The 57,671-nt window shown below is 56.3% G+C and carries 47 protein-coding genes (1 of these 47 running past the window's edge); 21 read left to right on the top strand and 26 right to left on the bottom strand.

The window, feature by feature from the left end; genetic code table 11:
• From ACZYTD_RS00005 to ACZYTD_RS00015, 3 genes are all read left to right on the top strand, one after another.
• A partial coding sequence (locus ACZYTD_RS00005; RefSeq protein ID WP_463887553.1) for a caspase family protein occupies positions 1-1,236 on the top strand: 1,236 nt, incomplete at its 5' end.
• A 279-nt stretch (positions 1,237-1,515) separates the two neighbouring features.
• Positions 1,516-1,848: a hypothetical protein gene (locus ACZYTD_RS00010; RefSeq protein WP_463887555.1), complete on the top strand. Its 333-nt coding sequence runs from the start codon at positions 1,516-1,518 to the stop codon at positions 1,846-1,848.
• Between the two features lie 475 nt (positions 1,849-2,323).
• Entirely contained in the window at positions 2,324-3,067 is a 744-nt protein-coding gene (locus tag ACZYTD_RS00015; RefSeq protein ID WP_463887558.1) for a DUF2971 domain-containing protein, read from the top strand.
• Between the two features lie 228 nt (positions 3,068-3,295).
• On the opposite strand, the gene ACZYTD_RS00020 is transcribed toward ACZYTD_RS00015, so the two are convergent.
• The 5 genes from ACZYTD_RS00020 to cysG form a co-directional block, all read right to left on the bottom strand.
• On the bottom strand, positions 3,296-3,844 hold the full coding sequence (locus ACZYTD_RS00020; RefSeq protein ID WP_463887561.1) for a group II intron maturase-specific domain-containing protein: 549 nt from the start codon (positions 3,842-3,844) through the stop codon (positions 3,296-3,298).
• 398 nt (positions 3,845-4,242) lie between these two features.
• Positions 4,243-4,875, bottom strand: coding sequence for an adenylyl-sulfate kinase (gene cysC / locus ACZYTD_RS00025; protein WP_463887564.1), 633 nt, complete (start codon positions 4,873-4,875; stop codon positions 4,243-4,245).
• A 25-nt stretch (positions 4,876-4,900) separates the two neighbouring features.
• Positions 4,901-6,322, bottom strand: a complete 1,422-nt coding sequence (gene cysN, locus ACZYTD_RS00030; protein ID WP_463888442.1) for a sulfate adenylyltransferase subunit CysN — start codon at positions 6,320-6,322, stop codon at positions 4,901-4,903.
• A gap of 50 nt (positions 6,323-6,372) precedes the next feature.
• Positions 6,373-7,281: a sulfate adenylyltransferase subunit CysD gene (gene cysD / locus ACZYTD_RS00035; protein ID WP_463888444.1), complete on the bottom strand. Its 909-nt coding sequence runs from the start codon at positions 7,279-7,281 to the stop codon at positions 6,373-6,375.
• Positions 7,282-7,334: 53 nt separating this feature from the next.
• On the bottom strand, positions 7,335-8,762 hold the full coding sequence (gene cysG / locus ACZYTD_RS00040) for a siroheme synthase CysG (protein ID WP_463887566.1): 1,428 nt from the start codon (positions 8,760-8,762) through the stop codon (positions 7,335-7,337).
• 282 nt (positions 8,763-9,044) lie between these two features.
• Here cysG and ACZYTD_RS00045 point away from each other — a divergent pair, with 282 nt between their 5' ends.
• From ACZYTD_RS00045 to ACZYTD_RS00055, 3 genes are all read left to right on the top strand, one after another.
• Positions 9,045-9,989, top strand: coding sequence for an SPFH domain-containing protein (locus tag ACZYTD_RS00045; RefSeq protein WP_463888447.1), 945 nt, complete (start codon positions 9,045-9,047; stop codon positions 9,987-9,989).
• Positions 9,977-10,435, top strand: a complete 459-nt coding sequence (locus ACZYTD_RS00050) for an NfeD family protein (RefSeq protein WP_463887568.1) — start codon at positions 9,977-9,979, stop codon at positions 10,433-10,435. The genes ACZYTD_RS00045 and ACZYTD_RS00050 overlap by 13 nt, the downstream gene beginning before the upstream one ends.
• A gap of 421 nt (positions 10,436-10,856) precedes the next feature.
• Complete coding sequence (locus ACZYTD_RS00055) at positions 10,857-12,512, top strand: trypsin-like serine protease (RefSeq protein ID WP_463887570.1); 1,656 nt, start codon at positions 10,857-10,859, stop codon at positions 12,510-12,512.
• A 69-nt stretch (positions 12,513-12,581) separates the two neighbouring features.
• On the opposite strand, the gene ACZYTD_RS00060 is transcribed toward ACZYTD_RS00055, so the two are convergent.
• The 3 genes from ACZYTD_RS00060 to ACZYTD_RS00070 form a co-directional block, all read right to left on the bottom strand.
• A complete protein-coding gene (locus ACZYTD_RS00060; RefSeq protein WP_463887573.1) occupies positions 12,582-14,216 on the bottom strand; it encodes a methyl-accepting chemotaxis protein in 1,635 nt (544 codons plus the stop codon).
• A gap of 119 nt (positions 14,217-14,335) precedes the next feature.
• Entirely contained in the window at positions 14,336-15,595 is a 1,260-nt protein-coding gene (locus ACZYTD_RS00065; RefSeq protein WP_463887576.1) for a substrate-binding periplasmic protein, read from the bottom strand.
• Between the two features lie 196 nt (positions 15,596-15,791).
• Entirely contained in the window at positions 15,792-16,889 is a 1,098-nt protein-coding gene (locus tag ACZYTD_RS00070; protein WP_463887578.1) for a protein kinase family protein, read from the bottom strand.
• A 281-nt stretch (positions 16,890-17,170) separates the two neighbouring features.
• Between ACZYTD_RS00070 and ACZYTD_RS00075 the strand changes: the two genes are divergently transcribed.
• The 3 genes from ACZYTD_RS00075 to ACZYTD_RS00085 all read left to right on the top strand — a co-directional run bounded on the left by ACZYTD_RS00075 (position 17,171) and on the right by ACZYTD_RS00085 (position 21,465).
• Positions 17,171-19,546, top strand: a complete 2,376-nt coding sequence (locus ACZYTD_RS00075) for a LuxR C-terminal-related transcriptional regulator (protein ID WP_463887581.1) — start codon at positions 17,171-17,173, stop codon at positions 19,544-19,546.
• Positions 19,547-19,756: 210 nt separating this feature from the next.
• Complete coding sequence (locus tag ACZYTD_RS00080; RefSeq protein WP_463887583.1) at positions 19,757-21,199, top strand: VF530 family protein; 1,443 nt, start codon at positions 19,757-19,759, stop codon at positions 21,197-21,199.
• A 26-nt stretch (positions 21,200-21,225) separates the two neighbouring features.
• A complete protein-coding gene (locus tag ACZYTD_RS00085; protein WP_463887586.1) occupies positions 21,226-21,465 on the top strand; it encodes a DUF2960 domain-containing protein in 240 nt (79 codons plus the stop codon).
• A 70-nt stretch (positions 21,466-21,535) separates the two neighbouring features.
• Here ACZYTD_RS00085 and ACZYTD_RS00090 read toward each other — a convergent pair whose 3' ends face one another.
• The 3 genes from ACZYTD_RS00090 to gltS form a co-directional block, all read right to left on the bottom strand.
• Positions 21,536-22,669, bottom strand: a complete 1,134-nt coding sequence (locus tag ACZYTD_RS00090) for a YcbX family protein (protein WP_463887589.1) — start codon at positions 22,667-22,669, stop codon at positions 21,536-21,538.
• A 91-nt stretch (positions 22,670-22,760) separates the two neighbouring features.
• Positions 22,761-23,564: a sugar-phosphatase gene (gene yidA / locus ACZYTD_RS00095; RefSeq protein ID WP_463887591.1), complete on the bottom strand. Its 804-nt coding sequence runs from the start codon at positions 23,562-23,564 to the stop codon at positions 22,761-22,763.
• A 29-nt stretch (positions 23,565-23,593) separates the two neighbouring features.
• Positions 23,594-24,796 carry a sodium/glutamate symporter gene (gene gltS, locus ACZYTD_RS00100; RefSeq protein WP_463887594.1) on the bottom strand — a complete coding sequence of 401 codons (1,203 nt, stop codon included), beginning with the start codon at positions 24,794-24,796 and terminating at the stop codon, positions 23,594-23,596.
• Positions 24,797-25,305: 509 nt separating this feature from the next.
• Here gltS and ACZYTD_RS00105 point away from each other — a divergent pair.
• The gene (locus ACZYTD_RS00105) at positions 25,306-25,497 is read left to right on the top strand and encodes a CCE_0567 family metalloprotein (protein WP_463887596.1); all 192 of its coding nucleotides are present in this window, start codon (positions 25,306-25,308) and stop codon (positions 25,495-25,497) included.
• A 16-nt stretch (positions 25,498-25,513) separates the two neighbouring features.
• Here the strand turns inward: ACZYTD_RS00105 and ACZYTD_RS00110 are convergent, their stop codons facing one another.
• Positions 25,514-25,783: a metal/formaldehyde-sensitive transcriptional repressor gene (locus ACZYTD_RS00110; protein ID WP_463887599.1), complete on the bottom strand. Its 270-nt coding sequence runs from the start codon at positions 25,781-25,783 to the stop codon at positions 25,514-25,516.
• A gap of 102 nt (positions 25,784-25,885) precedes the next feature.
• Between ACZYTD_RS00110 and ACZYTD_RS00115 the strand changes: the two genes are divergently transcribed.
• Positions 25,886-26,977 carry a cation diffusion facilitator family transporter gene (locus ACZYTD_RS00115; protein ID WP_463887602.1) on the top strand — a complete coding sequence of 364 codons (1,092 nt, stop codon included), beginning with the start codon at positions 25,886-25,888 and terminating at the stop codon, positions 26,975-26,977.
• Positions 26,978-27,089: 112 nt separating this feature from the next.
• On the opposite strand, the gene ACZYTD_RS00120 is transcribed toward ACZYTD_RS00115, so the two are convergent.
• Entirely contained in the window at positions 27,090-27,533 is a 444-nt protein-coding gene (locus tag ACZYTD_RS00120; protein WP_463887604.1) for a hypothetical protein, read from the bottom strand.
• 160 nt (positions 27,534-27,693) lie between these two features.
• Here ACZYTD_RS00120 and ACZYTD_RS00125 point away from each other — a divergent pair, with 160 nt between their 5' ends.
• Positions 27,694-29,268 (top strand): sensor domain-containing diguanylate cyclase, encoded by a 1,575-nt coding sequence (locus ACZYTD_RS00125; RefSeq protein WP_463887607.1) that lies wholly within the window; start codon positions 27,694-27,696, stop codon positions 29,266-29,268.
• 53 nt (positions 29,269-29,321) lie between these two features.
• Here ACZYTD_RS00125 and ACZYTD_RS00130 read toward each other — a convergent pair whose 3' ends face one another.
• Positions 29,322-29,594 carry an HU family DNA-binding protein gene (locus tag ACZYTD_RS00130; protein WP_463887609.1) on the bottom strand — a complete coding sequence of 91 codons (273 nt, stop codon included), beginning with the start codon at positions 29,592-29,594 and terminating at the stop codon, positions 29,322-29,324.
• 273 nt (positions 29,595-29,867) lie between these two features.
• On the opposite strand from ACZYTD_RS00130, the gene ACZYTD_RS00135 reads away from it, so the two are divergent.
• Entirely contained in the window at positions 29,868-30,917 is a 1,050-nt protein-coding gene (locus ACZYTD_RS00135; RefSeq protein WP_463887612.1) for a hemolysin family protein, read from the top strand.
• Between the two features lie 71 nt (positions 30,918-30,988).
• On the opposite strand, the gene ACZYTD_RS00140 is transcribed toward ACZYTD_RS00135, so the two are convergent.
• Positions 30,989-31,567 carry a YjaG family protein gene (locus tag ACZYTD_RS00140; RefSeq protein WP_463887615.1) on the bottom strand — a complete coding sequence of 193 codons (579 nt, stop codon included), beginning with the start codon at positions 31,565-31,567 and terminating at the stop codon, positions 30,989-30,991.
• A 158-nt stretch (positions 31,568-31,725) separates the two neighbouring features.
• On the opposite strand from ACZYTD_RS00140, the gene ACZYTD_RS00145 reads away from it, so the two are divergent.
• The 3 genes from ACZYTD_RS00145 to ACZYTD_RS00155 all read left to right on the top strand — a co-directional run bounded on the left by ACZYTD_RS00145 (position 31,726) and on the right by ACZYTD_RS00155 (position 35,055).
• Positions 31,726-32,670, top strand: a complete 945-nt coding sequence (locus ACZYTD_RS00145) for a D-2-hydroxyacid dehydrogenase (RefSeq protein ID WP_463887617.1) — start codon at positions 31,726-31,728, stop codon at positions 32,668-32,670.
• A gap of 3 nt (positions 32,671-32,673) precedes the next feature.
• Positions 32,674-33,270 (top strand): uracil-DNA glycosylase family protein, encoded by a 597-nt coding sequence (locus tag ACZYTD_RS00150; RefSeq protein ID WP_463887620.1) that lies wholly within the window; start codon positions 32,674-32,676, stop codon positions 33,268-33,270.
• 384 nt (positions 33,271-33,654) lie between these two features.
• Positions 33,655-35,055, top strand: coding sequence for a peptidoglycan DD-metalloendopeptidase family protein (locus ACZYTD_RS00155; protein WP_463887622.1), 1,401 nt, complete (start codon positions 33,655-33,657; stop codon positions 35,053-35,055).
• 85 nt (positions 35,056-35,140) lie between these two features.
• On the opposite strand, the gene hemE is transcribed toward ACZYTD_RS00155, so the two are convergent.
• Positions 35,141-36,211: a uroporphyrinogen decarboxylase gene (gene hemE / locus ACZYTD_RS00160; RefSeq protein WP_463887624.1), complete on the bottom strand. Its 1,071-nt coding sequence runs from the start codon at positions 36,209-36,211 to the stop codon at positions 35,141-35,143.
• Positions 36,212-36,422: 211 nt separating this feature from the next.
• On the opposite strand from hemE, the gene rsd reads away from it, so the two are divergent.
• The gene (gene rsd / locus ACZYTD_RS00165; protein WP_463887626.1) at positions 36,423-36,899 is read left to right on the top strand and encodes a sigma D regulator; all 477 of its coding nucleotides are present in this window, start codon (positions 36,423-36,425) and stop codon (positions 36,897-36,899) included.
• 129 nt (positions 36,900-37,028) lie between these two features.
• The gene (locus ACZYTD_RS00170) at positions 37,029-37,409 is read left to right on the top strand and encodes a PilZ domain-containing protein (RefSeq protein WP_463887629.1); all 381 of its coding nucleotides are present in this window, start codon (positions 37,029-37,031) and stop codon (positions 37,407-37,409) included.
• 75 nt (positions 37,410-37,484) lie between these two features.
• Here the strand turns inward: ACZYTD_RS00170 and radA are convergent, their stop codons facing one another.
• The gene (radA, locus tag ACZYTD_RS00175) at positions 37,485-38,849 is read right to left on the bottom strand and encodes a DNA repair protein RadA (protein WP_463887631.1); all 1,365 of its coding nucleotides are present in this window, start codon (positions 38,847-38,849) and stop codon (positions 37,485-37,487) included.
• A gap of 95 nt (positions 38,850-38,944) precedes the next feature.
• Between radA and ACZYTD_RS00180 the strand changes: the two genes are divergently transcribed.
• Positions 38,945-41,311 (top strand): PilZ domain-containing protein, encoded by a 2,367-nt coding sequence (locus tag ACZYTD_RS00180; protein ID WP_463888449.1) that lies wholly within the window; start codon positions 38,945-38,947, stop codon positions 41,309-41,311.
• 173 nt (positions 41,312-41,484) lie between these two features.
• Here ACZYTD_RS00180 and serB read toward each other — a convergent pair whose 3' ends face one another.
• From serB to prfC, 7 genes are all read right to left on the bottom strand, one after another.
• Positions 41,485-42,489, bottom strand: a complete 1,005-nt coding sequence (gene serB / locus ACZYTD_RS00185) for a phosphoserine phosphatase SerB (RefSeq protein ID WP_463887634.1) — start codon at positions 42,487-42,489, stop codon at positions 41,485-41,487.
• A gap of 205 nt (positions 42,490-42,694) precedes the next feature.
• The gene (deoD, locus tag ACZYTD_RS00190) at positions 42,695-43,414 is read right to left on the bottom strand and encodes a purine-nucleoside phosphorylase (RefSeq protein WP_463887636.1); all 720 of its coding nucleotides are present in this window, start codon (positions 43,412-43,414) and stop codon (positions 42,695-42,697) included.
• An 88-nt stretch (positions 43,415-43,502) separates the two neighbouring features.
• Positions 43,503-44,723 (bottom strand): phosphopentomutase, encoded by a 1,221-nt coding sequence (locus ACZYTD_RS00195; RefSeq protein ID WP_463887637.1) that lies wholly within the window; start codon positions 44,721-44,723, stop codon positions 43,503-43,505.
• A gap of 67 nt (positions 44,724-44,790) precedes the next feature.
• Entirely contained in the window at positions 44,791-45,564 is a 774-nt protein-coding gene (deoC, locus tag ACZYTD_RS00200) for a deoxyribose-phosphate aldolase (protein WP_463887638.1), read from the bottom strand.
• An 87-nt stretch (positions 45,565-45,651) separates the two neighbouring features.
• Positions 45,652-46,425 carry a TatD family hydrolase gene (locus ACZYTD_RS00205; RefSeq protein WP_463887640.1) on the bottom strand — a complete coding sequence of 258 codons (774 nt, stop codon included), beginning with the start codon at positions 46,423-46,425 and terminating at the stop codon, positions 45,652-45,654.
• A 102-nt stretch (positions 46,426-46,527) separates the two neighbouring features.
• Positions 46,528-48,594 (bottom strand): alkaline phosphatase, encoded by a 2,067-nt coding sequence (locus ACZYTD_RS00210; protein WP_463887642.1) that lies wholly within the window; start codon positions 48,592-48,594, stop codon positions 46,528-46,530.
• A gap of 295 nt (positions 48,595-48,889) precedes the next feature.
• Positions 48,890-50,473 carry a peptide chain release factor 3 gene (gene prfC, locus ACZYTD_RS00215; RefSeq protein ID WP_463887645.1) on the bottom strand — a complete coding sequence of 528 codons (1,584 nt, stop codon included), beginning with the start codon at positions 50,471-50,473 and terminating at the stop codon, positions 48,890-48,892.
• Between the two features lie 220 nt (positions 50,474-50,693).
• Between prfC and ACZYTD_RS00220 the strand changes: the two genes are divergently transcribed.
• On the top strand, positions 50,694-51,926 hold the full coding sequence (locus tag ACZYTD_RS00220; RefSeq protein WP_463887647.1) for a glycoside hydrolase family 26 protein: 1,233 nt from the start codon (positions 50,694-50,696) through the stop codon (positions 51,924-51,926).
• A 62-nt stretch (positions 51,927-51,988) separates the two neighbouring features.
• Here ACZYTD_RS00220 and ACZYTD_RS00225 read toward each other — a convergent pair whose 3' ends face one another.
• Positions 51,989-53,299 carry an MFS transporter gene (locus ACZYTD_RS00225; protein WP_463887650.1) on the bottom strand — a complete coding sequence of 437 codons (1,311 nt, stop codon included), beginning with the start codon at positions 53,297-53,299 and terminating at the stop codon, positions 51,989-51,991.
• Positions 53,300-54,572: 1,273 nt separating this feature from the next.
• Positions 54,573-54,716, bottom strand: coding sequence for a hypothetical protein (locus ACZYTD_RS00230; RefSeq protein WP_463887653.1), 144 nt, complete (start codon positions 54,714-54,716; stop codon positions 54,573-54,575).
• Between the two features lie 342 nt (positions 54,717-55,058).
• Between ACZYTD_RS00230 and ACZYTD_RS00235 the strand changes: the two genes are divergently transcribed.
• Positions 55,059-57,671 carry the 5' portion of an HD domain-containing protein gene (locus ACZYTD_RS00235; protein WP_463887655.1) on the top strand. It continues 801 nt past the right edge of the window, so only the first 2,613 of its 3,414 coding nucleotides appear in the window; it begins with the start codon at positions 55,059-55,061; the stop codon falls past the right edge of the window.

The following is a 57,671-nucleotide window of genomic DNA, read 5'->3' on the forward strand; positions in this document are numbered from 1 at the left end:
GCTGGTCATGGGATGCAGATCGCGGGCGAAAATTACATTACAGCCGTGGATACAAAATTTTCCGATGAACCGGCAGCAAAATATTCGTCATACCCGCTAAATCGGTTGATTGACGTAATGGCTGGTTGCTCCAACTCTACGAACCTAATTATTCTTGATGCTTGCCGCAACAACCCTTACGTCAGAGCTTGGAATCGCGACGCGAGTGTTAATGGACTAGCACCGGTCTTCACTCCGAAAGGCACGTTAATAGCGTTTGCCACATCACCAGGTGAGACTGCCGCAGACGGTGCGGGCCGGAACGGCTCATACACAGAATCATTGCTTCGCCATATCAATACGCCCGACATTCCGATAGAAGACGTATTTAAGAGAACTAGAAATACCCTTTCGGTGATTACGTCAGGAAAGCAAACATCTTGGGAGCACACGTCCTTAACAGGCGATTTTGTCTTTAATGTAAGTATTGGCCGCCAAATAACGATCTATTCGAGCGATGCCATTGCTGACGGCAAATATCTGCTTGCCAACACAAATCCTTTACGAGGCGTGATAACTGGCTTGAAGTCTCATGACTGGTATACGCAGAATCCTAACGTTGATGCATTAAATGTGGGGCTTCTCAGCTCGGCTGACAACGATGCTCTCTTTGTGCTTGGCAGAAACATTTATCAAGCAGCCGTTGGCAGCTCTCGCACCGCGATTGCATATCTAGACGATTTCCGGAACAAGATTAATGGATTCGAACCTGACAAGGTAAAAGCATTTTTGGATGGAATAGTATTCGAAATATTTTTCAACTCCAAGGGCGAGCTTCGAAGGGATTTCAAGATCTCCCTTTTCAATACAGTATTTAAATTGAGCGCATTCCCTGAGTTTTCACAAAGCTTTGAGTTTATTTCTGAGGCGCTCAACAATTACCAAAATCGGTTCTATGTAGTACCAGGAAAACAACGGGCTGTTACGGTTGATATTTCTACCATCCAAAATGATAGTAACGAAAGCATTATCACTGGTGTCTTCTTCGAGGGCTTCAACATCCTTCGCCGGTCAGATGATCCGATAGCAGTATTCCTCAAAGACAAGCCATCTTTTTATCCAACTAGCCTCGACCGTCTAAAAGACCAGATTTCGATGGAGATGGTTATACCTATCTCCCAGCTAACTCTGAACCCGACAACGCCTATCTCATCCAATGGAATGCTGTTTCCCTCATACCATACCGTTTCAAAGTAGTTAATAGCATGCGGTGGGTATTTATGCATTCCACCGGACCTGCGCGAAAAACCGAGCAGGCCGGTGAATTCAAACGTTATAACTCTATAAGTTCAACTACGGAGAAAATGATGTATCAATGTCCAAAATGCCACTCAACAGACACATATAAAGAGAAAATACTTGGCGCTGACACAGGGGATCGCATATGTAACTCTTGTGGTCATATAGGTTCCGCGAATTCATTCAAGAAGAATGATGAGACATTGAAACAACAAAATAAATCCGTATAGGTGGCGCATGGCCTGGGTTATATCAAATACAAGCGATAAAAAACCACAACTATATTGTTTCAATGTGTCGCCATTGGATAACAAGTGGCAGCTTACATCAATCAATTCAGTAAAATATGATTTTGATGGTTCAATACTTTTATCACCGGAAACCTTAACTGAATTGTCAACTCTTGGTGTGGCTGTATTTGAGACAAAAACATCAGCAAAAGAGGCGTTCAAGTTATTAGGGGTTGCAACATGCCGATATGTAGAGCTCCGACTAACCATCACAAAAGAATTTATCGCTAGACCTTTCACTGCCGAGTCTAACTGGACTGATTTAAATAAGCTTATCTAGTTATAATCGGGTAGCCGGGGGTTTCTAGCCCCCAGCCCCCACAACACCCTGCATGCGGGTCCGCACAGGGCGTTTCACTTAGAGTGGTGAAGCCGTATCCAACCATCGCGCAGCGCAAATAATCCTTGGGATTTCAGATAGGCGTTCGATAACGCCTGCTGGATCCCCGGGGTTTTCGAGCTACGCCATGGGCCTTTACTGGTGATGCCACATGCTAGGCTAACATATTGATCTTGTTTATCCGCTCGCAGATTTGCGTTCCGGCTTCCTTCAGACCGCTCCTCGCGGATAAGCCCTTGCCATTCGCTAGTAGTTAGCCTCAGCCAAAGTGCCGAGGGTGATCTTCCTACAGGGGACTTTCACCCCATCAGTTCATGCCCATGCTGGGCGTACACAACTAGTTTAAGTCGTTCGCTTCGCTCACTGGGATGCGCATAAAGCCGCGTGCCCCATAACTAAAATGTTAGGCATCTATATGAGTTTGGTTTTCTATAAGTTCAAATCGGTTAATACATGGCTAATAGAGTCAATTGTTTCAAATACAATTTATGCTGCAAGCCCAGAAGAGCTAAACGATCCATTTGATTGTCAAATGGATTTAAAACATGAGATCAATAAGGTTGTCGCAGCAGACTTACCCATCGCAAATGAGTTTTTACTGTCCACATACATAAATGATGATTTCTTCCTTAAATGGGATGAGATGTTAAAAAAATGTGGTGTTTTATCCTTCGGGCTTTCAAATAAAGACCCTAGAGATAATGTATTAATGTGGACTCATTATGCAAAGGAACACACCGGGATTTGCTTGGAGTATTGTATAGATGATGACTTCATTAAAAGCAACTGGATGCACCAAAAGGATTTAGGCAAAAATTCATTAATCATTTGCCGCGACGTTAAGTACAAGCCTGAATTATTGCTTGAATCTCTTATAGAAAAAGAGTCAAGCATCGAAAATTTCATGAAAAATTTGGTTGTTGATTATTTAACAACTAAATCTATGCCATGGAACTATGAAAACGAAGGTAGAGCTATTTTTTATGACTCAGGACTTATCACATTACCAACAAACTCTCTAGCTTCAATCACATTTGGCCTTCGAACCACTGAAAGTCATCAGAATTTATTAATGAATATTCTATCCAATTATTCCCCACACACTAAAATAATGAAATCAGTAATAGTTAAAAATAAGATAGCAACAATCATTGCCTAATCGGGTAGCCGGGGGTTTCTAGCCCCCAGCCCCCACAACACCCTGCGTGCGGGTCCGCACCAGGGCGGGAGCACACTTTGATTTTGAATGTTTTTTACTCAAAAATGGCGCGCTATATTTCATAACTCAGCAGAAAAAATCATTTTTCTCCGAGATTTTTAACGTCATACGCCTGATGGACGAAAAACAAACGAAGTATGCTCCCGCCCTGGGTCCGCACAGGGCGTTTCACTTAGAATGGTGAAGCCGTATCCAACCATCGCGCAGCGCAAAAAATCCTTGGGATTTCAGATAGGCGTTCGATAACGCCTGCTGGATCCCCGGGGTTTTCGAGCTACGCCATGGGCCTTTACTGGTGATGCCACACGCCACCGCCGTCCGAACGTGGACGCCCCGGCTCATCAGGTTCCGTACCTTGGTGCGCGGCTTTCGCCACTGCCGCCAATAGGCCATCCGTATCCGGCGGCGGATCCATTGATCCAGCTCCACGCAGAGTTGATAGCAGTTGGCGATACCAAAGTAGTGGATCCAGCCGCGCAGGTATTGGCTCGTTTTGAAGAGTCGATACTCCATCGCGACGCCCCAGTTGCGGTTGGTCCTGACTCTTATACACAACTCCCATCCCGTTAATGAGAAATCCAGGGAAGCTGAGGCGCCCTCCCCTTTTTTCAAGGGGAGGGGTGGGGTTTGCTTTTTAGCTGGTGAAACATCAAAAGCCACCCCCTCCCAACCTCCCCCTTGGCAGGGGGAGGAGCTGTTCGAAGCTTTTTCCGGCATTTATCTCACCAATTGGCCAAAAATGTGTATGAGAGACAGGCGTAGACACCATCAAGGCTTGCGATGCCATGCGTACGAATACGCTACGCTATTCGCACCTACGAATTCCAAATGGGTTTTGTAACTCAAAAATGCGGTGACGGGATGACCTTTAAGCCGACCGTAGGTCTTATGGGACTAGGCCTTCGAGCACCAACACATAATGGGAACCGCGCCGACTTTCACCCCATCAGTTCATGCCCATGCTGGGCGTACACGCCAGTAACGCTCAACCCCGCGACTTCGGACTGAGCCTATTGCCACCCCTGGCGCTACAGGAACGGCCAACGGAGCCATCGGCACCGAAACCAAGAAGCCCGCAGTTAAGCGGGCTTCTTGCATCTAGAACAACGCCAAGGTCAGGCGGAGATAAGCCCCCGAGCGATCAACTGGGCCAGCAGCTGCTCCACCCCTTGCTGTACACTCACCCCATGATTATGCAGGTGTACCTCGGCCTGCTCGGGCGCTTCATAGGGATCATCGATGCCGGTGAAGTGTTTAATCTCCCCCGCTCGGGCCTTCTTGTAGAGCCCCTTGGGATCCCGCTCTTCGCACTCGCTCAAGGGGGTATCCACAAACACCTCAATAAACTCCCCTTCCGGCAGGCGAGCCCGGATGGCTGCCCGCTCGGCGCGATAGGGGGAGACAAAGGCGGCCAACACCACCAGGCCCGCATCCACCATCAGCTTGGCCACCTCCCCCACCCGGCGCAGGTTCTCCTGGCGATCGGCGGTGGCAAAGCCCAGATCCGAACAGAGGCCATGGCGGACATTGTCGCCATCCAGCAGATAGGTGTGAATGCCCCGCCGGATCAACTCGGCCTCCAGCGCGCCAGCCAGCGTCGATTTACCCGAGCCGGAGAGGCCGGTAAACCAGAGCAGGGCCGGCTTATGCCCCTTCTGGGCGGAGCGGGCCGCCTTGTCGATATGGTGCTGATGCCAGACAATGTTCTCCGTTGTCACTGGGTTGTCTGTCGTTACTTGTTTATCCATAAAACCTCTTACCAATCTGGGCTCATCAGAGTTGGCTGATATCCAGCGCCTGCCAATGGGGGAAGTGCTTGCGCACCAGGGCATTGAATTCCAGCTCGAACTCGCTGAACTCACGCTTAGCCTCCACCTGGTCAGCCAGAGCTTCCACCACCATGCCGGCCCCTATGGTCACATTGCTCAGGCGATCGATGACGATGAAGCTGCCGGTATCCCGCACCTGGGTGTAAGGGTCCGCGCCCACGGCGTTGGTCAGATCCAGCTCCACCAGACCTATCTCGTTGAGCTTGAGCTCGGAGGCCGCATGCTGCTCCAGAGTATTCACATCGATGCGATGACGTATGGTTGAGAATTGCCCCTGGGTCTTCTTGGTCGCCAGCTTGATGTCATACAGACGCCCCGTGGTCAGGGGGGACTCCGTCATCCAGACCAGATGAGCCAGCAGACGCTTGCTCACCTGGGTCGGCGCGTCCGGGGCCACCAGCAGATCGCCACGGCTGATATCGATCTCGTCCTTCAAGGTCACGGTAATGGCCTGACCGGCCTGGGCCTGGGCCAATTCACCATCAAAGGTGACAATGCGCTCGACCACACTCTGTTTGCCCGATGGCAGCACCTTCAGGGTATCACCCGGCTTCAAAGTACCAGCGGCCAGTGTGCCCATATAGCCACGGAAGTTGAGATCCGGACGGCTGACCAGCTGCACCGGCAGACGGGCTGGCAGCTCGTTGTTATGGGCGCCCACTTCTGCATTTTCCAGCAGGCTCAGCAGAGGCTCGCCCTGATACCAGGGGGAGCGATCGCTTAAGGTCACCAGGTTGTCGCCGTCTACTGCCGAGAGCGGCACCACCTTGATATCGATAGCCGGCAGCGCAGCGGCAAAAGCCAGGTACTCGGCTTTGATGCGCTGGAACGTCGCTTCATCGAAATCCACCAGGTCCATCTTGTTGATGGCCACAATAAACTGGCGGATCCCCAGCAGGCTGGCGATAAAGCTGTGACGACGGGTCTGCTCCAGCACCCCCTTGCGGGCATCGATGAGGATGATGGCCAAGTCACAGGTGGAGGCACCGGTGGCCATGTTGCGAGTGTACTGCTCATGGCCCGGGGTATCGGCAATGATGAACTTGCGCTTGGTGGTGGAGAAGTAGCGATAGGCCACATCTATGGTGATGCCCTGTTCACGCTCGGCCTGCAGGCCATCCACCAGCAGGGCGAAGTCCAGCTTCTCGCCACGGGTACCCACCTTCTGACTGTCGGAGTGCAGGCTCTTTAGCTGATCTTCATACACCTGACGGGAGTCGTGCAACAGACGGCCAATCAGGGTGCTCTTGCCATCATCCACGCTGCCGCAGGTCAGAAACCGCAGCAGGCTCTTGTGCTGTTGTTGGTGCAGATACTCTTCGATGCTTCCGCTTTGTTTGATCTCTTCGGCAATGGCGCTGTTCATCATCTTCTTCCTTTCAAATTCTGCTCTGGTGACTATCTATGCCTTGGGGATTAGAAGTAGCCCTGACGCTTCTTCAGCTCCATGGAGCCTGCCCCATCATTGTCGATCACTCGCCCCTGACGCTCGGAGCTGGTAGAGACCAGCATCTCCTCGATGATCTCCGGCAGTGTGGTGGCATGGGACTCGATAGCCCCGGTCAGCGGATAACAGCCCAGAGTCCGGAAACGCACCCACTCCTGCTTCGGCGCTTCACCCTCGGCCAGCGGCATACGCTCATCGTCCACCATGATGGTGACGCCATCGCGTTCCACCACAGGGCGGGGCTTGGCGAAATAGAGCGGCACTATCTCGATGTTTTCCAGGTAGATGTATTGCCAGATATCCAGCTCGGTCCAGTTGGAGAGCGGGAAGACACGGATGCTCTCGCCCTTGTTCACCTGACCGTTATACAGGCGCCACAGCTCGGGGCGCTGGTTCTTGGGATCCCAGGCGTGATTCTTGTCGCGGAAGGAGTAGACCCGCTCCTTGGCCCGGGACTTCTCCTCATCGCGACGCGCACCACCGAAGGCAGCATCGAAACCGTACTGGTTCAGCGCCTGCTTCAACCCTTCGGTCTTCATGATGTCGGTGTGCTTGGCACTGCCGTGGACGAAGGGATTGATCTCCATGGCCAACCCATCAGGGTTCTTGTGGACGATCAAATCCATGTCGAACTTCTTCACGGTGGCATCGCGAAACTCGATCATCTCGCGGAACTTCCAGTTGGTATCCACATGCAGCAAGGGGAAGGGGAGCTTGCCCGGATAGAACGCCTTGCGTGCCAGATGCAGCATCACCGAGGAGTCCTTACCGATGGAGTAGAGCATCACCGGGTTTTCAAACTCGGCGGCCACTTCACGGATGATATGGATGCTTTCCGCTTCCAGTTGTTTCAGATGGGTCAGTCTTGCTGCATCCAATGGTTGAGTCATGGCTTGCTACTCCTGTTGCGCTAAATTCTGCGGTGTCGGCCTCAGGCCAGTGACACCAAATGTTCGGAACCCGTGGCACCTAAACCGCCACCCTGCTGGCCGTGAAACCAGCTCAAACTATCGGCCAGCGCGGCAACCTCGCCCACCACTATCAGGGATGGGCTCTGAGCGCCTTGGGCTAACTGGGCCAAATTTTCTAACTCGCCACGGAGCACCCGCTGGGCGGCTGTGGTACCGCGCTCTATGAGGGCCACGGGCGTCTTGGGCGAGCGGCCATGGGCCAATAATCTTTCCTGTATCACAGGTGACGAGATGAGCCCCATGTAGATAACAAGGGTCTGGTTGCTGGCCGCCAGTGCCGGCCAATCCGCCTCCTGGCCATCCTTCTGGCAATGGCCGGTAATAAAGACCGCGCTCTGGGCGTGATCCCTGTGGGTCAGCGGAATACCTGCATAAGCAGTTGCTCCGGCGGCAGCGGTTATACCCGGCACGACGGAGAAGGGGATCCCTGCCGCCTTGGCGGCCTCGAGCTCTTCGGCACCGCGACCGAACATGAAGGGGTCGCCGCCTTTGAGACGCACCACCCGCTTACCGGCCTTGGCGTGGGCCAGCAGCAGGGCATTGATTTCGTTCTGCGGTACACTGTGTGCGCCCGCCTTCTTGCCGACGCTGATGCGCTCGGCATCACGGCGGATAAGATTCAGCACTTCCGGCGACACCAGTTGATCATAGAGCACCACTTCGGCCTGCTGGATCTGCTGCAACCCCTTGAGCGTCAGTAACCCCGCGTCGCCTGGGCCCGCGCCTACCAGCACGATTTCACCGCCCTGCTGCTCTGTGCTCGCCAGCTCGTCGGCCAGCCAGGCACGACCACCCGCTTCGTCACCACTTTGCAGCAGCGCCGCCAGACGGGAGGAGGCAAACGCCCGCTCCCAGTAACGACGCCGCTCGGTCAGGGAGGCGAAGGTCGATTTTACCCTGCCTCGCAACTCCCCAGAGAGGCGCGCCAGGGCTCCCAGGTGGCTAGGCAGCAAGGCTTCCAAGCGCTCACGCAGCAACCGAGCCAGTACCGGCGCGGCCCCCCCACTGGAGACCGCCACCATGATGGGTGAACGATCTATGATGGAGGGGAAGATAAAGCTGGAGTTGGCTGGATCGTCCACCACATTGACCCAAAGCCCGGCCACTTCGGCAGCCACCGCCACAGCGGCATTCACCGCTTCATCATCGGTGGCAGCAATCACCAGGCGCTGACCATGGAGTTGCTCGGGGGCAAACTCGGTGGCCAGATGCACGAGGGCGGCGGCCTCCCGCAATTCAAGTAATTCATCATGCAAGTGCGGAGCAACCACAGTGACCCTGGCACCGGCATCCAGCAGCAGACGAGCCTTACGCAAGGCCACATCTCCCCCCCCCACCAGCAGGATGGGGCGATCAGCGACCTTGGCAAACAGGGGTAAGTACTCCATCTTCGTCTCTCCTTTGCATTCTCAGTATGAATATAAGGGTCGCCACTAAGCGCATAAAATAATAAAAACGCACTTTTTATACCAATTGGTTATTAAAAAGGAGTATAGGCTGAACGCGTGGCAGGCTGAAAAAGCGCTACCGAGTGGAAAATGAGCTATTTCGCTATAGATAACACAACGGTAGCAAGCAAGAGCAGGCTATGATGTGAGAGTCAATCATCCCACAACTGTTCATGCAATGAGGAGCAAGCAATGCTGCCAGACGGCAATCTAATAGGCATCATGGTGGTGGTCGCCGTAGTGGTGATCTTCATCCAGGCCGGCGTCAAGATAGTGCCCCAAGGTTTTAACTGGACGGTGGAGCGCTTCGGCCGCTACACCGGCACGCTGCAGCCAGGCTTCAATATCCTGATCCCCTTCGTCGACAAGATAGGCCGCCGCATCAACATGATGGAGCAGGTGATGGACATCCCGCCCCAGGAGGTGATTAGCCGCGACAACGCCAACGTCACCATAGATGCGGTGAGCTTCATCCAGGTGATCGAGGCCCACAAGGCCGCCTATGAGGTGAGCGATCTGATGCAGGCCATCCGCAATCTGACCATGACCAACATCCGGACCGTGCTGGGTGCCATGGAGCTGGATCAGATGCTCTCACAACGTGACACCATCAACGAAAAGCTGTTGATGACCATGGATGCCGCAACCAGCCCTTGGGGGGTCAAGTTCACCCGTATCGAGATCCGCGATGTCAAGCCACCGTTGGATCTCATCGCGGCCATGAATGCCCAGATGAAAGCCGAGCGGCAGAAGCGGGCCGAGATCCTCGAAGCCGAAGGGGTTCGTCAATCACGGATCCTCAAGGCCGAAGGGGAGAAGCAATCCCAGATCCTCAAGGCCGAAGGGGAACGGCAAGCCGCCTTCCTCGCCTCAGAAGCCCGGGAACGGCAAGCCGAGGCTGAGGCCCGCGCCACCGAGATGGTCTCTGACGCCATCGCCAAGGGCAGCAGCCAGGCCATCAACTACTTCGTGGCACAGAAATATACCGAGGCCCTAGGCCGCATTGGCGACAGCCCCAATAGCAAGATCATCATGATGCCGCTCGAAGCCAGCTCCCTTATAGGCGCCATCGGAGGGATCAGTGAACTGTTCAAATCCGGGGCGACCGCCACCACCCCAACCAAGATGGACAGCAATAAACCGGAGGAGAGTGGATGGAGTTCCTGACCCAACTGACCTGGGTCCACTGGCTGATACTCGGCGGTGTACTGTTGATCCTGGAGTTACTCGGTGGTGCAGGCTACTTGCTTTGGCTCGGCATGGCGGCCCTCAGCGTCGCCGCTTTGGTGGCACTGCTGCCGCTGGAGTGGGTCGGGCAATGGTTGCTGTTTGCCATCTTCGCCTTGCTGTTGACCGGTGGCTGGTGGTACTGGCAGCGCCAGCGACTGCAAAGCAATCGGGACGATCCGGCCAATCAGCTCAACCAGCGGCCACAACAGTGGTTGGGTCAGGAGGCCACCCTGCAACAGGATGTGGTCAATGGCTTGAGTCGGGTCAAGCTGGGTGACAGCGTCTGGCCGGTACGGTGCCCCCACCCCCTGCCCGCAGGCAGCCGGGTGCGAGTCAGCGCCACCGATGGCATCATGTTGATCGTGGAACCACTGCAACCCTAAACCACTCGCTGTGGTCTCGGCTACACCTCTGTATTGCCCCCCGACACCGCCCCCAAGCCAAGGGGCTGTGTCGGGGGGCCTGCATACCCGCCAACCGTCATAACCAAGTTCGCGATTACTATCAGGGCCACCTAACCGAAAACCAGGCCATGGAGATTCCCCATTCGGGCCGGCTCCCGTGCACAACCTCTCTGGCTACCCAGCTCACCCCATGATCATCGAACGACACCCTACAAGCCTCCCGCATTGTTGTATTGGCCCCATGCACCTCACCCTCCACCGGCAAGTCGGCTTGGTCTCCCTCTTTTAGCTGAGAAAATATAACAGGGTGAACGCCCTCCCTTATGCCCGTAGAGTGGCACCCATATATTTTTCGCAAATACAACCGACGGTTCTAACAGGCCACATATCAGGAAGGCTTATGTCACTTCGTACCCCAGTTTCCCTGCTCGCGCTACTCCTCATCAGCAACCAGACTTATGCCGCCAGCCCACGTATTGTAGGTGGCCAACCCAGCAGCGTCGGTCACTGGCCCTATCTGATGCATATAGTGGATGACAGTGTCAGCAGCGCCGGCTACCAGCATATTTGTGGAGGTGGCTATCTGGGCGATGGCCTGGCCGTCACCGCCCGGCACTGCATCTTTGCCGATAAGGTACTGACGCAGAAGGTGTGCATTGGCAATCTGGACACCCTCAACCGTAACAACTGCTATCCCATCATTGCCTATAAGCGCTTTGATAACGCCCAGGCACAAGCGTTACTTGGTACCGAAAATATCAGCGGCGACATAGCCCTGCTCAAACTCGATGGCGTGCCAGAAGAGCTCCCCGCCATGACCTGGCCCAGCCAGGAGCTGGACAGCAGCCTGGCCCCACAAGAGACGCTGACACTGCTCGGCTATGGCTCTACCAGTTACGATAGTTATCAACCCGCCAGCCAGTTGCGCCAATTGGATGCCCAGCGGCTACCCAGCGCCGACTGCGAATCAACCCTGAAACTGAGTGCAGGCAAACTCCCGGCAGATCATATTTGTATTCAGCAGGCCAAGGTAGGATCGGCGCCAGGAGACAGTGGTACACCTAACTTCTTCTGGCGCAATGGTGCCCCCATACCTGTGGGGCTGGTCAGTACGGGTGAAAACTTCATCGTCAGCTATGTGCGCTACGCCATTTATCATAGCTGGTTGAGCCAAGTGGCTGCCGAGTGGCTACCCGCCAGCACTCCGATGAAGGAACACTATCGCCTGCTGTTGCCCAGCGATAACAGTAACTCGGCTCCACCCGTGCTCACCCTGCCCCTGAGGAACTGGAGCGATACCCCTGTCGCGTTCAACCTCCAACGGGAGACCGCATCCCAATTTGCTACATCGGGAACCCCCTGCCAGCAGATCGATGCCCAGGGTCTCTGCCAACTGCCCCTCTACCTGGCTAAGGCCAACAAGGGTCATACCCGCGAAACCATCCAGTATCAACTGGGACAAACGAGCCAGAGCCAGATAGTGACTACGGATCTGGCCGTTCCGTTGACACCTCCCGGCAATTGGGTCGCCCCCAATGTCCAGTGGTGGAGCGGTGGCCCCACCCCCTGGGCAGCCATGGCGCTAGCCCCGGATACCACGCTCTCCAACGTCCCCCTGGATACCCAAGAGAATTCAGATCTGGTGGCACAACTGCAAGGCCCGGGGACGCTCTCGTTCAAGCTCGACTCACTCGGCAGAACTAGCCTCTCTGGCTTAGTGATCCGTCTGGATGAGAACACGACCCATCTGCTCAATAACTACTGCATCGGCCAGACTTACAGTATCGAGATCCCGGTCGGCGAGCACAGGGTCACCTGGCATGCCTACAACCATGAGGTGGACCAGGTGGGGACGATAAGTAACCTGAGCGAAGTGCGCTGGCCCGATGGCGTCACCAGCACAGCCGAGCCCTACTGCCGCAATGCCCCCAAATATACCGTCCCTGACAATCCAGCCAATGATGTAATCCAACCTGACAGTGGTGGTGGCACGTTTGGCTGGCTCGGGCTGGGGGTGCTTGGCGCATTGGCCTGGTTTAGACGCAAACCCCTTTAGGGGTCACAACAGAGAAGGCGCCCGTAGGCGCCTTCTCTGTTTAGCATTACCGAATGGCGTGACCACCCATTACACCTTGAATTGACGCACCCGACCGCTCAGCTGTTGGGCCAACGCGTCCAGATCGTTGCCGGTCTGCAACACACTGCCGGAGAGGGCCGCCGCCTCTTCCGTCAGGCCATTGAGTTCGGAGACACTGCGATTGACCTCATCCATTACCGAGCTCTGCTCTTCAGTGGCCGAAGCAATCTGGAAGTTCATATCCAGCACCTGGGTCACCATCTGCTGGATCTCGGCCAAGGAGTTCCGGGTCTTGTCGGCCATGCCTAAGGTTTCAGCCATCTGGCTGCTACCGCGCTCCATGGCCTGCACCGCACTCTGCACCCCCTGTTTCAAGGAGGCGATCATCTGCTGAATATCCTCGGTAGAACGCTGGGTACGACTAGCCAGAGTGCGCACCTCATCGGCCACCACCGCAAAACCACGGCCCTGCTCGCCGGCCCGCGCCGCCTCGATGGCGGCATTGAGCGCCAACAGATTAGTCTGTTCGGCAATGCCACGGATCACATCCAGTACCGAGGTGATCTTCTCCGACTCATCCGCCAACTGAGACACCATCTTGGCCGCATCCTGGATGCTGCCTGACAGCTGGTGATTCATCTCCACGTTACGATTAAGCAGTTGCATCCCTTGGTTAGCACTGGTTTGCGCTAAATGGGTCTGATCAGACGTCAGCTGGGCATGACGGGATATGTCATGAACCGCTTGGCTGATCTCATTGAAGGCCGTCACCAGCGAGGCCAGTTGGGTACGTTGACTTTCGCTGATGTTATCTACCCGCAAGGAGATTTGGCGCAAACTACCGGTAGATTGTCCCAGCGAACCCACATCACCGAGCAGTTGCCGCACCAGGCCCTGTAGTTGATCCAAGAAACGGTTGAAACTGCGAGCCAACTTGCCCAATTCATCCTCAGAGGTCACCGGCAAGCGGCTGACCAAGTCGCCCTCACCCCGGCTGATATCTTCCACTTTGAGATAAACAGCCTGAATGCTGTCGATGATGAGCTTGGGTCCAAAATAGATGAGTGCCAATCCAACCAGCACGGAAAAGATCAGCAGCCCCAGGGTCCAGAACTGCCGACTATCGGCCATGGTCTCAGAGGCTTGGCGCAGGGTTACCGCTAGCTTTTCATCCAACTCCCCCGCCAGATTGTACTGCTCACGCAGTACCGAGAACTTGCCATCCAGGCCGTCATGCAGGGCTTGCGCCTCGGCAAACTTCCCCTGCTCTACCAAGGTAAAAACCTGGAGCGCATCGCCCTTCCAGGCATTGAACAGCCCAGAGAAGTTTTGCAGCTGACCCGTCACCTCGGGGTAGGGCGCCATGGCAGTCATAAACTTCTGCATGCGGTCCCAGGCCTGTTGGGTATTCTCGGTAAAGTCCTGTTTATAACTCGCCGCCTTGTCACCCTGACCCTGAGCCAGCAAGAATTGCTGCTGGGCTGTCAACGCCTGGTAGAGATCCCGGTCAGCATTGAGCACGTCACCCTGAGCCGGCATCAGAGTCCCGGCAAAGGTATCGGTATTGCCCTGCAGGCGATCCAGGGCTATGTAATTCAAGCCGCCGATGATCAGGATAAACAGGGTCAACAGCACCAGTCCGAAAGCGGCCTTGATGCGAATACTCATGGAATTTAACAACATCTTCTTCTCCCTTTACCTGCCTAGCGCTTAGTCCATGCCAAGTGCGTTATCGACCGAAGCCGGATCATAATAAAAACAAATAACCACGCAGCTATCCAGCAACCGGCCGCCACAACCGCTCAGTTGCGTAATGCTGCTTCCACATTTACCCCGAACGTCAACACACCAATCGGCTGGCCACCCTCATTCTCTCTAATTAAGAAACTGATATGGCTTAAAAAATGCTGCGTAGACGCGTCATAATTCACGTGAGTCACTCTCCCATCACGGCCTCGATCCAGCCACCCTTGCGGATGCGGCATGCCAGGCAGGTTACGCTTCATAGGCTCAATAAATTTCTCTTCATCACCCTGCCAGTAGTCTGTAGTCCGACGGCTAGCAGCGACCAAGACCCCCTTACTATCCGTCACCAGCAGCTCGGTGTAGCGGCCATGAGCGGTTTGCTGCCAGCGATTGAGCTGCACAGATAACGGCGAACTCAAAATGGCCGTCATCCACTCAAGCGTGTTTCCCCGCTCGACTGCCGCCTGCCATTGACTATCCAAATTCAGTATAGCCTTAGGTGTCAGGGTCACATGCTGCTGGTTGATCGACAGCAACTGCTTGAGCAATTCAGGATCCTGCAACCAGGTCATCGCATCCGTTGTCGCCAACTGCTGCAACTTCTGCTGCTCGCCCTTATCCAGGCTCAAACCCGGGACATCACAATGGGGAACCGCATCATTAAACTGCGACAGAAAACCGGGTTGCTGAGTGAGAAGATGGTTGGAGAAATAGACGCCCAGTGGCGCATAGCGCTCGAAACGGCTGGCCAGGGTGAGCGGAGTCGAGGTCTGCTGCGCCCGTAACCGCGCCATAGCCTGTTGATCGACCAGGACGGTATCCACGCGACCAATGGCCAGCAGGCGCAGCAGACTAGGAAGTTGATTGACCACCTGGGCCACTGGAATATGTCGCTCCTGCAACCACCCCTCCTGATTACTGCCCCGCAATACCCCAATCCGGAGGTCGGCAGGAAAATTTTCCGTCTGGAGTCGCTCAGGCTGAAAACTAAACCAAAACCATTTTTCTAATACCAGGGGGGCGGACAGCCGGGCATAGGGCTCGATCTCCGGCAGAGGCATGCTGCTAAAGAAGCCATCCGATTGACCATTGCGCAAATTACTTTGGGCGCGACGCCAGGGGACTATCTCGGTCACATAACGAATTTGCAGCTTATCCAAGGCACAATCGAGTACATCAACTGCACTCCCCTTCAACAGACCATCGATCTGCACCTGATAGGGCGGCACCAAGCTGGTATCCAAACGCAAAGGCGGGCGCGCCCAACCAGACTGAATCCACAGAGTGCATAGCAACAGTAAAGAGAGAGTGCGCACAACAGCCTCCACGGCAAGCTCATGCACTAATTGTGGAGCATATGACGTAATGGCGAGATGGATTTTTCAGTATAGAAGGTGTGCCAGTGCAAAAAATGAGAAACAAATGAGGAGTAAACCCACATCATTCTCTTCATAGCGAACAACCGGGTCCTGGCACGACCCGGCTGTGATGAGGAGGAGCAAGAGCATCCCCTCAAAGTAATTGATATTGCTCTACTAACTGACGTTTGTGCCCATAGCGTGCCAGCAGTTCCTCCTGACTCTTACCGGCGTTGTCATAGAAGAGGGCTCCGCCCTCCTGCAGGGCGCTGAACCGCTCACGAATGCACTGTTCAACAAAATCCAGGCGGCGCAGGGTGAAGGGGGTACAGCTCTTGCCATGCAGATCATCTTCGATATCCAGCACCTGAGAGCGAAAGTTCTCCACTTCGAACAAACGCTCCAGGCTCGCATCATTGACCAACGCCTGCTGCCAGCGCGAGATAAACGACCGCACCCAACTTAGCACCTGCTGGCTAGCCCCTTGCCCGGTTAACCACTCGAGTTTTTGCTGGTAGAGATCCAGGGCCACCACTTTAAGTTCGCGGTAGAGGGCCAGTGCCTGTTGTGGGCCCAATGCCTCTTGCCGCAAGAGCCAACCGAAGAAGTTACGGGTCTCAAAGCGTTCGCAGGCATGAAACAGCGGGTCGCTTATCCCGTTACTGTTGAACTGAGTAAGCGGATCGAACGGGTACATATAACCAAAGTCGAACAACCAGATATGGCCACTGTCATCTATGATGTTGCCGGGGCAGAGATCCCACTCCATCAGGCCCGCCTCTTCACAGGCCACCGCCGTCGCCAATATCTGACGGAAGATGGGCGCATCGAAGCGATTGAGAGGCTTACCCGGCAACCAGGGCGAGAGGATGATCCCCAGCTGAAAGTCGGCATAGAGGGTAGGAACTATGTGGTCAAAACGTCCGGCCCAGGCCGCATCCCCCTTGAGACGGCTAAAGTCGGCACGCCGCTGCACCTCATTTAAAAACGAGGTCTGACCATCCACATTACGAACCAAGGACTCGGCTCGCTTCTGTTTGAGGGTGTAGTGAGCCCCATTGATGCACAGATGCAACACCTGTGCGGTCAAGCCCCCACCAAAGTGCTCCACCACATAGGGAGAGTCCAACCTCAGAGCGGCCAGCTCAACCGGTGGCAGCGGGCACGCCTGAACATCACCGACCACCAGATTGGCACCACTGTTTACAAAGGCCAGCTGGGCCTGCTGCCGCGCGTCTACCTGGGCATTCATATTTCACTCCTTTGATGTTTCAAACCGCCCTCGCTTGTATCCGCAGGGGGCGCTGTGTCATGACAGGCTCGGAACCATGAGAGCTCTGGAACCATGAGAACACTTTGCCAGCGCCAAAGAGAGAGCACCTGCCCCCAGCCGGTGGAACCGGGGGGTGGAACGCGCTTAATCTTGCGGCTTCTTGACTCCACCCACAGACAGCTTAGCTTAGCTCAACTGAAAATAGCCTCTGGTGCGAGACGCCAAGCGTTAACGCTTACAGAAGAGACAAAGGAGTCCCAATGCCCCCGCTCACCTCCCCCCTTGAACTGGCTACACGGCTGCGGGCTGCACTGCTGGCCCATGCCACGGCGCAGGGAACCGCCTGGCAACAGGCAGTACAAAATGGAGAGGTGCTCTGGGTCGCCGCCCCTCAAGGCTATGGCCATCACCTGGCCGCGCTCGCCCCCCATGCGCGGCTTTCGGCCGATATCCCCTGCACTTACCTGGATGAATCAAGGTCAAGTGGGCCCACCTCACAGGAGTGGTGCCGCGCCCTCGATGGCGCCCCAAGGCTGGTGTTGGCCCGACCTAGCAGCCGGGGAGAGGGAGAGCTGCGCCTACAGGGCGTAAAGGTGGTGCGCTTGAGTGCCCGGGAGCTGAGTTGGCCCGCCGAGGGGGCGGATCCGGATCCCGAGCTCCACCCATTGATCTGCCATTGGCAACCCAAGCTGGGAAGCTGGCCCCTGGCCTGGCAACTGCTGGCGCAAGCCCTGGAGGTCAGTGGGCGGCAGGGCGAAGATCCTCAGCAACTGCTGACCCTGTGGGGAGCGGATCTCCTGGCGCGCACTGGCCTCCCACCCCAGCTCTATCAGGCACTGATCCTGATGGCGCCTGACCCAGTACCCGAAACCCCACTGGATCTGCCTACTTTGAGTCAGCTCTGTGGCTTCGGTGCCGGGGAACTGACCCCCTGGCTGCACACACTGCAAGACGCGGGTTGGCTACTCCCCCAGGCCGAGGGCTGGCAGTGGCAACCGCTGATCGCCTGGTTGCTGGCCAGGGTGCGCCTGCAACCCGGCACCGACTGGCAGGCACTGTTACCCAATCTGACAACCCTCCCCTTAAACCGCCTGCTGATGCTCCTTCCCTACCAGGAGCCCCAGGCTCCGGCCCTGCTGCTCCGGTTGCTGCCCGCTATCGGCTGGCACTGCATAGAGCTGGCTCAGGGGGAGTGGCTAAGTCACACCCTGTTTACCCTGCCCCTGGCAACTCGGCGCGCGCATCCGCCACTCACGCTGCTGGAAGCCTGGGTTGAGCTGGAGATCACCAAGCACAGCGAGCGGGCCCGCGCCGCCTTGGAGCAGCTGGATCTCTGCTCACTGGATACTCAGGGGCAACAGGTGGCTCAACTGCTGTTTGCCATCACCGACTTTCACTTTGATGATGCGGCCAGTGCCCTGCAGAAGTTGAAGTCCATCCCCCCCCTGCCCGCCCCCTGGCACACGGCCCAGCGTCTGACCTATGCCATGGCCTGCCTCATCACGGGTGAGCTGACCACAGCCCAACCCATCCTCGACGCCCAGTTTGCCTGTGCCGAATCGTCTGGCCAGTACCACCTCAAGCTGGTGGCCGCCAATCGCCTGGCACAACTGCACTTCTATCGCGGGGACTGGTATGCCACCGAGCGCGTACTGCAGCAAGCCCGTGAGTTTGCCCACAGCCAGGGGCTGGCCTCGGATCCGGCGCTGGACTCCAACTACCGCATGCTGGCGGATCTGGCCCTGCTACGCGGTGAACCTGAGCGCGCGGAACAGTGGATGAGCCGTGGTCAACCCCTGGCCGCCGCCTGGGGCGCGTACTGGGAGTTGCCCTACCGCACCCAGCAGCTATTGGCCTTGCTATGGCGCAATGAGCGCCACGGCCTGCGCCAGCAGGTCGCCGCACTGGATGAGCGTCGCTTCAGCCAGCACTACTGCCGCCAGTGGCAATTTCGCACGGGCCAGGCGCTGGCCTGGGGCTATATCCGGCTGGAGGAGCGCAATGGTCTGTTGCGCCTGCTGGAACGCACCCCCTGGCATCAGAGCTGTGGCGATCTCTACGATCTGCAAGACAACCTGTTACACGGCTGGCTATCCCTGCTCTGCGAACAGCCCCTGCAGCAAGTGGCACAACTACACCCCCTGCAACAGCTAGCCAGCCACTGGCAGTGTGCCTGGCTGGAGTGGCAGGCCAGGCTGTTACTCCTCTGCCAGCAGGCCGAGCAGGATGAGATAGCGTGCGACGCCTGGCATGAGCTGCTCACCGAGATGCTAGATAAACAGGCCAAGCCCAAACTCCCTTTTTTACTGGCGGGTGCCCGCGTGGTGACCCCACTGCAGAGCCTGTGCCGCTGGAGCCAGTGCCGGGAGCCGGTACTCGACTTTGCCCGCCAGTTGCTGGCTCAGCTCACCGCTCCCTTGCTAGAGGCGACGCCCTTGCCAGAGCAGGACGATCTCAGCCCCAGGCAGCGGCAGATCTTGCGGCTCATTGCTCAGGGGCTCAGCAACGAGCAGATCGCCGAGCGGCTGTTTGTCGCCCCCTCCACCATCAAGACCCATATCAACCACCTCTATGCCAAGCTGGGCGTCAACAATAGAGCCGAGGCCCAGGCACTAGCACGCCAGCGCCTGGGATAAGGAATCGGGGATGAGAGAGACCGGCGGTTGAGCGATTATTCGCAAGAGTTTTTGACCCCACGCTAAATTTGCGGTTCAATGCGCGCCATACTAGTAAGCAGCTCACCGGGCCAACTCATCATGAGCGGCTCGGCGGGCTGTTTTGCTGCGCCGCCGCCGTTTATCCAAACGCCAGCCTGCGCCCCCTCCAGCCACACCATCAGGCATTCTATGAGCGATAGACAAGATAATAACCCACTGCACGGCATCACGCTGGAGAGTCTGCTCTCTCAACTGGTCACTCTCTATGGCTGGCAGGGTCTGGCGGAGCGGTTGCCCATTAATTGCTTTACCCATGAACCCAGCGTTAAATCCAGTCTGAGTTTCCTGCGCCGCACCTCCTGGGCTCGGCAGAAGGTGGAAGCACTCTATCTGGCCAGTCAAGACAGCAGCCTGGCCAATGCTACTGCCGAGGCCTCTGATGAACCGCGCAAGGTTCTCAGTCGTCCACAAGCCAGCGGCAAGCCGCGCGGTGAACGCCAGGCTCGTCAAGGTTACGGCACAGATAGGGATCCACGCCCGGATGGCGAGCGCCCGACCAGCTACGTCGATCGTCCTCAAGGCGAGCGCAACTTCAGCCGGGGTGACCGTCCTCAAGGCGAGCGCAACTTCAGCCGGGGTGACCGTCCCCAAGGCGAGCGCAACTTCAGCCGAGGTGACCGTCCTCAAGGTGAGCGCAACTTCAGCCGAGGTGACCGTCCTCAAGGTGAGCGCAACTTCAACCGCGCCGACCGCCCCCAAGGCGAACGTAACTTCAATCGCGCCGACCGCCCTCAGGGTGATCGCAGCTACAACCGCCCGCAAGGCGACCGTCCTCAGGGCGAACGCAGCTACAGTCGCCCGCAAGGCGATCGTCCTCAGGGCGAGCGCGGCTACAGTCGCCCGCAAGGCGACCGTCCTCAGGGCGAGCGCAGCTACAGCCGCCCGCAAGGCGACCGTCCTCAGGGTGAGCGCGGCTACAGTCGCCCGCAAGGCGACCGTCCTCAGGGTGAGCGCAGCTACAGCCGCCCCCAAGGCGACCGTCCTCAGGGTGAGCGCGGCTACAGCCGCCCGCAAGGCGATCGTCCTCAGGGCGAGCGCGGCTACAGTCGCCCGCAAGGCGACCGTCCTCAGGGTGAGCGCGGCTACAGCCGCCCCCAAGGCGATCGTCCTCAGGGTGAGCGCAGCTACAGCCGCCCCCAAGGCGACCGTCCTCAGGGTGAGCGCAGCTACAGCCGCCCGCAAGGCGACCGTCCTCAGGGTGAGCGCAGCTACAGCCGCCCGCAAGGCGACCGTCCTCAGGGTGAGCGCAGCTACAGCCGTCCCCAAGGCGACCGTCCTCAGGGTGAGCGCAGCTACAACCGCCCCCAAGGCGACCGTCCTCAGGGTGAGCGCAGCTACAGCCGTCCCCAAGGCGACCGTCCTCAGGGTGAGCGCGGCTACAGCCGCCCCCAAGGCGACCGTCCCCAGGGTGAGCGCCCCTTTAACCGCTCAGGTGAACGTCAGCATGGCCGCGAGCAGCATGGTCACGGCCAGCCGCGCGGCAGCGCTGGGGATAGAGCACCACGTCCCGCCAGTCCGGCAGGCGCAGCTGTCTCTCCATGGGGCAAGAAGAAAAAGCAAGAGAACGAATAAACCGGCAACGGATGAAAGAGGGCCATATGGCACTAAAAATCAAGTACAGCTTCAAGGGGCAAAGCAAGCTCATCAACTTTGCCAATGACAAGTATCACGACATCTATGAAGCCATAGCCGCGGCTGAAGGCGTAGACCTGACCCGCTTTCTGGCCATGGAAAAGCAGATCGCCGCCCTCACTCGCGACAAGAATGCGCTGAAGGATCACAGGGATAACGAATTCCTGAGTTTTGGCTTCGATAGCATAGAAGTGATCAAGGAGTAGGGCTGACTTAAGCCCGCTCGGGCAGCAGCCCCCCAGCACCAGGCCACCCTTAGCGGTGGCCTGTTCTTTATCAGGGCGCCAGCAACAGATCGCTACGGGGAATGGCGCAACAGGTGAGGATAGACCCCTCTTCGCGGGCAGTGGCACTCAAGCCCGGCGTTTCGGGCTGCACCACCTGACCTGAGAGCAAGGTACTCTTGCAGCGGCCGCACAGGCCCGCACGACAGGCATGGGGCCAACTCAGCCCCGCCGCTTCCGCCTGGATCAGCAGGGGGCGTTCACCATCGGCCTGAAAATGCTGCTCACCACGCTGTATGCGAAAACTCGTACCCGCCCGACTCTCAAGCGCCGCAACCGGTTCAGATGCGGTAGCGGGTTGGCGAGGCCGTGGCGCATAGTGTGGTGGTTCCTGCATCTGTAACACCTCGACTGGATCCCCGGCGGCTAGCCACCCCTCATTCAGGGGGATCAGGTTCTGACCAAAATAGATCTCGCCATCCGCCCCCATCCGATAGGTAGCCAACGTAGCCAAGGGCTCGCGCCCCGGATGGTACTCACCCTGCTCTGGATTGAGGGTGGTCATTACGCAACGGCTACAGGGCTTGGCCACCTGAAACTCCACCTCACCGATACGGATGCGCTGCCAGCCATCCTCGGCAAATGGCAGGGTGCCACTCACCACCAGGTTGGGGCGAAACTGGCTCATCTGCTGAGGCTCAGGTGTGCGTCGATTGAGATCGGCCAAGGAGGCGGAGGTGAGCAGCAGCAGGGGGTAACCATCCGCAAAACTGACTCGCTGCCCCAGCTTCTGACGATAGCGAGGTGAGGTCTCCCCCAACCAGAGCAGACGCGCGGGCTCGCCCAACAGCGCAGTGAACCAGGCATCATAGTCGCCATGAGTGGCCGGCGCCGTAAAGCTGTCACTCCAGACGGCCGTCGCCACCGGCTCACCGCTAAATTGCCGCTGACAAATCTCCAGCTCAGGCATGCCGGGCGCCTGCAGAGTCAGACCCTGGGGGTGCAGGCTGACACTCACCCGCTGCAACTGGGGGTGAGTACGCGCCGTGATAAACTGGCCATCCGGCCTCACCACCATGTAACGCCGGTCCCCCGCCAGCCCTTCACTCGTCACCTGGCAGCGACTCTCGGCTATGGGCAGACAAGACTTGATGGGGTAACGATACACGGATGCGAGCGTAGCCATGGCGATCTCCTCTTTAGCTATGTCCATAATAAGCGGCAGACACTTTACCCCGCCCGCTTGGCAGGCTCAAGTCAGGAGAAAAACCGGCTCACTAGAGAATAAACTGCTCTATGACGTGGGCCACGCCATCTTCATCATTGCTGAGCGTGATGTGATCGGCCAGCGCCTTGAGTTCGGCCGTGGCATTGCCCATGGCCACCCCGAGCCCAGCGAACTCCAGCATATGCTTGTCATTGCCGGCATCACCGACACAGATGACGGCCTCGGCAGCCAGCCCAAGATGAGCGGCCAGCGCCGCCACACCACGCCCTTTGTTGCACTCGGGGTGCAGAAACTCGAGGAAGTAGGGGGTACTCTGCACCACGGTAAATCGGGTGTAGAGCTCGACGGGCAAGCGGGCTATGGCTCGACTCAGTTGCCCAGGTTCATCCACCATCATCACCTTCAGGATCGCCGCAGCCGGATCCAGGGTGGCAAAGTCCAGCAGCGTCAAGGTCACGTCGTTAACAGCCCGCTCCCGCTCAGTATAGGGGCTGTTGCGGGGGGCAATGAGCCCCTGCGCGGCGCAGAAGGCGTGCAGATTGACCTCCAGTGCCTGACCCAGAGCGTAGAGCTCACGCACATCCAACCCGGTTAATTGGCGGCGACTGAGCACCTGCCTGGTGCCCACATTCTGCACCAGGGCACCGTTATAGCTGAGCACATAATCCTCGGCCGAGGTTAATCCAAGGGCCTGCAGAAACGGTTCCATACCCGCCAACGGACGCCCGGAGGCCAGCACCACAGAGACTCCCTTGGCCCGCGCCGCCGCGATGGCCTCTTGGTTGCGCGGCGATAGGGTGCCATCTTCCCGCAACAGGGTGCCATCCATATCCAGGGCAAGCAGTTTGTACATCTGATCCTCCTCTAATGAGCGCCCGTGACCTAGGCCAGCCAAGGCAACGCCAGAAACAGCTTGATGATAAAAGCATTGAGAATGTCGATAAAGAAGGCGCCAACCATGGGGACCACCAGAAACGCCAGGTGTGAGGGGCCAAAGCGCTGGGTGATGGCCTGCATGTTGGCAATTGCCGTCGGCGTCGCCCCTAAGCCAAACCCACAGTGCCCCGCCGCCAGCACGGCAGCATCATAATTCCCCCCCATCACGCGGAAGGTGACGAAATAGGCATAGAGGGCCATGGCCAGAGTCTGAGCCAGCAACAACACCAGCATGGGCAACGCCAGCGAGGCCAGCTCCCAGAGGCGCAGTGACATGAGCGCAATGGCCAGAAACAGGGAGAGGCTGACGTTCCCCAGCAAAGAGACCTCCCGCTCACCCACCTCATGCCATCGCAACAGGGTCAGCAGATTACGCAGCAATACCCCGACAAACAGCACACAAACGAAAGTGGGTAACTCCAGGGCACTCCCCTGGAGCCACACGAACAGATAGTTGCCAAACAGCAGACTCACCGAAATGAGGGCCAGGGTCTCGATCAGCGAAAATGCCGTGATGGGGCGTGAGGTATCCGGCGATTCAAAACCTTGGGGCTGGCTATCATCATTGTGTTCCGCACCAGGCACAGTCACCCGCTTCACCAGCTTACGGGCCACGGGCCCACCTATCAGCCCCCCCAAGATCAGCCCGAAGGTAGCACAGGCCATGGCCAGCTCGGGGGCCGAAGTCAGACCATACTGCTCGACAAACGTACTGCCCCAGGCGGCGCCAGTACCGTGACCGCCGGAGAGGGTGATCGAACCCGCCAACAAGCCCATATGCGGATCCAGCCCCAGTAACGTAGCCAGAACGACCCCCAGCGTGTTTTGCATCAGCAGCAAGCCTGTTACCACCCCAAGGAAGATAAACACACTGCGCCCCCCACGTCGCAGGCTGGCGAAGTCAGCATTGAGACCTATGGTGGCAAAGAAGGCCAACATCAGAGGGGTTTGCAGTGACGCATCAAACTTCAATGCCTGCCCCGTTAACAGATAGAGAGCCAACTGCAGCAGGGCGACCAGCAAGCCCCCGGCCACTGGCTTAGGGATGCTGTAAGTTCGCAACCAACCGATGCGATTGACCAGGGCGCGACCCAGTAGCAACACCAAAGTAGCAGCCACCAGGGTGCCGTAAAAATCGAGTTGTAGCATGATTCCTCCCAAATCATTGAGCAGCGGCAATAAAGCAGATCACCGATGTGGGTGGGCCTGCAGCAAGCAGACCAGAGAGTGGGCACAGCCAAAGGCCGTAACCCCTTGTTGATAAGAGCGGTTCACCCCTTTCCAGGTGGGCCGATCTAGTCGCAGAGAGTGACATCAGACAGACCCGCAAAAGCCCCACCGAGGGGCGCTGACGGTCTGGCTCACCACCGGGCGTCCGCCCTGTTTGCGAGAAAGCCGCCATGACCAAAGCGATACGAACAGCGTCTTTATGAAGATAAAGTAGCATATGAGACACAAAAATGACACTTTATAGGTTTATCCGGCTTATTTTTTCTTCAATACCAGATTAACCTCTGGTGAGCGCTGCATTGCCTTGTCACTATTGCTACAGGCCCCTCTTAAATCTTTTCTATTTAAAAACAAATGGTTACTTATTTTTAGCCCCGGCCTGTTTACTGCAAGGGTGAAGGAGAGATAACGCATGACCAGGAGGGAACATGACTGAGCCACAAACCCAGAAAAAAGAGCTGGCAAAACTGCGGCGGCTAGCCACCGAATTGGCGGGAGCCATTCACGATGTGGTGGAAGAGAGCCTGTGGCAGGAGTATGACCGCCTGCCCGAACTCAGCGCCCAACTGGTGGCTGCGGTGGAAAAAGCCGAAGCCTTCCGTAAGGAGCAAGGGCTGTAGTGGCTATCGCTCTCACCTATTTCAGATAAGAGCGCAGCACCTTGATCAGCCCCTCGGTGGCCTCGGGTTCCTCATCCCCGACCATGGGCTGCATATGCTCCCGAATATGCCCCTCGAGCACCTGCCCCATCAGGCCATTGACGGCGCCCCGCACCGCGGTGATCTGCTGCAGTATCTGGTAGCAGCCCACCTCATCATTGAGGGCCCGCTCCAGGCCCTCGAGTTGACCGCGCAACCGTCGCACACGGTTGAGCAGGGCTCGCTTCTCTTTCTGGGTATGACTCATAACAACTCCTTGGGAATTATTCCCATTATCCTGCCCAGTAGGCTTGCCGAAACATACTGGGGGGGAGTATATTCCGAAAAATAGTGCCAAAGCGAGATAACCATGTCGACCACACCCCTCACCAGCCTGACCTGCGGCCAAGCCCAGGCCTTTCATCGACCCGCCCAAGGCAGTGAACAACGCATCGCCTGGGTCGTGCTCCTCACTATCACCATGATGGTGATCGAGATCGGCGCCGGTTGGCGTTATCACTCCATGGCCCTGCTGGCCGATGGCTGGCACATGAGCACTCATGCCATGGCGCTGGGGGTCTCACTGCTGGCCTACCGCCTCTCGCGCCATTTTGCCGGAGATCACCGCTTTGCCTTTGGCACCTGGAAGATAGAGATACTCGGCGCCTATACCAGCGCCCTGATCCTCACCGCCGTGGCCGGCTCCATGCTATGGGAATCATTTGGGCGCCTGTTTAACCCCGGCACCATTCATTATGGCGAGTCCATGCTCGTCGCCGTGGTGGGTTTGGCCGTTAATCTATTCAGTGCCTGGTTGCTAGGCGCCGACGGCCACACCCATGGCCCGGGTCACAGCCATGGGCATCATGATCACCCTCATCACGACCATCACGACCATCACGACCATCACGACCACGACCACGACCACGACCATCATGACCATGACCATGACCATGACCATGACCATGACCATGACCATCATGAACCGTGCCATCACCAGCATGAGCATCACAAACATGACCACGGATCTCACGACGCTAGCCACCCGCATCATGATCTGAACAAGCGTGCGGCCTATATCCATGTGCTGACCGATGCGGCCACCTCTGTGCTCGCCATTGTCGCGCTGCTGGGGGGCATGCTGTGGGGCGCGGCCTGGTTAGACCCCTTGATGGGGCTGGTGGGTGGGGTCGTGATCCTGGTGTGGGCCAAGGGGCTGCTGGTGGAAACCTCACGCATCTTGATCGATGCCGATAGTGAAGGTGGGCTTAGCGAGCAGATCCGTACCCTGGCCCTGCGCCAGCAGCTAACTGTGGATGATCTGCATGTATGGCGCATCGGTGAGGGTCGCTACGCCGCCATAGTCGGGCTAAAAAACAGTGACGAGAACCAACTGAACGAGTTCCGCCAACAGCTGGAGCAGCTGCGCGAACTGGCCCACTTGACCATAGAACGAGGCTAGTAAGCGGCCCGGGGCGTGACCATGCCCTGGGCCCGTTAACTTAGCCTGGCATCCCTTAGCCGGATAGGCCGCCCTCCCTGAGAGTCCGGGCATAACTCGACCCTGGTGCCCCCTAGCGCGATAAACACTCGTTCTGATAGAAGTGCTCAATCACAGCCACAGCGTCAAACTCCGGCAGCAACTGCTTAACCAGAGTCAAAGTTTCGGGAATTTGCTGGGTCAGATGACGCAAGGAGTGCCGGGCCACATCTGTCATCATGGCATCGAGCATGTGCTTTTGCAGATTGAGTAGGGAGACAATATTGATGCTGTGCGCCAACTGCCGAGCCTCGCACCACACCATCAGCTCATGGAGTGGCAGGATAATCTCGGGCCCACCCAGTTCCCATTGCCGAATATCGGTCACTCGAACCCAGGGGCCTGGTGGCAGGCTGAGCACCGCAGCCATGACCTCATCACGGTAACGACAGGCAAATTCATAGTTGATCCCCCCTTGCACCCGGATCCAGAGCAGATGCCCTTGGGTCTGTATCTCTAAACGACCATGACTATCCATAGCCCGCTCCCCAGTGCGTTATCTCCATTCATACTAGAGGGGGCCCAGGCCGAGGGCAACAACAGGGCTGTAGGCTATTGATGGATGCCAAATCCCACAACAACAGGCATACTTCCTCATTGGTCAAACCTTCATCATCGAGACACGGGGAGTGCGGACGATGAACAGGATGAATCTCAACCACATCAATCACTGGTTCAGATCCCGAGCCTTGGGGTGGAGGTATTGGCTCGTCATTCTCTTCGCGACCCTACTGAGTGGCATGTTGGCTCAACGCTGGCAGCAGCAAAAAATCAACGATGAGTACCTGCGCCTGCAAAATCACTCCCAACAGGATTTGCAGCTGAGCCGGCTTAATCTGCAGCGCCTATTCCTGCAGCTAGAAGGGATCCCCCGAGTCATTGCCGAGCTGGATATCAGCAGGCAAGCCCAACGCTCCCCGGCACAGGCTCAGACGCTTAACCACTATTTGGCCTCCTTTGCCCGGGAGTTCAGCCTGGATCTGCTCTGGGTCATGGATATACAGGGCAACGTCATTGCCAGTAGCGACTACGCGGAAAAGTCGGGTCTGCTGGGAAAGAACTTCTCCGACCGCTTCTACTTTCAGCAGGCCGTAGCAGGACATCCGGCACGACAATTTGCCGTGGGACGAAAAAAGGGGCAACCCGGCCTCTACTTTTCTTATCCCATTCAGGGACCCTGGGGCATCATGGGGGTCATAGTGGCCAAGCAATCCCTTCATGACATCTCCGAACAGATAACCACTCATCACACCCTGGTCAGCGATGAGCATGGGGTGGTCATCATGGCGACGGAGCCGGAGTTCATCTACCGCACGCTTCCCAACTCTAACGTTACCCAGCTATCGCCCGATGCCAGGCAAGCCCACTATCAACGCGAGAGTTTCCAACCTCTGCCGCTACAGCTTGTTGCCGCGAGCTATGGCCTCTACGACTTGAGTAGCCCAGGTAACCCTATCTTGCTGCAACACCTGGACGCCACCACGGAGGGCTTCACCCTCCATGGTCTGCAAGATGCCAGCAACCTGATGTGGCTCCTGTCCCACAGGTCGACCATCATATTGCTCTTTAGTCTGCTCGGATGCGCCATCTCCTGGGCCCTGCTGCTCAGCCATCTTGACTGGTCGCGCCAGCGGGAACATAGGCGCTACATGGCCGAAACCAACAACCAACTGCAAGCACTCAACAATCAATTAGAGCAGATGGCCTACACTGATCCGCTGACTGGCTGCGCCAATCGCCGACAGATGGAACTCACCCTGCCCCGGCTCATACACAAAGCCCAGATACTGCAACAGAGCTTGAGCCTGATCCTGATCGACATTGATCACTTTAAGCGGGTCAATGACCAGTTTGGCCACGATGCCGGAGACAGAGTGCTGCAGCACCTCTCTGGCATACTGCAACAACGACTACGCAGCGGCGATTTGCTCGTCCGCTTGGGGGGTGAAGAGTTCCTGATCATACTGCCTACCGCCAAAGAGTCTGAAGCCCGTCATGTCGCCGAAGCCTGTCGTGAATTGATAGGCCAGCACCCGCTGCTCGAGCCGAACTTGCGCATCGATCTGACGATCAGCGCCGGGATCGCCTGTTATCAGGGGCAAGAGGTACTGAGTCAGCTACTCAAACGAGCAGATGAGGCCCTCTATCTCGCCAAGTCACAGGGGCGAAATCGCGTCATATTGAGCCCCTCCCTGGAATCCTCTGGCGGATAAGCGGCAATAAAAAACCCGGCGCCAAGGCCGGGTTTTTGTCAGAGTGAAGCAGATTACTTCACTGCATCCTTCAGCGCCTTACCAGCAACGAATGCAGGCACATTGGACGGAGCAATAGTGATCTCAGCACCAGTCTGTGGATTGCGACCAGTACGACCTGCACGATGGTTAACCTTGAAAGTACCGAAGCCAACCAACTGAACCTGATCACCTTCCTTCAAGCTTTGAGTAATGGTGTTCAGAATTTCTTCCAGTGCAACTTTGGCCTGGGCTTTGCTCATATCAGCCTTGGCTGCAATCGCATCGACAAGTTCAGTTTTGTTCATAGACAATCCTTTTTCATTAGGCGCCAATTAAAAATCCGGCACCAATCTAGTCAAAAATTTAGGCTCAAGCAAAGGCTTTATCCTGATGGCATCCGCGATTGCCCAGCTTTTCGGCAAGAACTGCCTATTGCTTCACACTTATCAGTCACTGGGGGGGGCATCTGGGCGCGGAACCACGCAGCCAGGCATAGGAAAGCGCTATCATTGACCTAGAGAGACCCATGCTTAAAACAGCAGATCTGCGGGACACCAGGAGCTTTGTCGGGGGCCATCATGTTGCTACTACTAGGCTATGGCCTACTCGCTCTATTCTTCTCTTTTATCTGCTCACTGTGGGAAGCCGTCTTGCTCAGCACCACGCCCAGCTATATCCAGCAGCTCAGTCAGCAGCAGCCCATCCGCGCCGGGCGCCTGCAGCGACTCAAGCTGCATCTGGACCGACCGCTGGCCGCCATTTTGACCCTCAACACCCTGGCCCATACGGTCGGGGCTGCCGGAGTCGGCGCTCAAGCCAGCCAGCTCTTCGGCAGCCGCTCTGTCGGGCTCGCCTCCGCCATCATGACGCTGCTCATTTTGGTTTTTACCGAACTGCTCCCCAAAAACATAGGCACCAGCTATTGGCGCGAACTGGCGCCTAGCATAGGGCGCCCGCTGGAGATCCTGATCTGGCTGTTTACCCCCTTCGTCGCGCTTTCGCGTCTGATGACCCGCCACCTTAGTCCCGAATCACGCCCCAGCCACATTCGCGATGAACTGGCGGCCATGAGCCAGCTGGGTGAGATTGCCGGTGAGTTGGATGAACAGGAAAACCAGGCGATTCACAACCTGTTGCGTTTCAATCAGCTCAAGGCCCAGGATGTGATGACACCCCGGACCGTCATCTTCAGCCTGCCCGCCGATATGCCCCTGTGCGACTATGTGGCCAACCATGGCACCGCCCCCTTCTCCCGCATCCCGCTCTACGAGGAGGAGAAGGAGAACATCATAGGCTACGTGGCCAAGCAGGAGCTGTTGCTGACCCATCTGCAGCAAGACCCCCAACTGCCGCTGCGCCACTGCATGAAGCCCTTGCTGGTAGTGCCGGATACGGTACGTCTACCCATGTTGCAGCAAGATCTGCTGCTCAGGCGAGAGGTGATGTCGTTGGTCGTCAATGAGTATGGTGAGGTCGAAGGCTTGGTGACTATGGAAGATCTTATCGAAACCCTACTCGGTCTGGAGATAGTCGAAGAGGGAGATGCGGCTGTGGATATGCAAAAGCTGGCGCGCCAGCTCTGGCAAAAACGCATTCAGGAGCATGGCATTCATCTAAGCGAGGATTAACCGGTGCGGGGCAATGAGAGGTAACCCAGCCGCCCCACACGTCCCCGCCAATCGTGGAGTAGTGCAATAGCCTATTCCAGGCTGATCCCCAGATTGGATACCCCACCTTGGGCCGCCAGTTCGCGGATGGCCAGAATCTGGGCCGGATCCCGCGGCTGATCCACCTGATTGAGCAGCTCAACCTGAAACTCCATCTCGCTCTGCATCAGCTCTTGCTCGTAGAGCTCCTCATCACTGAATTCACGCTCTTCGGTCATCTCGATGAAGCCCGCCACCGAACCTATTGAGGCATTACTGGCCTCTTCTGATTCTTCACCTATGCGACAGATCACCGAATTATAGGCACATCCCAAGGCCACGCAGGCATCCAGAGCCGGGTAGGCTCCATAGTTGCCTTCCGGTACCGGATTAGGGATCTGCGGCTCAAAACTCTCCAGCACCGCCGATAAATCCACCCGCGAGCTCTTATGGGTCAGATAGTCCCACAGGGTATCCAGCGCCTGACGAAACGCCGCCGCATCGCCCTGCCCCGAGCTCTCGGCATAGAGATAATAATTAGGAGACATACGCTCCGCCAGCGCCAGAGCAAAAACCGTCTGTTGCCAAGGCATCAGCTTATTCAATCGCTTGTAAAATTTATCACCAAACACGCGAACTCTCCCTTGAGTCATCAGCTGCTTATTGTATGTCGACTCCTCTTTTCATGCACTCTTTGACTGGCAATCGCCAGCAGGCTGAGTACATTCAAATAAGGAGATGTTGGCCGATCGGTCAGCTGTATGCTGTCGCTACCGCTCAGGAGGCTACTATGCAACCCCCAACCCTACTACTCACCAGCCGCGACAACGAGCTCTACCAGAGCCTGTTGCGACAGAAACCCCCGGTAGCCCTGCGCCTGTTGCGTGCCGATGATGCCGCCACCGCCCGGATCCTGGCTCCGCAAGCCGACATAGTGCTCGGCGAACCGGAGCGTATCGCCGCCATACTGCCAAAGGCTACGCGCCTGCGCTGGGCTCAATCCACCTTTGCCGGCATCGACTGCCTATTGGCGCCTGATCTGCGCCATGACTATCTGCTCACCAATATTCGCGGTGTCTTCGGCCCGCTGATGAGTGAGTATGTATTTGCCCATCTATTGAGCCTGACCCGCCACCTGCCCCTCTATCGGGAGCAGCAACGCCAGCAACAGTGGCATCCCATCCCCTATGTGCCCCTCAGCCAGCGCCGCATACTGATACTGGGAACCGGCAGCATAGGCCAGCATCTGGCGGCAACCGCCAAACAATTCGGCATGGAGGTCTGGGGAGTAAACCGCTCCGGCCGCGAAGTAGCGGGATTTGATGACCTCTATCAAGTCAGCGCCCTACCTCGGCTCCTGCCCCAGGCCGATGTTATCGTCAGCGTACTACCAGCGACAAGCGAGACCCACCACCTCCTCGATGCCCAGCTGTTGGGGCTGTGTAAAACCAGCGCCATCCTGTTCAATGTGGGTCGCGGCAGCGCCATCGACACTCAAGCCTTGGTGGAGGCTCTGCGCGCCGGGCGCCCGGCAGCAGCTGTGTTGGATGTATTTGAGGAGGAGCCGCTACCCGCCAGCCATCCACTCTGGCAGTTGCCCAACCTCATCATCACCCCCCACAACTCAGCCTGGAGCCTACCCGAGCAGGTACTTAAGATCTTCGAACGCAATCTGGTTCGCTTTGTATCAGAAGAGCCCTTAGAACATGTAGTCGATTTTAGCCAGGGCTACTGAACCATGGGCCAGAAAGCGACATCGGCGGAGTTGGCCGGGCTGATGAATACCATTCGTCACTGCCAGCTCTGCGCTCCCACCCTGCCTCTGGGCCCCAACCCCGTGATCCGCGGCGCCGTCTCGGCCCGTATCCTCATCATTGGCCAAGCACCGGGTCTTCGCGTTCACCAGAGCGGTATTCCCTGGGATGACGCCTCCGGCCACAGGTTGCGCGATTGGTTGGCGATAGACGAGACCACTTTCTATGACGAAAGCCGGATCGCCATCATTCCCATGGGATTCTGTTATCCCGGACGAGGCCGACAGGGTGACCTTCCCCCCCGGCCTGAATGCGCCCCCCGCTGGCACCCCCAGCTACTCCCCCTGTTTCGCAATATTGAGCTGACTCTGCTCATAGGCCAATATGCCCAAACCGCCTATCTGCCAGACAGACGGACTCTGACTCAGAGGGTGCAACAGTGGCGGGAATATGCTCCCCGCTTTCTACCACTTCCCCACCCCTCACCTCGCAATGGCATCTGGCTGAAACGCCATCCCTGGTTTTTCCTTGAGTTGTTACCCGAACTACAAAATCGGGTACACAACTTGCTTTATGAGTAAAACCAGCAGATAGTCTTAGCCGCCTGATCAACTTATCAGTCGTAAGCAGGATCATTCTGCTACGCAATGCGAGCCATCTCCCCGCGGAATAATTGGATAAAAAACCGGCAAAAAGAGCCTAAAAAGCACTTCGCGGCGGCAAAATCCTTGGTTTGGTGCAGGCATCCGTGATACAAATCTGGTTTTGAGTGCGCAGGGAGGGCATCCGCTTCGTCCTTGCGTTTGGTAATGATATAAAACTTCGGTTTCCAACATACGAAGGGACACAGGATGAAACGGTTTTTCGCTCCCATGAGCAGAATCGCAGAATGGGAACCTCCCATTCCAAGACAGCACCTGTACGCCATAATCATGTTGGCAGGATTCTCTGTTGCCAGTGTCACTATGCTGCCCGCGCCTAGTGAGTTGCTCGCTAACAATCCCATTTCAGTACAGCCCGCCGATCTTTCAGAAGATGCGACCATTTTGGCCAGCCAAGCTGCCGATACTGAGTTCGTGACCGTGCCCGACCACGAACTGGTTGGCAATGAATTAGCCCCCATTGATGGGCTAGCGGAAGATGAAGCCCCTGAGCCCCAATGGCTCGATTATGTGGTCAAAGGCGATGACAACCTTTCCGTCATCTTCAACACCCTGAATTTACCCGCCAAGTCGTTGCACAAGTTATTGGAAGTCGACATCCAGAACTCACTGATTCGCCTGAGTCCCGGACAGAAGCTCTCCTTCATGATCGATGACAAGAATGAACTGCAACAGCTGACTATTCCCCTGGATGAGAGTCGTCGTATTTTGTTTCTGCGCAAGGGGGATAACTTTGCCTCCAGCATAGAAGCCATTGACGGTGAAGGGCTGCCATCTACCGCGGTCGATAGCAAAACTGACGCCAAAAACAGCAGCAATAGTAAGGTAGAGAGCACGGTTCAAGAGAAGGCCCAGGCCAAACCGATTGATCTGAAGAGTGATGCTACCAAGAGTAACGCCAAGGAAGAGAGCAAACCGCTCCGGCCTGAGGCTCGCCCTACCCGGGTTCTGAAAGGCACCATTAATGGCGCTTTTGTTATCAGTGCCCGCAATGCGGGTCTGACCAATAGCCAGATCCACAAGGTGGCACGCCTGTTTCAGGGCCGCATCGATTTTCGACGAGACCTGAAAAAAGGAGACAGCTTCCGGGTACTGTTCGATAAGCCCCATAGCAAAGACGCCCAGGTTCAGGCGGTCATCTTCAACATCAATGGCCGTAAACTGACCGCCTATCGCAATGTGGATGGCAAATTTTACGATGAGAAGGCCAGCAGTTTCACCACTGGCACCTTCATGCGTTTCCCCATTCCCAGCGTACGTAAGGTTAGCTCAAGTTTCAGCCCCAGCCGTCGGAATCCGGTCACCGGACGCGTCCAACCCCATAATGGCACTGACTTTGCCGTACATGTGGGTACGCCCATACTGTCAACCGGAGATGGCGTGGTATTGAAGGCCGCAAGTCACCCGGATCTGGGTCGCTATGTGGTGATCCGTCACGATGGCAAGTACAGCACAGTCTACATGCACATGAGCAAGTTGATGGTCAAACCGGGCCAGAAGATCAAGCAAGGTACCAAGATTGGTCTCTCCGGTAATACCGGCCGCTCCACTGGTCCGCACCTGCACTATGAGTTCCGCATCAATAACCGTCCAGTGGACGCCATGCGGGTCGACCTGCCAGTCAACGAAGGCATGGGCGGCAAGCAGCGACGTCAATTCCTGGCCAAGGTGCGCGAGTACAAACGTCAATTTGATCAGGGTTAAGCAAACGCTACTAATAAAAAAAGCCGACTAGATGTCGGCTTTTTTTATGGTGCATTGGGAGGCACAGCAAGAGCGGTACTCTGACTTAATAACCGGAGTGATAGGGACGCGACAAGCTGTGTACCGCATCGACAAAATGCTTGGGCTGGGCCGGATCCACATCCTGAGCTATACCATGCCCCAGATTAAAGACATGCCCTGTGCCTGAGCCAAATTCCGCCAGGATCCGCCCCACTTCCTGCTCCAGGCGCGGCTGAGGTGCATAGAGCATGGCTGGATCCATATTACCCTGCAGCGCTACCTTATCGCCCACCCGCTGCCGAGCCACCGCCATATCCACTGTCCAATCCAACCCAAGGGCATCACACCCCGTGGCGGCCATAGACTCCAACCACTGCCCACCACCCTTGGTAAACAGGGTCACGGGCACCCGCTGCCCAGCCTGCTCCCGCGTCAAGCCGGTGACAATCTGCTGCATATAGGCCAGGGAGAAGGCATGATAATCCGGAGTTGATAGCACGCCCCCCCAGGTATCAAACAGCATGACGGCCTGGGCTCCAGCCGCAATTTGAGCGTTGAGATAGAGGATGACACTCTCGGCCAGCCGGGCCAGCAAAGCATGCAGGGTCTCAGGCTCGCGCACCATCATCTGCTTGATGCGACTGAAGGTCTTGGAGCTCCCCCCCTCCACCATGTAAGTGGCCAGAGTCCAGGGGCTACCGGCGAAGCCGATGAGCGGTACGCTCCCCTTCAATTCCCGGCGTATGGTGCGCACCGCATCCATCACATAACCCAGCTCTCCTTCCGGATCCGGGATCGGCAACTGCTGTACATCCCGCAATGAAAGAATGGGGGAGGCAAAGCGCGGACCTTCACCCTGACCAAAGGTCAGCCCCAGCCCCATGGCATCGGGTATGGTCAGGATATCGGAGAAGAGGATGGCCGCATCCAACTCATAGCGGCGCAGGGGCTGTAACGTCACCTCACAGGCCAGCTCCGGGTTGCGGCACAAGGACATGAAGTCACCGGCCTCGGCCCGCAACGCCCGATATTCAGGCAAATAACGCCCAGCCTGGCGCATCATCCAAACCGGCGTTACATCGACAGGCTGACGTAACAGGGCCCTTAAATAGCGATCATTTTTGAGTGCACTCATCCGATTCTGACTCGACTGACAGGATAGGGCGGCGATTGTACCATCTTGCCAAGAGGGCTGCTGCTCACACTTTGCTAGCATATTGCTAACAAACGATGCCCAAGTTAACAGAGCGAGAAGAAAGCGGGCCGAGACCTATTGACCCAGGGCGCCAGATCTCATTCTATAATCGTATTAAGCGGATTAAAGTGCACTGGCTCTGGAGGCTAACATGCTCAATAGACTCGATAAAACGCGCCAAGAGTTGGCAGGCAAGAATACAGCCATCGATGCCTGGCTCAATGCGCGTCAAGATCTGCTGATCCAGTATGTCAGCCTGATCAGCCAGCGCAATGGTCGCCAGAAGTGCCTGCCCCCCTGTACCGATGTACGCAACTTCTGTCAGTCTTTGGTCGATTACATCTCGGCCGGCCACTTTGAAATTTATCAATGCGTGGTCGATGCCATGGAGCAGGCCAGTGGCCGCTCCCTCTCCTTGGTCAATCGCATCGTCCCCAAGCTAGAGCACAATACCGCCGAGTTGATGCTGTTTGTTGACGCCTTCTGTGAAGTGCAGGATGCCGAGCTGCTGATGACCCTGGATGCGGAGCTCAATCAGCTTGGGCCGCTACTTGAGGAGCGCTTCCGTCTGGAAGATCGCCTGGTGAAGGCTCTGCGCCTGCTGGATGAACTGCTGCCCGCCGCCTGAGCCAACCACAGGCTATCGCATCTTTGTGGGCTGCATTTTTTAACCCGACGCAGCCCAATTTCTTCGCAAGTGACTTACCCTGGCGCCATAAGCCACCTACACTAATAGCGACAAGTTCAGGAGGAAACCATGGTAGAACGACGCCGCTTTTTTCGTGTAGTCTTCTCAACGCCGGCACAGCTGAGCCAAGGGCAGAATAGTTGGTCCACCCATCTGCTCGATCTCTCACTGCAAGGTGCGTTGGTCGAGCGTCCTGCCGATTGGCCTGAAGGGAGCGAAGGGCGCTTCGAGCTCAGTTTTACTTTGGCCGATTCCGATATAAACATAGTGATGGAAGTTGAGCCCAGCCACTCAGCCGCCAATCGCCTGGGGCTCTACTGCCACCATATCGATATCGACAGCGCCTCTCACCTCAAGCGCCTGATTGAGCTCAATGTAGGCAACGCCGATATGTTGCAGCGCGAACTGGCTCATCTGCTAGAGGACCATATCGAGCACGAGCAGCACTGACACTCTCGCGTCAGATATTCCCATGCAAAGATAGCCATAAGAGCAAAGACTCTTATGGCTATCTTTGCAATTCCATTAAAGCAGCTCCAAGGCTTCCGCCAGGGTGCTGACCCCCACTACCTCCATACCAACAATCGCCTGTTTGGGCAGGTTACCCTTGGGCACTATGGCGCGACGGAAACCATGTTTAACTGCCTCTTGCAGTCGCTCCTGACCTGAAGGCACAGGACGGATCTCGCCGGAGAGCCCCACCTCACCGAAGACAATCAGATCCTGCGCCAGAGCCTGGTTACGAAAACTCGACACCATGGCCAGGATCAGCGGCAGATCGGCGCTGGTCTCCTCGACCTTAACGCCCCCGACTACGTTGACGAAGACATCTTGATCCGCCATCTGCACCCCACCGTGTCGGTGCAGTACAGCCAGCAGCATGGCCAGGCGGTTATGTTCCGCCCCCACCGCCAAACGACGTGGGTTGTTGAGCTGGGAGTAATCCACCAGCGCCTGCAGCTCAACCAGCAGGGGACGGGTCCCCTCCCAGATAGCCATTACCACAGAGCCAGGACCTTCGGCCTCGCCCCGGTTGAGGAAGATGGCCGAGGGGTTGCTCACCTCCTTCATGCCCTGAGCTGTCATGGCAAAAACCCCCAGTTCATTGACGGCACCAAAGCGATTCTTCTGACAACGCAGAGTGCGATAGCGCGAATCCCCGTCCCCCTCCAGCAATATGGAGCAGTCCACGCAGTGCTCCAGTACCTTGGGGCCCGCCAGGGCGCCATCTTTGGTCACATGACCCACCATGAAGATGGCCACCTGGTGTTGTTTGGCAAAACGAGTCAGTTGCGCCGCCCCCTCCCGCACCTGGGAGACAGAGCCCGGGGCCGAGCTGATATCCGCCACATGCATCACCTGGATGGAGTCGATGACCATGATGGCCGGCTTCTCCTGCTGAGCCAGATGGCAAATCTGCTCCACGCTAGTCTCGGAGACGATGCGCAGCTTGTCACTGGGCAGATTGAGTCTGCCAGCCCGCATGGCCACCTGCTGCAACGACTCTTCACCGGTCACATACAGAGTAGGCATTCGTTCAGCCAACTGACACATGGTCTGCAGCAGCAGCGTACTCTTGCCCGCACCGGGATGGCCGCCGATAAGAATGGCTGACCCCGGCACTATCCCGCCCCCTAGCACCCGATCCAGCTCGCGAAAACCAGAGCTAAAGCGCGGGATCTCGGTCAGGGCGACCTCACTCAAGGTCTGCACCTTGGCGTTCTGTTCACCCGCATAACCACTCAAGCGACTGCTACCTTTAGCAACTGGCGCCGTCAGGCGGATCTCGGAAATGGTGTTCCACTCCCGGCACTCCCCACACTGCCCTTGCCAGCGCGGATACTCGGCGCCGCACTCATTACAGACAAAAGCGACCTTGCTTCTTGCCATAGTTCATAAACTCGTTAAGAAACCAAAGAAAATACCGATATAGTAAATTACATTAGAACAAGAAGAATTACTTCATGGAACGGGTACCGCCCAGCATGGACAACAATAAGCCTCACCCGCTGCTCGATCAGCTGATCCCCTTATTAGCCGAACCCGACTTTGACGATCTCTTCGCCAGGCTGACCCATGCCGAGAGCACCAATACCCGTTTTCTCCTGAAAATGGAACTCAAGCGCCGATCAGCCCCCTGCATCCGCATCATAGACATGCGCGCTCGCTACCCCAGCATTCCCTATATCTACGCGGGTATTCAACACTTCATGTCCCAGGAGGATATTGACGTGTTTCAGACCCAATTACACCTCTATCGCGGCCGTTACACCATGGGGGTTTATGAGGCCGTACTGGAGGCCCAGAAACTGCGCCAGCACGCCCCCAATGAGCCAGAAGAAGATCCCCACTCCAACCCCAAACGCTTTGAGGTGGATGCCATTCGTTTTGCCAGCTACTACGGTCGGCGCGAGGAGCGCATGCACTTCAGTTCGTCGGTGAAACTGCTCCTGGCCAATGGCGCGACCTATCCGGCCAAGACCTCGGACATCTCCTTGGGCGGCGTCAAACTGTCGCTCGGTTTTCCACTGGCCTATGAGGTGGGCGAACTCTGCCAGGTCACCTTTGATGGACTGCAGAAAGAGAGTCCCTCTCCTCTGCTCAAACGCCCCATCAGCTATCAAATACTGGGGGATGAGAGTCGGGATGATAAACACTGGCTCAAGCTGTTGCGGGTGGATGCCAATGCTGAACTGGACCAGTACTTCCAACAGTTCATCGATAGCAACAAGCTGCGCTACCGCATCAGTATCGACTATCTACTCTCCTCGGCCGAAGTCAAAGGCTACGAGCAGTACTACCTGCCGCGGATAACCGGTCTCCCCCTCTTCTTCAACGCGGGCCTGGATGAACCCATTACCCTGCGCCATGTGCTACGCACCGAGAACAACCAGCATGAACTGGAGTATTGGCGCAATGAGCGCAACGAAGACATGCTCTCCGGCCTGTTTATGGAAACCAGAATGCGCCAACTGCTGGCGCAACCCGGACCACTGAAACAGACCCTCATCTACTGCTTCACCCACACGGTACGCAGTCATATCTACTACTTCTCCGCCACCCGTGAAGAGCTGGAAGAGAGCGGCCTCAAACAACTCTTTTTTGCCGTCGGTGCCTGCCGCCCCAGCTGGCGCGTCTTCAAGCTGGATCTGGAGGCGGTACAACTGGATGAGTCCGGGCTTGATAGCCTGCTGGCCGACAAGCAGATCCAGGTCCATTACGAAGAGATCTTGCGCCATAAGCTGTTGAAAATTGGCTATGTTGGCCTGTTGCAAGCCATAGATGACGATGGTCAAAGACGGGACTACTTGAGCGACCCCCCTGCCGACATGCAGCCCAATCGCCTGCAGATCTATGGCCATCCCATCCATGTGCCCGGTTTTGAGCTGGAGCTGCTGCACTACACTCAATTGCGCAAAGAGCAGCGTTATCTGCACAAGACGGCGGTAGCCGTGAAATGTAATGGCCAGGTTGTCATCGGCTGGACTCGAGACATCTCCACCCAAGGGCTACAGGTAGAGCTTGAGCAACCCATGGCCTGCGAGCGTGAAGAGGTGATCCGCATCAGCCTGCCCAAGCTGCAAGAGATGTCGCGCAGCTTCCATCTGCAGGATCTTCCCTACCGCGTCGTCAACAACAACACCACTCGCACCGTGCTGCACCTGTGCATTCATGGTGATGTGGTCAATCATGAGGGGCGCAAGTTTTTTAATCTGCTTATCGAGAGCAACAGTAACAAGCTCAAGACCACCAAGGAGCTGCGCCGCCTACGCGGCATGGCCACCGCCCTGCGCAATCTCTACACCCATCACCTGTTCAATTACCCCCTCTATCTGAGCCGCACTCAGAGCTCGCGCCTGGGGGCGTTGGGCTGCATAGATCGCCCTCGCAGTTTGCAGCGGCTGTTTAGCGAGCTCAGTACCGAGAAAGCCTTCAACCTGACCCCCCTGTTCCAGCAGGGCATACTCAAGGAAGCCCTGCTGCTACCGCTACGCCGCCTGCAACGGGAAGACAAGCCGCTGAGCCTGGAGGTATTCATCTACCGCAAGACGGATCAGCAGGGTAACCTGGAGTTTGACTCACGGCTGGAGCACGACTTCCTCGACACCAAGGAGAAGAAGCAATTTGTGCAACAGGCCCTGAGCCGGGGCAGCTTTACTTCGGTGCGGTTGTTTGCCTCCCGCACCGGGCGGCCAGATGTGGAATTCATTGCCAACGAGCTGGACTACATAGCCAAATACGCTATCCACAAGGCTCGCCACCTGGAGGAGACTCTCTGGAGCGTGATGGCAGTATGCGATCTGGTCGACACCACCCCAGCCACCCTCTACCGGCTGGGGTTTAGTCAATAACCTAGCACCAAAATGGCCCGCACCTTCACCAAGAAGGGCGAGCCCTCCAGCCAACTGGAGAGCCACAGCAGGCAAACCAATTAAGCTCGGGCAGCAAGTAGACACTGGCTATCGGCAGATGGCTGCCGATAGCTAGCAAAAAGCGGAAAGGGGAACGCCCATCCTGTTGCGGATCAGGCCAGGGCGGCTATCGCACTACCGGCCTGCAACAGGCAGAGCACGGCTTCCAGATCCTGATGACGAATGGCCACCTGCGCCTGTTCCCGCACTATGGGTTTGGCATGAATGGCCACGCCCAGAGCTGCCAATTTCAGCATGGGCAAGTCATTGGCACCATCGCCGATGGCGACAGTCTGGCTCTGGGCCACGCCGTAACGCTCGCGCAGCAGCTCCAGGGTGTGGGCTTTGACCTGGGCATCGACGATCCGCCCCAACACCCGGCCGGTCAGCTTATCGCCCTCACACTCCAGCTCGTTGGCCTCGATATGATCCAGCCCCAGATCCTGCTGCAACTTGCCAGCAAAGCGGGTGAAGCCACCGGAGGCAATCGCCACCTTCCAGCCCGCGGCCTTGGCGTTATCCACCAGCAGAGTGAGCCCGGGCATCAGGGGGATGTTCTCTGCCACGGTATCGAGAATAGAGAGCGGGGCATCCTTGAGCAGGGCGACCCGATTGCGCAGACTGTCGGCAAACTCCAGTTTGCCCTGCATGGCTGCTGCGGTGACAGCAGAGACCTGCTCCCCCACCCCAGCCAGGCGAGCGATCTCGTCGATGCACTCGATTTGGATGGCGGTAGAGTCCATATCCATCAGGATGAGACCCGGCTCATCCAGACGCGGCAGACGCTCCACATGCATGCCATCAATGGGCCATGCCTGGTTCTTGAGCCAGAGCGCCAGCTCGGGGTCGTGGCGGTTCAGCGCCAACACCAGCACCTGGACCTCCGCCAGCGTAAAGGGGGTCAGCAGGTTCCACTCCAGCTCACGGCGCGCCAGCTCGACCAGCAGTTGCTCCACCTCGGTACGGGTCAACTGCTCACCGAGTAGCACCACATAACCGCCGTTATGTGTCAGATGAGCCAAGGGTTGCAGGGCACCATCGACAGCATGGTAGAGGGGGGCTGCAGCCAGCAAGGGCTGCCAACTGGCAAGGTGTTGGGGCAAGTGTGAAAACAGCATCTGGCGTGACGACTCCCTGTGGCCTGAGACATACAACTCACCATGTTCAGACATGGCTTACAAGAGGGCTCAGGGTAACGGCAGACGGGGCAACAGGCAAGCTTGGCACGCCAAGAGCAGGGCTCGTTGGCTGACGTAGCCAGAGTATTGAGGTGGCCAAAAACCACGGGAGGCCAAGGCCTCCCGTCATCTGTGCATACGCGGCTTAGGCCTGGTCGCCTAGCAGAATAGATTCGAGCGCAATCTCGATCATCTCGTTGAAGGTAAGCTGGCGCTCCTCGGCGCTGGTCTGCTCATGGCGCTTGATATGATCCGATACGGTACAGATGGTCAGCGCCTTGGCACCAAACTCGGCCGCCACCCCGTAGATACCGGCAGCTTCCATCTCCACCCCCAGAATGCCGTACTTCTCCATCACATCGAACATGGCCACATCCGGGTTATAGAAGAGATCGGCGGAGAAGAGGTTGCCCACCTTGACCGCAATTCCCAGCTTCTTGGCCGCATCCACCGCATGGCGCACCAGATCGAAGTCAGCCAGGGCGGCAAAGTCATGATCCTTGAAACGGATGCGGTTAACCTTGGAATCGGTACTGGCACCCATGCCAATCACCACATCGCGCAGATTGACATCGTCACGCACCGCGCCGCAGGAACCGACCCGGATCAGCGTCGTCACGCCATACTCTGTGATGAGCTCCTTGGTATAGATGGAGCAGGAGGGGATCCCCATGCCGTGGCCCATGACCGAGATGCGACGTCCCTTGTAACTGCCTGTGTAGCCATACATATTGCGCACATCGGTGACCAGCTGCGCCCCAACCAGGAAGGTCTCGGCTATGTACTTGGCGCGCAGCGGATCCCCAGGCATCAGGACCACATCGGCAAAGGCGCCCTCGGGGGCGTTGATATGAGGTGTTGGCATAACTGGTATCCTTATGAACCCTGATTGTGTTCGAGTTTAGCTTGGCCGGCACAGGGCGGCCTAGTGAAACATGCCATAACGGAGATACTCAAATAAAGCTTTTGCCATACGCCAGCGCCGGTAAGCCATGGTAACTGGCAATGCTCTGGCCTATGTCGGCGAAGGTCGTGCGCAACCCCAGTGCCTGAGTAACTATCTGAGCCCCGGTAAAGATCACCGGCACCCGCTCCCGGGTATGCTCGGTACCCGACCAGGTGGGGTCACAACCATGATCCGCGGTCAGCACGACCAGATCCCCCGCCCCCAGTTGGCTCAGCAGCTCAGGCAGGCGCGAGTCAAAATACTCCAATGCTTGAGCATAGCCCGCCACATTCCGTCTGTGACCATAGGTCGAGTCAAAATCCACAAAGTTGGTGAAGATCAGGCTCTGATCGGGCGCCGCCGTTAACTGGGCCAGAGTGACATCCCACAGTTCGCTGAGGCCCGTGGCCTTCACCTTGGCGGTAACCCCACAACCGGCATAGATATCGGAGATCTTGCCAATGGCGATGACCTGGCCACCGGCGGCCTGCATCCTGTCGAGCAGGGTGGGCATGGGGGGGGTCACCGCATAGTCATGACGATTGCCGGTGCGCTGAAACTCACCGGGTTTCGTTCCGCTGAAGGGGCGGGCAATCACCCGCCCTATGTTGTAACCGCCCAGGGTCAGCTCCTCGCGTGCCAGCTCGCACAGCGCATAGAGCCGCTCCAGGCCATAGCTCTCTTCATGACAGGCGATCTGGAACACGGAATCAGCCGAGGTGTAGAAGATGGGCTTACCACTGCGCATATGCTCTTCGCCCAGCTCATCGAGGATGACGGTACCGGAGGAGTGGCAGTTTCCCAGGTAGCCAGGCAGCTGCCCCTTCTGCACCAGCGCCTCCAGCAAGGCCTGGGGAAAGCTGTTCTGCTTATCGTGGAAGTAACCCCACTCAAACAGTACCGGGGCACCCGCCATCTCCCAGTGACCCGAGGGGGTATCCTTGCCCGAGGAGATCTCCTGGGCATAACCATAGGCCGCCTGGGGAGTGACATGGCTATCCAGCCCGGCCGGAAACTCGCCGCAGCTGGCAGCACAGGCGTGTGCCAATCCCAGGCGGGTCAGGTTGGGGATATGCAAGGGGCCCTGGCGGCCCACATCAGCCCGGCCCGCAGCACATTCCGCCGCAATATGGCCCAAGGTATTGGCGCCGGCATCACCAAAGTGCGCCGCATCAGTCGCGCCACCTATGCCAACAGAGTCCATCATCAAGATAAAGGTGCGTTTCATGGGGTTACTCATCTCTCACTGTTCAGGCCCAAAGGCTCACTCATGTTTTGCTGCGCTAACCCAGGACTCAGTAACCGCTCGTCCCGGATGGGGTTGAACCATGGCCCAGCGTCGCCAACAGACTCGCGAGTAGGCTGGAGGCACCAAAGCGGAAGGTACGCTGGCTTACCCACCCCTCCCCCATGATCTCATCGGCCAGCGCCAGGTACTCGGCCGCCTGAGCGGCATCCTTCACCCCCCCGGCGGCCTTGAAGCCGACGTGGGGGTCCTTTTCCTTGATCACCTGCAGCATGATTCGAGCTGCCTCCAGGGTGGCATTGACTGGCACCTTGCCGGTGGAGGTCTTGATAAAGTCGGCCCCGGCATCGATGGCAAGCTCGGCGGCCCGACGGATCAGCGCCTCGCTCTTGAGCTCCCCGCTTTCGATAATCACTTTAAGCAATACGGCATCACCACAGGCCGCCTTACAGGCCTTGACCAGCTCGAAACCGACCGCTTCATCACCCGCCAGCAGGGCGCGATAGGGAAAGACCAGATCCACCTCATCGGCGCCATAGGCCACAGCGGCCCGGGTCTCGGCCACGGCGATGTCGATATCCTGGTTACCCTGCGGGAAGTTGGTGACGGTGGCGATGCGCACCACCTCGGCTCCCAGCTCGCGCAGGCTCTGGCGCGCCAAGGGGATGAATCTGGGATAGATACAGACGGCGGCCGTGAAACCGGCCGGACTCCGAGCCTGCTGGCACAGGGCCATCACCTTGCCATCGTTATCGTCATCATTGAGGCTGGTCAAATCCATCAGCTTAAGGGCTCGCAGGGCCGCTGGTTGTAACTCGCTCATTACTCGCTCCATCCCATCCATTGGTGTTAACGCACTATGCCACGCCCTCCGGCCAAGGACACAAGCACTTTTCCTTGCCCAACCCCATCAGGTCATCGGCAGGGCAAACAGCCGCGCCACATTGCGCTCGATTTGCGCCGCCAACTCGGCTTCCGGCTCACAGCGCAGCTGCGCCAGCTCGGCCAATACCTGGGCCACTCGGGCCGGCTCGTTGCGCTCCCCCTGATAGCCACAAAGCGGCATGGTGGGGCCATCGGTTTCCAGTAGCAGAGCCGTCAGCGGCAGTGCGGCTATGGCCCGGCGACTCTTTTGGGCCCGTTCATAGGTGATGACGCCCCCCACGCCCAGATGAAAACCCAGGGCCCAGTACTGCTCGGCCTGCTGGCGGGAGCCACTGAAGCCATGGATCACGCCGCCGCGGGCCGGACGATAGCGCCCCAGCAGGGCCAACAACTCGTTATGAGCGCGCCGACAGTGCAGGATCAGCGGCAACGTCAGCTCACAGGCCAGTTGCAACTGGCGCTCGAGATAGTGCAGTTGCAACGGCATGGGCACCGCTATGGCTCCATCCAACCCGCACTCACCGATCGCTACCAAGCCATAGGGCGCCAAGCGCAGCAGGGTAGCCAATTCCACCAGGGCTGACTCCGGCTCAGCGGCCAAAAACCAGGGGTGTAGCCCCAGAGCAAAATAGAGTCCGGAATGCGTTGCCGCCAGCCCAGGAAACCCCGCCCAATCGCGCGAGGCGATGGCCGGCACAATCCAGCGCGTCACCCCGGCGGCCCGGCTGCGCGCCAGCACCTGCGGCAGATCTGCGGCATACTCGCTCTGATCCAGATGAACATGGGTATCGGTCAGCACGCTCTCGCTCCGTAAGCCAAGGTTAACTTGAGAGTGAACCACGCCAGGCCAGAAAGCAAAAGGGCTGCCTTGCGGCAGCCCTCTGATACAGACGATAGCCTATCAGTTAGGCTGGGCACTACTTACCGCACCACTGGCCGCACCGTTCAAACTGGCATAAATCCAGTTAGCAATATCGGTGTTGTCGATATAGCCACCGTTCTGGTTCTGCCCGACAACCTTGGCAAATTCAGGATCCACACCGCGAACGTAGGCGGCCCCAAACTGGCTGCCGGCCCCCTTGGCCCAGAGACGGACTATCTCGTTGGTATGCTGATCAGTCCAGTAGCGAGCTTGTGGCAGATTGCCTTGACCGGCATTTTTAACCGCATCAAAGGCCACGCTATCAGAAGCCGGGCTTAGCGGCAGAGCATTGCCATGGTCGGTGGTCACTATGAGCAACGTCTCATCCCAGCTGCTGTTCTTCTCGACCCAGGCCTGAACCTTGGCCACTGCAGCATTAAAGTCCATCCCCTCCTCTATGATGCGATCACTCTGGTTGGCGTGAGCCGCCCAATCCACGGCCCCCCCTTCGATCATCATGAAGAAGCCGTCCTTGTCCTTAGCTAGATAGTTCAGCGCCCCTTCACTCAGGGTCGCCAGATCGGGAACTGAAGCTATCTTCTTCACTCCGCTCGGTTGGCTCGGATCCTTACCCAGCACCGCCTCTTCGCGACCCTGCTGCAGGGTCCAGCGCACTTTGGGCACACCGATGAGCGGGCCAGCCACCTTCAGATTATTCGCCGCCAACAGCTCGAAATCGGCCTTCTCTTCCAGCAGAGTCCAAGTAGCAGAGGCGCCAGAGGCTTTGAGCGTACCGGCTTTTAGTTGCTGCCAGGTCTGTTCACTCACGGTATCGAAGCGATTTTGACACGCCCAGCTTGCCGCACACTGGGTGCTATTGAGCTTGGTGAGATCCGTACCATTGCCGTCAAAGTCTGGATGACCGGTGCCCATGATGAGGTCAACGGCATTATTCAGCAGCATGCTCGAGGCTATGCCCTGCATATTCTTACGAGAGAGATCATTGGTAGCAAACGCCGCCGGAGTGGCATGGGAGAACTGCACCGAGGTGACCACACCTGTGGCTTTGCCAGCTTGTTTGAGCGCCTTGGTCACAAACGGCAGCGGCTTGCCGTGGTTATCATAGTTGATGGCATTGTTGTACGTTTTATGGCCCGATGCCATGGCTGAACCTGCGGCCGCTGAGTCGGTGACATTGGTGCGCAGATACTTATAACCTTCGATAGCCGTCTTGTACTTCTCATCCCAAGGGGTGCCAATCTTAGGATCCCAGGCCTTGGCGGCATCATAGCTGCCCACGGCGATATCATCATTGGTGGGATTGTTACTGGTGTTGAGAGGGAAAGTGGTCATGCCCAGACGCACCGGCATCTGCTTGTAGATCGCCAGATCGTTGGTCTTTACCCCCTGCTGGTAATTAGCGGCCATCTCCCATGAGTTCCAGCTAGTGCCATCGCTGATCATCAGGATCACGTTCTTGGCCAGCTTGGGTTGGCTCTGAGCTTCAATCTTGTAGGTAAAGAGGTAGCGTTTGGCATTACCACTGGCATCGTAGGCCAGTGCCTTGAGGAAGAAATCAGTCCCCTGACTCTTCACATCCTTAGCCAGCAGGGCTTGTCCCTGATAGCGCGGCGAGTTCTTGCTAGGCAGTGACCCGTCCGTGGTGAAATAGAGTACAGGAGCCTTGTCCTGATCATCGGTGACACTCAGGGTAATGCTCTGCTCTGCCGGATAGCTACCGGTTGGAACACTCGCCGTGACAACTGGCGCGGTGTTATCACCTTTGATCAAATAGGCAAACGTGTGGCGAGCCCCGTTTCCATTGGCATCATAAGTGAGCGTACGGATCAGCATGTCATTGCCTGCCGTTAGGCGATCAACAACTTGAATTGCCTGCCCCTGATAGCGGGGCGAACTCTTGCTAGGAAGCGAACCATCCGTGGTGAAATAAACCACGGAAGAGGGGCTGCCGACGTTCAACTTTACATTCTGAACTGTGGTATAGCGGCCTGCCTCTGGGGTGGCCGTGACAACTGGACGAATGGGACCGGCATGCGCCTGTATGGCCAATGCCAGCAAGCTTAGGGTCAATAGGGGCTTGTGCATCTGAAAAACACTCCATGTCATGTTCAAATTGGGTCACGCTTCCATGCTCAACATCCACCCAAGAGGATGGGGCAAACATCTTGGCCTGTGACGGAAGAGGGATGGCAAATAAAGTTCACCTACTTTCAGTGGTGATTACATACCCTTACCCATCTTTACATATGATTTACGATCATCGTTACACTAATGAGTCTAAATCGTGGAGTGATGCAAATTTTGACTATTTTATCAATTGGCTCCAAAAATAAGGGCGACCCTAAGGCCGCCCTCTTCATTGCCACTTCGCTGGCTCGGATCAATGTTCCCGGGTCTTGTGGAACACCACATCCGGGTGGCGCTCCATGGTCAGGTTGAGGTTGACCATGGTCGGGGCTATATAGGTGAGGTTGTCACCGCCATCCAGCGCCAGGTTGATGGCACACTTACGCTCGAACTCGTCAAGCTTCTTGCCATCCTTGCACTCTACCCAGCGGGCGGTGCTGACGTTGATCGCCTCATAGAGCGCCTCGACGCCATACTCGCTCTTGAGGCGCGAGACCACCACGTCAAACTGCAGCACCCCCACGGCACCGACGATGAGATCGTTGTTCTCGATGGGACGGAACACCTGCACCGCCCCCTCTTCGGAGAGCTGCACCAGCCCCTTGAGCAGCTGCTTCTGTTTGAGCGGATCCCGCAGCCGGATACGGCGGAACAGTTCCGGTGCAAAGTTGGGGATACCGGTAAAGCGCATATCCTCACCCTGGGTGAAGGTATCGCCTATCTGTATGGTGCCGTGGTTATGCAGACCGATAATATCCCCCGGGTAGGCCTCTTCGGCCTGCTCCCGGTCGCCGGCCATGAAGGTGACGGCATCGGAGATGTTCACATCCTTGCCGATGCGCACATGACGCATCTTCATCCCCTTCTCGTACTTGCCGGAGACCACCCGCATGAAGGCGATGCGGTCTCTGTGCTTGGGATCCATGTTTGCCTGGATCTTGAAGACGAAGCCGGTGAATTTCTCTTCGGTGGCATCAACCACCCGGCTGTCGGAGGTACGCGGCATGGGCGCTGGCGCCCACTCGGTGAGGCCATCGAGCATATGATCCACACCGAAGTTACCCAGTGCGGTACCGAAGAACACCGGCGTCATCTCGCCCTTGCGGAAGGCGTCCAGATCGAACTGGTGGGAGGCGCCCTGCACCAGCTCCAACTCCTCGCGCAACTGGTCAATCAGATCTTCGCCCACCGCCTTGTCCAGCGCCGGGTTATCCAACCCCTTGATGATGCGCTTCTCCTGAATGGTGTGGCCCTGACCGGACTGGTAAAGGTAGATCTCGTCCTTGTAGAGGTGATAGACCCCCTTGAACTGCTTGCCACAGCCGATGGGCCAGGTGATCGGCGCGCAGAGGATCTTCAGCTCGTTCTCCACCTCATCCAGCACCTCCATGGGGTCGCGTACTTCGCGGTCCAACTTGTTCATGAAGGTGATGATGGGGGTGTCGCGCAAGCGGGTCACTTCCATCAGCTTGCGGGTTCTATCTTCGACCCCTTTGGCGGCGTCTATGACCATCAGGCAGCAGTCCACCGCCGTCAGGGTACGGTAGGTATCTTCGGAGAAGTCTTCGTGACCCGGGGTATCCAGCAGGTTGACCAGACAGTCGTTGTAGGGGAACTGCATCACAGAGGTGGTGACCGAAATGCCCCGCTCCTTTTCCATCTCCATCCAGTCAGACTTGGCATGTTGCCCCGAGCCTCGGCCCTTGACAGTACCGGCGCGCTGAATGGCGTTTCCGAACAAGAGCACCTTCTCTGTGATGGTGGTCTTACCCGCATCGGGGTGGGAGATGATGGCGAAGGTGCGGCGTTTGCCCACCTCATTGAGGAACTCAGACATTAAAAGGTCCCGCTAACTGGCAATAACACAAGGAATATGGCCGCGGATTATAAACCAAGGGCAGTTTTTGCCCAAGGAAATGGTGGGGGCCCCTGATTATCCTCGATAGAGTCAACTCATGACGGCGAAAACGTCCATTTTGTGAGCGCCCATTGAGTCTTTACACTAGGAGGAGGGCAAACTAGCGCACACCAAGATTAACACCCGCCCTGGAGAAGCCATGTCCAACCAAATCCGTTGCTATCGCACCCTCACCCTCTTACTGACTATGAGTGCCACTACTGCTGGCCTGAGTGGCTGTGGCGGCGGGGATAGCCCCACCAAAGTTGTAGCGCCCCCGGTATCGATCAGCGCCACAGCCCAGACCAGCGATCCGGCAGCTACCCCCACCACTCAGGCCGTCATGCGTTACCTGGCAGACCTCAGCAACGATAGCCGTCCCGGGGTAATAGCAGGCCAAAATAGCGGGCATGGGGATCAAATCCTCAATAGCAGCGGTCCATTTGGTTATAGCGCCCTGATTGCGGCACTGGAGCAGCAGACAGGCGAGGCGCCTGCGCTGCTCGGTCTGGACTACGAATACGATGCCATCTTCACCCCGGAACAGTTGGCCAATGCCAACCAGAAGTTGCTCGAACACTGGCAAGCGGGCGGCCTCATCACCATCAACTGGAGCCCCAATAACCCCTGGTGGAATGATGAGAGTGACTTGAGTAATCACCCTGGTGGCGGCGATCTCACCCGTACCTATGGCGGTGACATGAACCAGGTAAAACTGGCCGATCTGGCCACGGCGGGCACACAGATCCAACCTATCTGGCAGAGAAAACTGGATCGCATCGCCACGGCACTGCAGGAGCTGCAGGCGGCGGGAGTAGTCGTCTTATGGCGACCAATGCAGGAGATGAACGGTAGCTGGTTCTGGTGGGGGATCAGCAGTGAACCGCAAAGTTGCAGCGGCTACATCCAGGTGTGGCAGCAGATGTATCGCTACTTCACCCAAGAGAAGGGGCTACACAACCTGCTCTGGGTCTACTCACCCAATCGCGGCCCACTGACCACAGACGAAAGCTATGGCATCAAGCCGGTGGGTTGGTGCTACCCAGGCAGCGACTACGTGGATGTGGTCGCCGGAACCCGTTATGACGATACCCTCTCCATAGATGATTACCCGAGCTACCGCCAGTTCGGCAAACCCCTGGGGATGGGCGAATATGGCCCCACCATAGCCGGTAAGGCCGCCACGGCAGGCAGCTTCGACACCCGCAGCTACGCTCAGGTGTTAGCCAACTACCCCGCCATCGCCTACTGGGTCAGCTGGCATGACTGGAACAATGCCGATGGCAGCCGCGAACACCAGTCTCTGGTTGGCAACCAGCACACAGTGGAACTGATGCAAAATGGCGCCATAGTGACGCGAAGCCGGGTAGACCCCAGCAGCCATAGCCACTAGCACACTCATGCCCTCTAAAAGCCAAGGAGCCCGTTTGGGCTCCTTGTTTTTACCTTGAACGATTAAACGCGCTGCACCGCCAACCGGGTATAGGCTCGCTGCCGCCCCAACAAGTAGAGGCCGATAGCCAGCCCCAAGCCACTCAGACTCACCACATAGTAGGCCGGAGCCAGCACATCTTGCTGCAGACCCAGGGTCACCAGCATGGGCGTCAGGCCACCACACACCGCATACGCCACGTTGTAAGAGAAAGAGAGCCCGGAGAAGCGCACGGGCGCCGGGAAGGCATTGACCATCACATAGGGCACGGCCCCGACTATCCCCACGCAAAAGCCAGCCAAGGCATAGTTCAGCAGCAAAGTGTCGGTACCACTTTGCAAACCGCTATAAAAGTTCCAGGTGCTCAAGGCCAGTGCCAGAGAGCCACAGACAAAGGTCCAGCCGCTCCTTATGGCATCGATCAGCCGCCCCGCCACTATGCAGCCCAGCGTCAGAGCGACAATCGCCAGCGAGTTCGCCTCCAGCGCCTCAGGGGCGGTAATGGCATACACCTTCTGCAGGTAGGTGGGGCTCATCAAGATAACTACCACTATCCCGGCCGAGAGCAGCCAGGTTAACAGCATGGAAACCACTACCGCCCCCTTGTGCTCACGCAGCACGGCCTTGAGCGGCATCTCGGCAGCCAACGCCTTGCGCGCCTGCAGCTCGGCAAAGACAGGAGTCTCATGGAGCCAACGACGCAGATACATGGCGATGATGCCAAATACCCCACCCAGCAAGAAGGCCAGACGCCAACCCCACAGGGTGACCTGCTCCGGTGCAAGCTGAGTGTTGACGAGGGTCGCCACCAGTGAGCCGAGCAAGATACCCGCCGTCAAGCCTGAGGTCAGAATGCCGCACGCCAAGCCGACCCGGGATGCGGGCACATGCTCGGCCACAAAGACCCAGGCGCCGGGCACTTCACCACCGATCGCTGCCCCCTGCAGTATGCGCAACCCCAGCAAGAGCACGGGAGCGGCGATCCCCACCATGGCATAGGTGGGCAGCAGACCTATGAGCAGCGTGGGGACGGCCATCAGGAAGATGCTCAGGGTAAACATGCGCTTGCGGCCAATCTTGTCGCCAAAGTGCGCCATGATGATGCCGCCCAGTGGACGAGCCAGATAACCGGCGGCAAAGATGCCGAAGGTCTGGAACTGGCGCAGCCACTCTGGAATATCGGGCGGGAAGAAGAGGTTACCGACGACCACGGCGAAAAAGACAAAGATGATGAAGTCGTAAAACTCCAGCGCCCCGCCCAAGGCCGCCAAGGCAAGGGTCTTGAAATCTTGCCGGTTCAGTTTCCTGGCCGGAGTCGAGATGGAGTGCAACATATCCTTATGTTTCCTATAGCATTTTGGTAGTGGCTACTATGCACCTGAGGCGTAAGGGTGTAAATCGCGGGATCTGCAATATGGCCTTGCAGCTTGTGGCGGGTGTGTCCACCTCCGGCAGGCGGCGTGAGGGGCATAGTCTATGCCCCTTGAATCCCCAGCCCAATACTCGCCACGGGCATAGGGCTATTGCTCTTGTAGGTGCGTATTAGCACAGCGTAATCACACGCATGGAGGGTGATGACGGGCTATCAAGCTCCGGGGATACGGCTCGCCATGCTGTTGCTGTGCGATGCGTCTACCGATTGGTACACGCCGCTAGCTTTTGCTTTACTCCTCCCCATTTCAAGGGGGAGGCCGGGAGGGGGTCGCGCTTATCGGGTCTGGAATCGTTGACTACGACATCCACCGTTCGCCCTGAGCCTGTCGAAGGGGCTCTATTCGCGTTCTAATTTGTTGATTTTATAGATGGTTCCGGATTAATCCGGTTCCGCCCTCATCGGCAATGGTGATTTGCCAACCTGCTGTTGGCGGGGCGGCAAGGGGGCAAAAGGCCCTGCCCCCTTGACCCCTGGCCTTGGGTTTATGCCGATTGCCGGGAAAGCCCCGGGCTCTGGGGTGAACTTGCAATTATCACTGGCGTCATATGGAGCAACTGTGGAGCAAGCGAAGCTCGCGATGTTTTGGCTTTACTCCTCCCCCTTTTCAAGGGGGAGGCCGGGAGGGGGTCGCGCTTATCGGGTCTGGAATCGTTGACAACGACACCAACCGTTCACCCTGAGCCTGTCGAAGGGGCTCTATTCGCGTTCTAATTTGTTGATTTTATAGATGGTTCCGGATTGATCCGGTTCCGCCCTCATCGGCAATGGCGATTTGCCAACCTGCTGTTGGCGGGGGCGGGTTAAGGGGGAAAAGGCCTCGCTACGCCATCCATGGCTTCGCAGTCCACTCGGGCTGTCCCTGCCCTCGCGCCAAATCGGGGCCGGGATAATCAATCCCGTCCAAACCCCGATTTGGCCCTTAACAATCCTGCGGCTGGGCGTATGCCGACTGCCGGGAAAGCCCCGGGCTCTGGGCTGATCTTCACCGGCCGGGAGCCACACGCCATCCCTGGCGTGACGCTCCCTTTTGCGGTCATCCTGACCGCGCACCGGCTACGTTCACCCCGCCACCCGGCCCGGCAGACGGCTTTGGGCTTGGGTGATGGCTTCAGGGTGAAGAGCCAAGCGCTTGTTGGGGCCATTAGCGCAGCGTCATTGCTCACATAGGGCCATTAGGCTTGGATGATGGAAAGCAACAAGCCCTGAATCCCCAATTGGCGGTCAAAATGTGACCCAGCCCAGGTGAATCCATTTTCCCCGATGGGAAAAGTGAGGTAGCGTATGAAATCAGATTTCTCAAGATCACTGTCAGCCATAACAGCACCACCCAGATGAGACCCTGGTACTGTGGTAGCCGCAAACCATGCGGTAGCTATGACGGTTGCTCATTCAACATCTCGCTCTTAGCCCGTAACAACAAAAATTGTGCTCGCATAAGACTCGCGCTTGCATAAGAGAACCACATTCAACTTATAAAGTTCAGTGGGTGGTTGAGAAAAAACCTACGTCTTGTATTAGTTATTTTCCCCAAATTTATCAAATGAAGTGTAGGAATATTCTCCTATCTATTTCGGATTATTCGATCTCGACATGAGCGCTAAAATACTCGCAGGTATGATGTAATAACATTCACAAATAAATTCAGGCAGGGAAATAAAGTGATAATCAGTGAAACACTTAAGAGTCGAATAGGTAGCGAAGAGACAAGCACAATCGCACTGAACCTATCAAATTTGGCAGAAGAAATTATTAGTAGAGCGCGAGAGCATCTAAAACGAGTGATAGCAGTATTAACAGAATTTGATCTGCACGATGAAAGCCATAGTGATCGAGTTGTTAAAAACATTGAAGAGCTAATTGGTGAAGAAAATATAAATAGGCTTTCTATATATGAACTTTTCTTGTTGCAAACATCAGCATACTTACATGATTGCGCGATGGCTCCATCAGAATGGGAGATTAAACTTTTTGAGTTTACAGAGGGTACGGATGAATATTTTAAAAACAAGAGCTCTTTAAGAAATGATTTAAAACCACCATTCACCATCGCCAAGGCAATAATTGAAATTGCAGGGTGTTCAGATTTCACATTTAATTCGGGGTGGTGGTTTGCGCCATCAATTGAAGCCGAATGGTATACGGAACTTGCTGAACTACTAACAGATTATCAGGAATTTAGGAACGGCTATAAACTGGACTTTGAACAGATTCAGTCAAGCGACGACTTCGGACAATTAAATAATAAAATTCGAGTGGAATTTATCAGAAAAAATCATCACATACGAATAGAACAATACATAAGAAATATGATTCCATTTTTTGGGACTCATCTATCACCCGCCATCTCGGCTAAACATATTGCATTGGACCTGGCACACATTTGCCGTTCGCATGGTGAAAACATTACCTATATAGAAAATTTAAAAACAAACACAAGATATTCTGGGACGGAAAATGTGAATCTTCAGTTTGTTGCCATGATGCTTCGGCTTGGAGATATCATCCATTATAGCTTCGATAGGGCACCCGTAGCCATTAGCTCATCTAAGCAGTTTGCATCGAATTACAGCTACCAGCAATGGGCTATAAAAAACAATAGCGTCAACTATGGCATTAGCAACAATGAAATTTCATTTCAGGCATTCTGTGAGCAACCCCATCATTACTTCATGCTTCAGGATTATATCGATTGGATTGATGAAGAGTTGCAAAACTATCATCGATTAAGTCGTTATTGGAACGGTCAGTACAAATACGAACTACCTGAAAAGGTTAATCGCGAGAGCATTGAGTATGACAAGGATGTTTTCACACCCAAAATGGGATTGAAATTCAAACTTGATCAACGGAAAATTATTGAACTATTGATGGGGGTTGGATTATACAAGGAAAAGTATGCATGTTTAAGAGAGTTATATCAAAACTCACTGGATGCATGCAAATGTTTACAGGAGCGCCTAAAATCAAAAGATATAAGTGGCGACTGTTCAATTGAGTTTGGCCTTCACAGAATGGGTAATAAAACGTATCTTTACTGTAAAGACTCAGGTATAGGCATGAGTGAATATGTTATAGAAAAATTCCTTTTGAATATTGGGAATTCATTCTATAAGTCATCAGAGTTTTACAAACAGCAGGCAAGATGGAACGGGGGGTTTACACCGACCTCACAATTCGGCATCGGCATTCTTTCTTGTTTTATGATAGGTTCCCAAATTGACATACTAACAAAAGAGTCAGAAGGCGAACTCATTTCATGTACTATTGATGGCCCTCATGAAAGCTTCTACTATAAAAACATCACAAAGGCCGATAGGGAAATAATTGGCTCATCTGGCACAATTGTAAAAATTCTTTTACACGAAAGCGTTGCTAGCGAACTAATTAATACACCGCATGAAAAGCGAGGGATTACATATATATGCAACATTGATATTAATCATTTACCCAAGCAGTTAAAACATTATGAATGCTATTTAAAGGACATAAAACACCATCTGTTTTACATTGTGCAGAAATTTGTGAAAATTCCAGCGCCAAACATTCACGTCACAGTAATTGATGATGGCAATAATCGCTTCTTGATACCAAAATGCCCAGAGCCGTTTGATTACAAAAAAATTGGACTTAAAGATGAAGATTTAGAAATTATCGATTATTCGATTAAACACCGCCATTGGAATGAACCCATGAGACTTAATTATTCCGATGTTTATCCATTTATTACGCCCTATATAATATCCGCAGAGATTGACGGCACGTTCTACACCACACATTTAAACTTACCAACAGCTGATTTTCCATTTGCAGAAAATATTCAATCATTGTGGCTTTATCCAATAATATTTGGCCATGGGATTTGCATTGACGGCATTGTCATTTTTACTGACTTTGGGAGCATGAATGAGTGCAATAGTAGTCTTAATGTTCTTCAAACGACTGGTGTTGTTAACTATACCGGAGCAGAACGACCTCAACTATCTGTTGACAGAACATCGATCACAAAGTGGCCACAGTTGGCTCAAGTATATGAAGAACTTTTAACTATAGCATATGGAAAAATTATAGACACCGTTCAGCTACATATTTCATCGCATGACATTAATGCTGACTCCAATGAATGCAACCTGATTTGGCAATATATATTCTCAAGGTTTGGCAAGGGGTGCCCTGTATTTATCGATAAACTATTAGACACAAACTTTGGCGATATTATCCTTCCAAAAACTGGAGGATTTACATCTAAAGATATGAGCATTCGTGATTTTACA

Source organism: Pseudaeromonas sp. HNCC25DJ180 (assembly GCF_055413345.1).

Bases quoted from the DNA above. Each gene is read 5' to 3' on its own strand.
- ACZYTD_RS00055 (WP_463887570.1), top strand. From the start codon at position 10,857: ATGTCACTTCGTACCCCAGTTTCCCTGCTCGCGCTACTCCTCATCAGC.
- ACZYTD_RS00085 (WP_463887586.1), top strand. From the start codon at position 21,226: ATGGCACTAAAAATCAAGTACAGCTTCAAGGGGCAAAGCAAGCTCATC.
- ACZYTD_RS00010 (WP_463887555.1), top strand. From the start codon at position 1,516: ATGGCCTGGGTTATATCAAATACAAGCGATAAAAAACCACAACTATAT.
- ACZYTD_RS00220 (WP_463887647.1), top strand. From the start codon at position 50,694: ATGTCCAACCAAATCCGTTGCTATCGCACCCTCACCCTCTTACTGACT.
- ACZYTD_RS00090 (WP_463887589.1), bottom strand. From the start codon at position 22,669: ATGGCTACGCTCGCATCCGTGTATCGTTACCCCATCAAGTCTTGTCTG.
- ACZYTD_RS00135 (WP_463887612.1), top strand. From the start codon at position 29,868: ATGTTGCTACTACTAGGCTATGGCCTACTCGCTCTATTCTTCTCTTTT.
- cysC (WP_463887564.1), bottom strand. From the start codon at position 4,875: ATGGATAAACAAGTAACGACAGACAACCCAGTGACAACGGAGAACATT.
- ACZYTD_RS00155 (WP_463887622.1), top strand. From the start codon at position 33,655: ATGCTGCCCGCGCCTAGTGAGTTGCTCGCTAACAATCCCATTTCAGTA.
- cysN (WP_463888442.1), bottom strand. From the start codon at position 6,322: ATGAACAGCGCCATTGCCGAAGAGATCAAACAAAGCGGAAGCATCGAA.
- rsd (WP_463887626.1), top strand. From the start codon at position 36,423: ATGCTCAATAGACTCGATAAAACGCGCCAAGAGTTGGCAGGCAAGAAT.
- ACZYTD_RS00130 (WP_463887609.1), bottom strand. From the start codon at position 29,594: ATGAACAAAACTGAACTTGTCGATGCGATTGCAGCCAAGGCTGATATG.
- ACZYTD_RS00180 (WP_463888449.1), top strand. From the start codon at position 38,945: ATGGACAACAATAAGCCTCACCCGCTGCTCGATCAGCTGATCCCCTTA.
- ACZYTD_RS00150 (WP_463887620.1), top strand. From the start codon at position 32,674: ATGGGCCAGAAAGCGACATCGGCGGAGTTGGCCGGGCTGATGAATACC.
- ACZYTD_RS00110 (WP_463887599.1), bottom strand. From the start codon at position 25,783: ATGAGTCATACCCAGAAAGAGAAGCGAGCCCTGCTCAACCGTGTGCGA.
- ACZYTD_RS00145 (WP_463887617.1), top strand. From the start codon at position 31,726: ATGCAACCCCCAACCCTACTACTCACCAGCCGCGACAACGAGCTCTAC.
- ACZYTD_RS00015 (WP_463887558.1), top strand. From the start codon at position 2,324: ATGAGTTTGGTTTTCTATAAGTTCAAATCGGTTAATACATGGCTAATA.
- radA (WP_463887631.1), bottom strand. From the start codon at position 38,849: ATGGCAAGAAGCAAGGTCGCTTTTGTCTGTAATGAGTGCGGCGCCGAG.
- ACZYTD_RS00230 (WP_463887653.1), bottom strand. From the start codon at position 54,716: ATGGCTGACAGTGATCTTGAGAAATCTGATTTCATACGCTACCTCACT.
- deoD (WP_463887636.1), bottom strand. From the start codon at position 43,414: ATGCCAACACCTCATATCAACGCCCCCGAGGGCGCCTTTGCCGATGTG.
- ACZYTD_RS00115 (WP_463887602.1), top strand. From the start codon at position 25,886: ATGTCGACCACACCCCTCACCAGCCTGACCTGCGGCCAAGCCCAGGCC.
- ACZYTD_RS00210 (WP_463887642.1), bottom strand. From the start codon at position 48,594: ATGCACAAGCCCCTATTGACCCTAAGCTTGCTGGCATTGGCCATACAG.
- hemE (WP_463887624.1), bottom strand. From the start codon at position 36,211: ATGAGTGCACTCAAAAATGATCGCTATTTAAGGGCCCTGTTACGTCAG.
- ACZYTD_RS00080 (WP_463887583.1), top strand. From the start codon at position 19,757: ATGAGCGATAGACAAGATAATAACCCACTGCACGGCATCACGCTGGAG.
- deoC (WP_463887638.1), bottom strand. From the start codon at position 45,564: ATGAGCGAGTTACAACCAGCGGCCCTGCGAGCCCTTAAGCTGATGGAT.
- cysG (WP_463887566.1), bottom strand. From the start codon at position 8,762: ATGGAGTACTTACCCCTGTTTGCCAAGGTCGCTGATCGCCCCATCCTG.
- ACZYTD_RS00195 (WP_463887637.1), bottom strand. From the start codon at position 44,723: ATGAAACGCACCTTTATCTTGATGATGGACTCTGTTGGCATAGGTGGC.
- yidA (WP_463887591.1), bottom strand. From the start codon at position 23,564: ATGTACAAACTGCTTGCCCTGGATATGGATGGCACCCTGTTGCGGGAA.
- ACZYTD_RS00105 (WP_463887596.1), top strand. From the start codon at position 25,306: ATGACTGAGCCACAAACCCAGAAAAAAGAGCTGGCAAAACTGCGGCGG.
- ACZYTD_RS00125 (WP_463887607.1), top strand. From the start codon at position 27,694: ATGAACAGGATGAATCTCAACCACATCAATCACTGGTTCAGATCCCGA.
- ACZYTD_RS00075 (WP_463887581.1), top strand. From the start codon at position 17,171: ATGCCCCCGCTCACCTCCCCCCTTGAACTGGCTACACGGCTGCGGGCT.
- ACZYTD_RS00045 (WP_463888447.1), top strand. From the start codon at position 9,045: ATGGTGGTGGTCGCCGTAGTGGTGATCTTCATCCAGGCCGGCGTCAAG.
- ACZYTD_RS00020 (WP_463887561.1), bottom strand. From the start codon at position 3,844: ATGCCGGAAAAAGCTTCGAACAGCTCCTCCCCCTGCCAAGGGGGAGGT.
- ACZYTD_RS00070 (WP_463887578.1), bottom strand. From the start codon at position 16,889: ATGAATGCCCAGGTAGACGCGCGGCAGCAGGCCCAGCTGGCCTTTGTA.
- ACZYTD_RS00225 (WP_463887650.1), bottom strand. From the start codon at position 53,299: ATGTTGCACTCCATCTCGACTCCGGCCAGGAAACTGAACCGGCAAGAT.
- serB (WP_463887634.1), bottom strand. From the start codon at position 42,489: ATGCTGTTTTCACACTTGCCCCAACACCTTGCCAGTTGGCAGCCCTTG.
- ACZYTD_RS00050 (WP_463887568.1), top strand. From the start codon at position 9,977: ATGGAGTTCCTGACCCAACTGACCTGGGTCCACTGGCTGATACTCGGC.
- ACZYTD_RS00060 (WP_463887573.1), bottom strand. From the start codon at position 14,216: ATGTTGTTAAATTCCATGAGTATTCGCATCAAGGCCGCTTTCGGACTG.
- prfC (WP_463887645.1), bottom strand. From the start codon at position 50,473: ATGTCTGAGTTCCTCAATGAGGTGGGCAAACGCCGCACCTTCGCCATC.
- gltS (WP_463887594.1), bottom strand. From the start codon at position 24,796: ATGCTACAACTCGATTTTTACGGCACCCTGGTGGCTGCTACTTTGGTG.
- ACZYTD_RS00170 (WP_463887629.1), top strand. From the start codon at position 37,029: ATGGTAGAACGACGCCGCTTTTTTCGTGTAGTCTTCTCAACGCCGGCA.
- ACZYTD_RS00120 (WP_463887604.1), bottom strand. From the start codon at position 27,533: ATGGATAGTCATGGTCGTTTAGAGATACAGACCCAAGGGCATCTGCTC.